This window comes from Streptomyces sp. AC558_RSS880 (assembly GCF_019049255.1).
Taxonomy (GTDB): Bacteria; Actinomycetota; Actinomycetes; order Streptomycetales; family Streptomycetaceae; genus Streptomyces.
The window spans coordinates 1-56,297 of the sequence record NZ_JAGMUJ010000161.1 but is presented as its reverse complement, the minus strand read 5'-3'; the positions used below and the strand labels follow the sequence as shown (position 1 = coordinate 56,297).

General features: G+C 72.4%; 51 protein-coding genes, 1 pseudogene and 1 riboswitch (1 of these 53 running past the window's edge). Of the genes and pseudogenes, 26 read left to right on the top strand and 26 right to left on the bottom strand.

The genetic code is table 11. From position 1 onward, the window contains the following. The 6 genes from cobN to KUM38_RS36290 all read right to left on the bottom strand — a co-directional run. Positions 1–2,359, bottom strand: the 5' portion of a protein-coding gene (gene cobN, locus KUM38_RS36315) for a cobaltochelatase subunit CobN (RefSeq protein WP_217136098.1). Its footprint begins 1,292 nt before the window's first position; only the first 2,359 of its 3,651 coding nucleotides appear in the window; it begins with the start codon at positions 2,357–2,359; the stop codon falls past the left edge of the window. Beyond that, complete coding sequence (locus KUM38_RS36310) at positions 2,356–3,867, bottom strand: cobyric acid synthase (RefSeq protein ID WP_217136096.1); 1,512 nt, start codon at positions 3,865–3,867, stop codon at positions 2,356–2,358. Before KUM38_RS36310 ends, cobN begins: the two co-directional genes overlap by 4 nt. Further along, positions 3,864–4,805 carry a cobalamin biosynthesis protein gene (locus KUM38_RS36305; RefSeq protein ID WP_217136094.1) on the bottom strand — a complete coding sequence of 314 codons (942 nt, stop codon included), beginning with the start codon at positions 4,803–4,805 and terminating at the stop codon, positions 3,864–3,866. The genes KUM38_RS36310 and KUM38_RS36305 overlap by 4 nt, the downstream gene beginning before the upstream one ends. Before the next feature lie 120 nt (positions 4,806–4,925). After that, positions 4,926–5,064: riboswitch (cobalamin riboswitch) on the bottom strand. A 167-nt stretch (positions 5,065–5,231) separates the two neighbouring features. Beyond that, positions 5,232–5,453: a hypothetical protein gene (locus KUM38_RS36300; RefSeq protein WP_217136093.1), complete on the bottom strand. Its 222-nt coding sequence runs from the start codon at positions 5,451–5,453 to the stop codon at positions 5,232–5,234. Between the two features lie 31 nt (positions 5,454–5,484). Continuing rightward, positions 5,485–6,747: an inorganic phosphate transporter gene (locus tag KUM38_RS36295; RefSeq protein WP_217136091.1), complete on the bottom strand. Its 1,263-nt coding sequence runs from the start codon at positions 6,745–6,747 to the stop codon at positions 5,485–5,487. Positions 6,748–6,913: 166 nt separating this feature from the next. Continuing rightward, positions 6,914–7,672 carry a lysozyme gene (locus KUM38_RS36290; RefSeq protein ID WP_217136090.1) on the bottom strand — a complete coding sequence of 253 codons (759 nt, stop codon included), beginning with the start codon at positions 7,670–7,672 and terminating at the stop codon, positions 6,914–6,916. Between the two features lie 186 nt (positions 7,673–7,858). On the opposite strand from KUM38_RS36290, the gene KUM38_RS36285 reads away from it, so the two are divergent. The 6 genes from KUM38_RS36285 to KUM38_RS36260 all read left to right on the top strand — a co-directional run bounded on the left by KUM38_RS36285 (position 7,859) and on the right by KUM38_RS36260 (position 15,095). After that, positions 7,859–8,608 (top strand): class II aldolase/adducin family protein, encoded by a 750-nt coding sequence (locus tag KUM38_RS36285; RefSeq protein WP_217136089.1) that lies wholly within the window; start codon positions 7,859–7,861, stop codon positions 8,606–8,608. Positions 8,609–8,811: 203 nt separating this feature from the next. Then, positions 8,812–9,939: an alpha/beta fold hydrolase gene (locus KUM38_RS36280; protein WP_308409138.1), complete on the top strand. Its 1,128-nt coding sequence runs from the start codon at positions 8,812–8,814 to the stop codon at positions 9,937–9,939. 244 nt (positions 9,940–10,183) lie between these two features. After that, a complete protein-coding gene (locus tag KUM38_RS36275) occupies positions 10,184–11,614 on the top strand; it encodes a hypothetical protein (RefSeq protein WP_217136834.1) in 1,431 nt (476 codons plus the stop codon). A gap of 395 nt (positions 11,615–12,009) precedes the next feature. Beyond that, positions 12,010–13,608: an ABC-F family ATP-binding cassette domain-containing protein gene (locus tag KUM38_RS36270; protein WP_217136087.1), complete on the top strand. Its 1,599-nt coding sequence runs from the start codon at positions 12,010–12,012 to the stop codon at positions 13,606–13,608. Between the two features lie 355 nt (positions 13,609–13,963). After that, positions 13,964–14,185: a helix-turn-helix domain-containing protein gene (locus tag KUM38_RS36265; RefSeq protein WP_016826854.1), complete on the top strand. Its 222-nt coding sequence runs from the start codon at positions 13,964–13,966 to the stop codon at positions 14,183–14,185. Positions 14,186–14,291: 106 nt separating this feature from the next. After that, positions 14,292–15,095 carry an enoyl-CoA hydratase/isomerase family protein gene (locus tag KUM38_RS36260; protein WP_217136085.1) on the top strand — a complete coding sequence of 268 codons (804 nt, stop codon included), beginning with the start codon at positions 14,292–14,294 and terminating at the stop codon, positions 15,093–15,095. 110 nt (positions 15,096–15,205) lie between these two features. Here the strand turns inward: KUM38_RS36260 and KUM38_RS36255 are convergent, their stop codons facing one another. Next, positions 15,206–15,934 carry a nucleopolyhedrovirus P10 family protein gene (locus tag KUM38_RS36255; RefSeq protein WP_217136083.1) on the bottom strand — a complete coding sequence of 243 codons (729 nt, stop codon included), beginning with the start codon at positions 15,932–15,934 and terminating at the stop codon, positions 15,206–15,208. 86 nt (positions 15,935–16,020) lie between these two features. On the opposite strand from KUM38_RS36255, the gene KUM38_RS36250 reads away from it, so the two are divergent. The 5 genes from KUM38_RS36250 to amaP are packed head-to-tail and all read left to right on the top strand — an operon-like array spanning position 16,021 to position 18,295. Next, positions 16,021–16,515 carry an Asp23/Gls24 family envelope stress response protein gene (locus tag KUM38_RS36250; RefSeq protein ID WP_217136081.1) on the top strand — a complete coding sequence of 165 codons (495 nt, stop codon included), beginning with the start codon at positions 16,021–16,023 and terminating at the stop codon, positions 16,513–16,515. Positions 16,516–16,540: 25 nt separating this feature from the next. Then, positions 16,541–16,726: a hypothetical protein gene (locus tag KUM38_RS36245; protein WP_215204723.1), complete on the top strand. Its 186-nt coding sequence runs from the start codon at positions 16,541–16,543 to the stop codon at positions 16,724–16,726. Further along, the gene (locus KUM38_RS36240; protein WP_217136079.1) at positions 16,723–17,103 is read left to right on the top strand and encodes a hypothetical protein; all 381 of its coding nucleotides are present in this window, start codon (positions 16,723–16,725) and stop codon (positions 17,101–17,103) included. The genes KUM38_RS36245 and KUM38_RS36240 overlap by 4 nt, the downstream gene beginning before the upstream one ends. Next, the gene (locus tag KUM38_RS36235; RefSeq protein ID WP_217136077.1) at positions 17,100–17,714 is read left to right on the top strand and encodes a DUF6286 domain-containing protein; all 615 of its coding nucleotides are present in this window, start codon (positions 17,100–17,102) and stop codon (positions 17,712–17,714) included. Before KUM38_RS36240 ends, KUM38_RS36235 begins: the two co-directional genes overlap by 4 nt. 2 nt (positions 17,715–17,716) lie before the next feature. Next, positions 17,717–18,295 (top strand): alkaline shock response membrane anchor protein AmaP, encoded by a 579-nt coding sequence (gene amaP / locus KUM38_RS36230; protein ID WP_217136075.1) that lies wholly within the window; start codon positions 17,717–17,719, stop codon positions 18,293–18,295. 118 nt (positions 18,296–18,413) lie between these two features. On the opposite strand, the gene KUM38_RS36225 is transcribed toward amaP, so the two are convergent. The 3 genes from KUM38_RS36225 to KUM38_RS36215 form a co-directional block, all read right to left on the bottom strand. Continuing rightward, positions 18,414–19,169: an SDR family oxidoreductase gene (locus KUM38_RS36225; protein ID WP_217136073.1), complete on the bottom strand. Its 756-nt coding sequence runs from the start codon at positions 19,167–19,169 to the stop codon at positions 18,414–18,416. 4 nt (positions 19,170–19,173) lie between these two features. Further along, positions 19,174–20,955: a glycoside hydrolase family 15 protein gene (locus KUM38_RS36220; RefSeq protein WP_217136070.1), complete on the bottom strand. Its 1,782-nt coding sequence runs from the start codon at positions 20,953–20,955 to the stop codon at positions 19,174–19,176. Between the two features lie 117 nt (positions 20,956–21,072). Continuing rightward, positions 21,073–21,867: an SURF1 family protein gene (locus tag KUM38_RS36215; protein WP_217136068.1), complete on the bottom strand. Its 795-nt coding sequence runs from the start codon at positions 21,865–21,867 to the stop codon at positions 21,073–21,075. 257 nt (positions 21,868–22,124) lie between these two features. Here KUM38_RS36215 and KUM38_RS36210 point away from each other — a divergent pair. From KUM38_RS36210 to KUM38_RS36200, 3 genes and pseudogenes are all read left to right on the top strand, one after another. Next, positions 22,125–22,544, top strand: a pseudogene (locus KUM38_RS36210) (transposase); the annotation flags it as partial. Between the two features lie 140 nt (positions 22,545–22,684). Continuing rightward, complete coding sequence (locus tag KUM38_RS36205) at positions 22,685–23,158, top strand: N-acetyltransferase (RefSeq protein ID WP_217136066.1); 474 nt, start codon at positions 22,685–22,687, stop codon at positions 23,156–23,158. A gap of 214 nt (positions 23,159–23,372) precedes the next feature. Continuing rightward, entirely contained in the window at positions 23,373–23,621 is a 249-nt protein-coding gene (locus KUM38_RS36200; protein WP_217136063.1) for a hypothetical protein, read from the top strand. 470 nt (positions 23,622–24,091) lie between these two features. Here KUM38_RS36200 and KUM38_RS36195 read toward each other — a convergent pair whose 3' ends face one another. The 5 genes from KUM38_RS36195 to KUM38_RS36175 form a co-directional block, all read right to left on the bottom strand. Next, positions 24,092–25,075, bottom strand: coding sequence for a DEDDh family exonuclease (locus KUM38_RS36195; protein ID WP_217136061.1), 984 nt, complete (start codon positions 25,073–25,075; stop codon positions 24,092–24,094). Between the two features lie 108 nt (positions 25,076–25,183). Further along, positions 25,184–26,170, bottom strand: a complete 987-nt coding sequence (locus tag KUM38_RS36190) for a copper resistance D family protein (protein WP_217136833.1) — start codon at positions 26,168–26,170, stop codon at positions 25,184–25,186. Positions 26,171–26,356: 186 nt separating this feature from the next. Then, positions 26,357–27,718 carry a CoA transferase gene (locus KUM38_RS36185; RefSeq protein ID WP_217136060.1) on the bottom strand — a complete coding sequence of 454 codons (1,362 nt, stop codon included), beginning with the start codon at positions 27,716–27,718 and terminating at the stop codon, positions 26,357–26,359. A gap of 88 nt (positions 27,719–27,806) precedes the next feature. Then, positions 27,807–29,339 carry a S8 family serine peptidase gene (locus tag KUM38_RS36180; RefSeq protein ID WP_217136058.1) on the bottom strand — a complete coding sequence of 511 codons (1,533 nt, stop codon included), beginning with the start codon at positions 29,337–29,339 and terminating at the stop codon, positions 27,807–27,809. Positions 29,340–29,399: 60 nt separating this feature from the next. Beyond that, positions 29,400–30,956 carry a S8 family serine peptidase gene (locus KUM38_RS36175; RefSeq protein ID WP_217136055.1) on the bottom strand — a complete coding sequence of 519 codons (1,557 nt, stop codon included), beginning with the start codon at positions 30,954–30,956 and terminating at the stop codon, positions 29,400–29,402. A gap of 267 nt (positions 30,957–31,223) precedes the next feature. Between KUM38_RS36175 and KUM38_RS36170 the strand changes: the two genes are divergently transcribed. The 3 genes from KUM38_RS36170 to moaA all read left to right on the top strand — a co-directional run bounded on the left by KUM38_RS36170 (position 31,224) and on the right by moaA (position 34,352). Further along, positions 31,224–31,580 carry a DUF485 domain-containing protein gene (locus KUM38_RS36170; protein WP_217136053.1) on the top strand — a complete coding sequence of 119 codons (357 nt, stop codon included), beginning with the start codon at positions 31,224–31,226 and terminating at the stop codon, positions 31,578–31,580. After that, complete coding sequence (locus KUM38_RS36165; RefSeq protein WP_217136051.1) at positions 31,577–33,205, top strand: cation acetate symporter; 1,629 nt, start codon at positions 31,577–31,579, stop codon at positions 33,203–33,205. The genes KUM38_RS36170 and KUM38_RS36165 overlap by 4 nt, the downstream gene beginning before the upstream one ends. A 157-nt stretch (positions 33,206–33,362) precedes the next feature. Beyond that, entirely contained in the window at positions 33,363–34,352 is a 990-nt protein-coding gene (gene moaA, locus KUM38_RS36160) for a GTP 3',8-cyclase MoaA (RefSeq protein ID WP_217136049.1), read from the top strand. A gap of 26 nt (positions 34,353–34,378) precedes the next feature. Here moaA and KUM38_RS36155 read toward each other — a convergent pair whose 3' ends face one another. Both KUM38_RS36155 and KUM38_RS36150 read right to left on the bottom strand, forming a co-directional pair. Next, positions 34,379–34,603 carry a hypothetical protein gene (locus KUM38_RS36155; protein ID WP_217136832.1) on the bottom strand — a complete coding sequence of 75 codons (225 nt, stop codon included), beginning with the start codon at positions 34,601–34,603 and terminating at the stop codon, positions 34,379–34,381. A 245-nt stretch (positions 34,604–34,848) separates the two neighbouring features. Beyond that, positions 34,849–35,247, bottom strand: coding sequence for a DUF3099 domain-containing protein (locus tag KUM38_RS36150; protein WP_217136046.1), 399 nt, complete (start codon positions 35,245–35,247; stop codon positions 34,849–34,851). A 244-nt stretch (positions 35,248–35,491) separates the two neighbouring features. Here KUM38_RS36150 and KUM38_RS36145 point away from each other — a divergent pair, with 244 nt between their 5' ends. Further along, positions 35,492–35,782 (top strand): GlsB/YeaQ/YmgE family stress response membrane protein, encoded by a 291-nt coding sequence (locus KUM38_RS36145; RefSeq protein ID WP_217136044.1) that lies wholly within the window; start codon positions 35,492–35,494, stop codon positions 35,780–35,782. 106 nt (positions 35,783–35,888) lie between these two features. On the opposite strand, the gene tyrS is transcribed toward KUM38_RS36145, so the two are convergent. The 3 genes from tyrS to KUM38_RS36130 form a co-directional block, all read right to left on the bottom strand. Then, entirely contained in the window at positions 35,889–37,157 is a 1,269-nt protein-coding gene (tyrS, locus tag KUM38_RS36140; protein ID WP_217136042.1) for a tyrosine--tRNA ligase, read from the bottom strand. Positions 37,158–37,223: 66 nt separating this feature from the next. Continuing rightward, entirely contained in the window at positions 37,224–38,618 is a 1,395-nt protein-coding gene (locus tag KUM38_RS36135) for a metallopeptidase TldD-related protein (RefSeq protein WP_217136040.1), read from the bottom strand. Further along, positions 38,615–40,138, bottom strand: a complete 1,524-nt coding sequence (locus tag KUM38_RS36130) for a TldD/PmbA family protein (protein ID WP_217136037.1) — start codon at positions 40,136–40,138, stop codon at positions 38,615–38,617. Before KUM38_RS36130 ends, KUM38_RS36135 begins: the two co-directional genes overlap by 4 nt. Before the next feature lie 250 nt (positions 40,139–40,388). Between KUM38_RS36130 and KUM38_RS36125 the strand changes: the two genes are divergently transcribed. The 3 genes from KUM38_RS36125 to fabI all read left to right on the top strand — a co-directional run bounded on the left by KUM38_RS36125 (position 40,389) and on the right by fabI (position 43,102). After that, positions 40,389–40,724, top strand: a complete 336-nt coding sequence (locus KUM38_RS36125; protein ID WP_217136036.1) for a hypothetical protein — start codon at positions 40,389–40,391, stop codon at positions 40,722–40,724. A gap of 885 nt (positions 40,725–41,609) precedes the next feature. Next, on the top strand, positions 41,610–42,329 hold the full coding sequence (gene fabG / locus KUM38_RS36120) for a 3-oxoacyl-[acyl-carrier-protein] reductase (protein WP_217136033.1): 720 nt from the start codon (positions 41,610–41,612) through the stop codon (positions 42,327–42,329). 5 nt (positions 42,330–42,334) lie between these two features. Continuing rightward, complete coding sequence (fabI, locus tag KUM38_RS36115) at positions 42,335–43,102, top strand: enoyl-ACP reductase FabI (protein ID WP_217136031.1); 768 nt, start codon at positions 42,335–42,337, stop codon at positions 43,100–43,102. Positions 43,103–43,163: 61 nt separating this feature from the next. Here fabI and KUM38_RS36110 read toward each other — a convergent pair whose 3' ends face one another. Beyond that, complete coding sequence (locus tag KUM38_RS36110; RefSeq protein WP_217136030.1) at positions 43,164–43,856, bottom strand: FadR/GntR family transcriptional regulator; 693 nt, start codon at positions 43,854–43,856, stop codon at positions 43,164–43,166. 70 nt (positions 43,857–43,926) lie between these two features. Here KUM38_RS36110 and KUM38_RS36105 point away from each other — a divergent pair, with 70 nt between their 5' ends. The 4 genes from KUM38_RS36105 (at position 43,927) to KUM38_RS36095 (ending at position 46,714) form a co-directional block, all read left to right on the top strand. After that, positions 43,927–45,237: a CynX/NimT family MFS transporter gene (locus tag KUM38_RS36105; protein ID WP_217136028.1), complete on the top strand. Its 1,311-nt coding sequence runs from the start codon at positions 43,927–43,929 to the stop codon at positions 45,235–45,237. A 415-nt stretch (positions 45,238–45,652) separates the two neighbouring features. Further along, positions 45,653–45,769, top strand: coding sequence for an SGM_5486 family transporter-associated protein (locus KUM38_RS42575; RefSeq protein ID WP_006132620.1), 117 nt, complete (start codon positions 45,653–45,655; stop codon positions 45,767–45,769). A 155-nt stretch (positions 45,770–45,924) separates the two neighbouring features. Beyond that, positions 45,925–46,131 (top strand): hypothetical protein, encoded by a 207-nt coding sequence (locus KUM38_RS36100; protein WP_217136026.1) that lies wholly within the window; start codon positions 45,925–45,927, stop codon positions 46,129–46,131. Positions 46,132–46,195: 64 nt separating this feature from the next. Beyond that, positions 46,196–46,714 (top strand): histidine phosphatase family protein, encoded by a 519-nt coding sequence (locus KUM38_RS36095; RefSeq protein ID WP_217136024.1) that lies wholly within the window; start codon positions 46,196–46,198, stop codon positions 46,712–46,714. A gap of 77 nt (positions 46,715–46,791) precedes the next feature. On the opposite strand, the gene serB is transcribed toward KUM38_RS36095, so the two are convergent. Further along, complete coding sequence (serB, locus tag KUM38_RS36090) at positions 46,792–48,000, bottom strand: phosphoserine phosphatase SerB (protein WP_217136022.1); 1,209 nt, start codon at positions 47,998–48,000, stop codon at positions 46,792–46,794. Between the two features lie 267 nt (positions 48,001–48,267). Next, positions 48,268–50,331, bottom strand: coding sequence for a streptophobe family protein (locus KUM38_RS36085; RefSeq protein WP_254398285.1), 2,064 nt, complete (start codon positions 50,329–50,331; stop codon positions 48,268–48,270). A gap of 241 nt (positions 50,332–50,572) precedes the next feature. Here KUM38_RS36085 and KUM38_RS36080 point away from each other — a divergent pair, with 241 nt between their 5' ends. Beyond that, on the top strand, positions 50,573–53,122 hold the full coding sequence (locus KUM38_RS36080) for an FHA domain-containing protein (protein ID WP_217136018.1): 2,550 nt from the start codon (positions 50,573–50,575) through the stop codon (positions 53,120–53,122). A 90-nt stretch (positions 53,123–53,212) separates the two neighbouring features. On the opposite strand, the gene KUM38_RS36075 is transcribed toward KUM38_RS36080, so the two are convergent. The 3 genes from KUM38_RS36075 to KUM38_RS36065 all read right to left on the bottom strand — a co-directional run bounded on the left by KUM38_RS36075 (position 53,213) and on the right by KUM38_RS36065 (position 56,025). Continuing rightward, positions 53,213–53,944: a transglycosylase SLT domain-containing protein gene (locus KUM38_RS36075; RefSeq protein WP_217136016.1), complete on the bottom strand. Its 732-nt coding sequence runs from the start codon at positions 53,942–53,944 to the stop codon at positions 53,213–53,215. 342 nt (positions 53,945–54,286) lie between these two features. Next, positions 54,287–55,330, bottom strand: a complete 1,044-nt coding sequence (locus tag KUM38_RS36070; RefSeq protein WP_217136014.1) for an S-adenosylmethionine:tRNA ribosyltransferase-isomerase — start codon at positions 55,328–55,330, stop codon at positions 54,287–54,289. Then, on the bottom strand, positions 55,327–56,025 hold the full coding sequence (locus KUM38_RS36065) for an SDR family oxidoreductase (RefSeq protein ID WP_217136012.1): 699 nt from the start codon (positions 56,023–56,025) through the stop codon (positions 55,327–55,329). The genes KUM38_RS36070 and KUM38_RS36065 overlap by 4 nt, the downstream gene beginning before the upstream one ends. Between the last annotated feature and the right edge of the window lie 272 nt (positions 56,026–56,297).

The following is a 56,297-nucleotide window of genomic DNA, read 5'->3' as shown; positions in this document are numbered from 1 at the left end:
GGGCCAGCCGGGGCACGACCTCCTCGCACGCGAACCGCACCACGGCCACCGCGTCGGGCAGTTCGGTGCCCAGCACCTCCCGCACCAGCGCGGGGACCGCGTCGGCCGCCCAGCCGCGTTCCTCCATCCCCTCCGCGATCCGCCGGCACAGCTGCTCCAGCAGGTCGATCGCGTCGGCGGCCGAACGCGCCGGGCCGTCCACCAGGTCCGTCAGCTCCACCGGCGCCTTCACCGGCGCGCCCGGCTCGGCCAGCAGCTCCTTCTCCACCAGCCCGAAGTGCTCGGCCAGGGACGCCCGCAGGCCCGGCAGCGCGTTCGCCTGCCCGCCCCACACCTGCGAGGCGCGCAGCACGGCCAGCACGAGGTTGACGCGCGGCTCACCGACCGGGCCGCCGCCGAGGATGTGCAGCCCGTCGCGGATCTGCACGTCCTTGATCTCGCACAGGTAGCCGTCGATGTGCATGACGAACTCGTCGAACGCGTCGTCGTCCGGCTGGTCGTCCACGTGCAGGTCGTGGTGGAGCTCGGCCGCCTTGACCAGCGTCCAGATCTGCGCGCGGACCGCCGGCGCCTTCACCGGGTCCAGGTCGGAGACGAGCGCGTACTCGTCGAGCAGCTGCTCCAGCTTCGCCAGATCGCCGTAGGTGTCGGCGCGCGCCATCGGCGGCACGAGGTGGTCGACGACCGTGGCGTGCCCGCGCCGCTTGGCCTGGGTGCCCTCGCCGGGGTCGTTGACGATGAACGGGTAGATCAGCGGCAGGTCGCCGAGGACCGCGTCGGGCGCGCACCCGGCGCTCAGGCCGAGGCCCTTGCCGGGCAGCCACTCCATCGTGCCGTGCTTGCCCATGTGCACGATCGCGTCGGCGCCGAAACTGTTCTCCAGCCACCGGTAGGCGGCCATGTAGTGGTGCGACGGCGGCATGTCGGGGTCGTGGTAGATCGCGATCGGGTTCTCCCCGAAGCCGCGCGGCGGCTGGATCATGACGACGACGTTCCCGAACCGGAGCGAGGCGAGCACGATGTCGTCCCCGTCCACATACAGCGAGCCCGGCGGCTCTCCCCACGCCTCCCGCATCCCGTCCCGCAGCTCCGGGTCCAGCTTCTCGAACCACGCCCGGTAGTCCGCCAGCGGCACCCGCGCGGGCGCCGCCGCCAGCTGGTCCTCCGTCAGCCACTCGACGTCGTGGCCACCGGCCTCGATGAGCCGGTGGATCAACTCGTCGCCGCCGGACGGGTACTCGGTCAGCGAGTACCCGGCGTCCCGCAGCGCGTCCAGCACCCGCACCGCCGAGGCCGGGGTGTCCAGCCCCACCGCGTTGCCGACGCGGGAGTGCTTGGTCGGGTAGGCGGTGAAGACCAGCGCGAGCTTCTTGTCGGCGTTCGGCTTGTGCCTGAGCGCCGCGTGCCGTACGGCGATCCCGGCGACCCGCGAGGCCCGCTCGGGGTCGGCGACGTAGACCGGCACCTCGTCGGGGCCCTGCTCCTTGAAGGAGAACGGCACGGTGACCAGGCGCCCGTCGAACTCCGGGATCGCGACCTGCATCGCCGCGTCCATGGGGGAGAGGGCGGCGTCCGACTCCTCCCAGGCGGCCCGGGAGGAGGTGAGGCAGAGCCCCTGGAGCACCGGGACGTTCAGGTCGGCCAGCGCGCCGATGTCCCACGCCTCCTCGTCGCCGCCCGCCGACGCCTGCGAGGCGTGCGTGCCGCCCGCCGCGAGGACGGTGGCGACCAGGGCGTCGGCCCGGCTCAGCAGCTCGTACAGCCCGGCGTCCGCGCCGCGCAGCGAACCGCAGTACACGGGCAGCGCGTTGGCGCCGTGGGCCTCGATGGCGTCGCACAGCGTGTCGACGAAGGCGGTGTTGCCGCTGAGCTGGTGGGCGCGGTAGAAGAGCACGCCGACCGTCGGGCGGCCCTCGGTGAACGCCCGCTCGCCGTGGAGGCCGTACTCCGGCATCTTCCGCGGCTCGTCGAAGCCCTCGCCGGTCAGCAGCACGGTGTCGGACAGGAACCGGGCGAGCTGGGTGAGGTTGTCGGGCCCGCCCTCGACGAGATAGCGCAGCGCCTCCGCCACCACCCCGGCCGGCACCGACGACTCCGCCATCAGCTCCGCGTCCGGCACGGACTCGCCGCCCAGCAGGACGGTCGGGACGCCGGCGGCCTTCAGCGCCGCGAGTCCGTCCTCCCAGGCCCGCTTGCCGCCCAGCAGGCGCACGACGGCGACGTCCGCGCCCTCGACCAGGCCCGGCAGCTCCTCCCGTACGTCGACCCGGGTCGGGTTGCCGATCCGGTAGGCGGCGTCCGACGCACGGGCCGCCAGCAGGTCCGTGTCGGCGGTCGACAACAACAACACAGTGCTCATGCGGGCGCTCCCGGTGGAATGAAGGGCAGTCCTTGCGGCGCGCCGGACTCGATGAGCCGCCACAGCGCGTCCGTGTCCGCGTGCTGTTCGATCAGATCGCCGAGCCGGTCGAGCTGCTCCTCGCGCAGCGCGGCGAACGAGGTGTCGGGGGCCGGCACGAAGCGGCGGCCCGCGGCGGCGGCCACCTCGCGCAGGAAGGCCCGCCGGAAACCGTCCGACTCCAGTGAGCCGTGCCAGTGCGTGCCCCAGGTCTGTCCGACCCGGCAGCCGTCCAGGAAGGGTTCCCCGCCCTGGACTTCGGCGACCCCGTGATGGATCTCGTACCCCTCGACGGGCTCCCCGAGGGCTTCGCCCGACGGACGCGTGAGGGTCTTCTCCCGCGCGAACCGCACCCGCACGGGCAGCACCCCGAGGCCGTCCACGTGGCCCCGGCGGCTCTCCACGTCGTCCTCGATGTGCTCGCCGAGGACCTGGAAGCCCCCGCAGATCCCGAGCACGGGCCGCCCCTCGGCCGCCCGCCGCTTCAGCGCCCGGGCGAGTCCGCGCTCCCGCAGCCACTCCAGGGCCCGTACGGTCCCGCGGGTGCCCGGTACGACCACGAGGTCGGCGTCGGCCAGCTCCTCGGGGCGGTCCACGAACCGCACCACGACGCCCGGTTCGGCGGCGAGCGCGTCCACGTCGGTGAAGTTGGACATCAGCGGCACCGCGCAGACGGCGACCCGCAGCACGTCCTCGCCGACCGGCGCGGCGACCACGGACTCCCGTACGGCGCCGCGCAGCGACACCCTGAGTCCGTCCTCCTCGTCGATGCCGAGGCCGTGCCGGAAGGGCAGCACGCCGTACGCGCGCCGTCCGGTCAGGCCGTGCAGCATCTCCAGGCCCGGTTCCAGCAGCGACACGTCGCCCCGGAACTTGTTCACCAGGAACCCGGCGACGAGCTCCTGGTCCTCGGGGGAGAGCAGGGCGACGGTGCCGAAGAAGGACGCGAAGACGCCGCCCCGGTCGATGTCGCCGACCACCAGGACCGGCAGCCGGGCGCCCCGGGCGATCCCCATGTTCACGATGTCGGTGCGCCGCAGATTGATCTCGGCCGGGCTGCCGGCCCCCTCGCAGATCACCGCGTCATACGTGCCCCGCAACTGCTCCAGACAGTCCAGCACGGTGCCCAGCAGCCGCTGCTGCCGCCCGCCGTGGTACCCGCGTGCGCTCAGCTCGCCGACCGGCTTGCCCAGCAGCACCACCTGGCTGGACTGCTCGCCGCCCGGCTTGAGCAGCACCGGGTTCATCAGCGCGGCCGGCTCGACCCGGCAGGCCTGGGCCTGCATGGCCTGCGCCCGCCCGATCTCGGCGCCCTCCCGGGTCACGAACGAGTTCAGCGACATGTTCTGCGCCTTGAACGGCGCGACCTTCACACCCTGCCGCACCAGCCACCGGCAGATCCCGGCGGTCACCACGCTCTTGCCGGCGTCCGAGGTGGTCCCGGCGACCAGCAGACCCCCACCGCTCACGATGCACGTCCCTTCATGACGCTCCGCGCGAGGACGCCGGCCCCGAGCGCGAGCCAGCCGACCCGCCGCGAGAGCCGTACCGCCCGGTCGATGTCGGACACGGCGACGGCACGCCCGCCGCCGTTGAGCACGGGCCGGTGCTCGACCCGTCCGCCGTAGGAGAGGGTCCCGCCGAGCCGTACGCCGAGCGCGCCCGCGAAGGACGCCTCGACGGGCCCGGCGTTGGGGCTGGGATGCTTCGCCGCGTCCGCGCGCCACGCCCGCACGGCCCCGCGCGGGTCAGGTCCCGCGAGCGCGGCGAGTACGGCGGTCAGCCGCGCCCCGGGCCACCCGGCGACGTCGTCGAGGCGGGCGGAGGCCCAGCCGTAGCGGCGGTGACGGGGGGACTTGTGGCCGACCATCGCGTCCAGCGTGTTGACGGCCCGGAACCCGAGGAGGCCCGGCACCCCGGCGACGGCACCCCACACCAGCGCGCCCACCACGGCGTCGGAGGTGTTCTCGGCGACGGACTCGACCACCGCGCGGGCGATCCCGTCGGCGTCCAGCGCCTGCGGGTCCCGGCCGCACAGGTGCGGCAGCCGCGCCCGGGCCGCCTCGACGTCCCCGGCCTCCAGCGCCCGCCCGATGGTGCGGGCCTCCCGGGCCAGTGAGGTCCCGCCGACGACGGCCCAGGTGGCGACACCGGTCAGGGCGGTGGAGGCGGCGGGGGAGGAGCGTACGAGGCGTGCGGCGAGGCCGCCCAGCGCGACCGTTCCGCCGACGCACACGGCGGTGTGCACCGCGCCCCGGCCCCGGTCGTCCCGCCACAGCACCCGTTCCACGGCAGCCGCGGCCCGCCCGAAAGCGGCGACCGGATGCCCCCGGCGGGGATCGCCGAGCAGCAGGTCGCCGAGGAGGCCGGCGGCGGCGCCGTACGCGAACACGCGATCGGCACCCATGGGTCAGCCGGCCGAGGATCCGGAAGGGAGGGCCCCGGGAAGGGGCGGAGCGTCGCTGATCGACCTCGGCAGGCAGCCGCGCATGGCGTTATGTCCTCACTCAGGGTGTCCACGCCCTGGTTCGACGAGACCGGCGGTGAGAGTTCCTGGCTCCCGGGGTGTCTACCCCGGTGACAGTGGCGGGACCGCGCCGGAATCGCACCGGCTTCCTCTCCTGCCGCCGTAGTGGCTGAGGCAGTCCACCACGGCCCCGGAAGGGCCGTCAACTTGCCGTTGACCTGCGAGGCTGAAGTGTGCTGAGGCCCACAGAGGGGCTTCGGTGGGTGAACCGCGGGCGGGGGTGCGTGGGCGGGGGTGCGCACACGCGAGCGGGCGGTGCGGGTGCCGAGGCTCCCGCACCGCCCGTCGGACGGAGACGATCTGTGATCAGGCCATGATCAGGTAGATCCCGTACCCCACCGCCGCCGCGCACGCCGCGAAGCAGGCGTAGGCGGCGCTGACCGCCAGGGCCGCGGACTCGCCCTGCGCGGCGGCCCGCTCGCGGCGGGACAGGCCGTTGATGCCGAGGGTGAACAGACCCACCAGGGCCACGGTGACCACGAGGCTGACGCCGAAGACGGAACCGAGGGCCGCCCAGTCGATCTTCATGGTGTTCTTCTTCCTGCGTACCGGGACGCGGTCAGACGGTCGTCGTGGCCGGCGGGGCCGCCGGCGCCGCCGGGTCGGTGGGGGCCGGGGCCGGGATGGTGGCCGAGAGGTCCTCGGCCACGGTGCCCGCCGGGGGCGGGGTGACGGCGGCCATGGCCGTGGTCACCACACCGGCCGGCTCCTCGTCGGCGCCGTCGTGGTCGTTGACGTTGGTGTGGTCGACGACCTCGCGCCGGGAGATCTTCCAGATCGCGGCGCTGGAGGTGATCAGGAAGACGGCCACGAGGGCGGTGCCCCAGTCGCCGAAGCCGCAGACCCACTCGGCGAGCGCGGCGACCAGGGCCGCCGCCGGCAGCGTCAGGCCCCAGGCGACGAACATCCGGGTGGCCGTCGACCAGCGGACGACACCGCCCTTGCGGCCCAGGCCCGCGCCCATCACGGAACCGGAAACGGAATGCGTGGTGGAGAGGGAGAAGCCGAGGTGCGAGGAGGCCAGGATGACCGTCGCGGCGCTGGTCTGGGCGGCGAAGCCCTGCTGCGGCTGGAGGTCGGTCAGGCCCTTGCCCATGGTGCGGATGATGCGCCAGCCGCCGAGGTAGGTGCCGAGCGCGATGGCGATGCCCGCGGAGAGGATGACCCACAGCGGAGGGTCGGAGTCGGGGGCGACGGCACCGCCGGCGACCAGGGCGAGGGTGATGATGCCCATCGTCTTCTGGGCGTCGTTGGTGCCGTGGGCCAGGGAGACCAGGCCGGCGGAGGCGATCTGTCCGGTGCGGTAGCCCTTCGCGGAGGCGTTGGTCTCGGCCTTCCGGCCCAGGCGGTAGGTCAGCCGGGTGGCGAACATCGCGGCGATCCCGGCCACCAGCGGGGCGGCGATCGCGGGGATCAGGACCTTGGTGACGAGGACGTCGCCGTGCACCGCGCCGAGGCCGGCGGAGGCGACGGTGGCGCCGATCAGACCGCCCATGAGGGCGTGCGAGGAGCTGGACGGCAGGCCGACCAGCCAGGTCAGGAGGTTCCAGAGGATCGCGCCGACCAACGCGGCGAAGATGACCTCGGGACGGATGCCGGACTCGTCGACGAGTCCTTTGGAGATCGTGTTGGCGACCTCCACCGAGAGGAAGGCGCCCACAAGGTTCAGCACGGCGGACATGGCCACCGCGACCTTGGGCTTGAGGGCACCGGTTGAAATGGTCGTCGCCATCGCGTTCGCGGTGTCGTGGAAACCGTTCGTGAAATCGAACGCGAGTGCGGTCACCACCACAATCGCGAGGATCAGCGAGAAGCTTTCCATTTACCCAGGCATTCGTTCGAGGTCATTGGTTGGTCGAACGTAGGTAACCAGGGTGAACGGAAGATGAACTGGAATGGGCATCGCGGTGACCGTAAGAGGGGGTGGGCGCTCCGCCGGACGGCGCAGCCGCCGCCGTGTGGCGCGGGAGGCCCCGCGGTGCGGGCCTTCAGGAGCCCTGGGCGAACCTCTTCATCCGGTCGAGTGAGCCGTTGAAGAGATTCTGGTCACCCGGAAGCGTGCCGCCGCCGTTGTCGTACTGCCAGAAGGTCCACGTCGACCAGCCGGCGGGCAGCGGGCCGGGGCCCGACGCGTCGTACCGGGCGATCCACAGGGCGTGGTCGGCGGCGAAGGCGCGGCTGTTCCCGGTGCAGGTGTTCCACCAGTGGGTGGTCGTGTGGATCACCGGGCGGTGGCCGGTGAGCCGCCGGACCTCGTCGCTGAAGGACCGGATCCAGCCGGTCGTCCGTGTCCTGCTCAGCCCGTAGCACCTGTGCTTCTTGTCGTACGGGTCGTGCTCGAGGTCGAGCGCGGGCGGCAGGGTCCGGCCGTCGGCGGTCCAGTCGCCGCCGTGGCGGACGAAGTGGGCCGCCTGGGCGCGGCCGGAGGACCGGTCCGGCAGGGCGAAGTGGTAGGCGCCGCGCAGCAGCCCGGCGCGGTGGGAGCCCTGGTACTGCTGGGCGAAGTACGGGTTGCGGTAGGTGGTGGACTCGGTCGCCTTCACGTAGACGAAGCGGGCGCCCCCGGCCTTCGCGGACGGCCAGTCCACGTTCTTCTGGTGCGACGAGACGTCGTGCCCCGTCGGGCGGCTCGCCGCCGACGCGGGAACCTCGGCGAGCAGGGTGCCGCCGAGGGCGAGCGCGGCCACGGAGGCGGTGAGCAGGCGGCGGCCGCGGAGGCGGGGCGACGGTGTGTGATCACGGGCCATGTTTCCCCCCGGAATGGCGACGTGGTGCACGAGAGGCCCCAGACGCTACGGGAAGATCGTTGAATGGCTGACGATCTCCGGCCAAGAGGAATCGAAGGGGTGTATGTGCTGGTATGCACCCTTACGGAGGATCGGCTTCCGGCCTACAGTGCCCCGGGCCGGTGAGCCGCCTGGCAGGATCGCGGCATGGCTGAGCAGCGGCGGGACGGACGGGAAGCGGGGGGTGCCGGGGGCGGCGCCCGGGACGTGGGGGATCCGCGGGGGAGGCGTGTGCGCGAGGAGGAGGCGCGCGCCTGGGCGGACCTCGTCGGCACCGCGCGCCGGACCGTCGCCGACGGGCTCGTCGTCGGTACCTCCGGCAACGTCTCGGTACGGGTCGGTGAGACCGTCCTGGTCACACCGTCGGGAGTGCCGTACGACCGGCTGACCCCGGACGATGTGACGGGTGTCGACCTCACCGGCCGGCAGGTCCTCGGCACGCTCGTCCCCACCAGCGAGCTGCCCATGCACCTGGCCGTCTACCGGACCACCGGCGCGCACGCCGTCGTGCACACGCACGCCGTGCACGCGACGGCCGTCTCCACGCTCCTCGACGAGCTGCCGCTGATCCACTACATGGCCGCGGCACTCGGCGGACCCGTCCGGGTCGCCCGCTATGCGACGTACGGCACGGACGAATTGGCCGAGAACATGCTCCGCGCCCTCGACGGCCGCACCGGCTGCCTCCTGCGGAACCACGGCACCGTCACCCACGGCACGACCCTCGCCCAGGCCTACGACCGCACGGCCCAGCTGGAGTGGATGTGCCGCCTCTGGCTGACCGCGTCCTCGGTCCCGGGCCTGTCCCCGCACCTGCTGACCCCGGAGCAGCTGGCGGAGGTGGGGGAACGCCTGCGGGGGTACGGGCAGCGAACCGGCCCGTCCGGGGGAGCTTGAGGACGAGGCCCGCTCAGGGCCGAAGGGGGGCTGGGGGCGCAGCCCCCAGGGGCGGGTGGGAAGGGGAGGCGGGGGCGAGAACCCCGCCCCAGGATTCCTCGCCCGCGTGACACTGAGTCCCGTGGGCGGGCAGACGCGCCGGCGCCGTCCGGCCGTACGGCGCCCACTGGCCGGGTACACGTTCCGCCATGACACTGGAGAACGTGCGCACTGCCAGAGCGACGGCCGCTGCCGTCACCGCCGTGATAGGGGCCGGCGCCGCCGCGGTGGCCGTCGGCCGGTTCGCCAGCGACGCCGCGCTCAGGACGCCCCCGGGCGGTCCCCTGCCCACCGAACCCGGACTCACCGTCCACGCCACCGCCGCCGGTCAGATCGCCCTCACCCGGGATTTCGCCACCCTGCGGCCCGGACGCCACGGTCTCACCGGGGACGGCTTCCACGCGGTCGTCGGACCCGTACTGCCCGGCACCCCGGACTCCGCCGACACCGTCGTGCGCCGCCTCGAACGCGTCACGTACGGCACTCCGGAGCCCGGCGACCGCGCCTGGCTCACCCCGAACCTGTACGTCGGCGACCCGGGCGGCGCCCTCGGCCTGGACCACACCGACCTCGAGATCCCCGGCGAACTCGGCCCCCTGCCCGCATGGTTCGTGCCGGGTGCCCGGGACACCTGGGTGGTCGCCGTCCACGGCCTCGGCACCACCCGGGAACACACCATGAACCTCATGGAGTTCCTGCACCGCCACCGCTTCCCGGTGCTCGCCCCCGCCCACCGGGGCGACCCCGGCGCGCCGCGCTCCCCGGACGGCCTCAACCACCTCGGCGAGACCGAGTGGCACGACCTCGACGCGGCGCTCCACCACGCCGTGGACTCCGGCGCCCGCCAGGTCGTCCTGTACGGCTGGTCCACCGGCGCGACCATGGCGCTGCGCGCCGCCGCCCGTTCCGAGGTGCGCGCACGCGTCGCCGGTCTCGTCCTCGACTCCCCGGTGCTCAGCTGGGAGGCGACCCTGCGCGCCCTCGCCGCGGCCCGGCACACCCCGGGCGTGCTGCTGCCGCTCGCGGTCCGCGCCGCCCAGGGACGCACGGGCCTGTACGGCGACCGCAGGCCCGGCGCCGTCCACCTGGACCGGATCGCGGTCCCCACGCAGATCTTCCACGGCCCCGACGACACGGTGGCGCCGTGGCGGTTCTCCCGCCGCCTCGCCGCCGACCACCCGAACACCATCACCCTGCACACCGTCAGGGGCGCCCCGCACGGCGCGATGTGGAACGCCGACCCGGGGGCCTACGAAGAGGCGCTGCGGCGCTTCCTCACCCCTCTGATGTGACCGCCCGGAGGGAGCACCGGACAGCCGGTGCCGAGGATTCCGTTTATGGCCGTACCAGTGGCCTGAATCCCGCCCCGCGGACCCGTCCGGGGCCGAGGCGCGAGTCGTCCCGGAGTCCCCGTCGACATTCCGTTTGGGTTTTCGGACCGTCAACCGAGAGACTGCACCCGTGACGTCCCGTATCCCGCGCGACTCCAGGCTCCGACTCGTCCGCCCGCGACCCCTGGCCGCCGCCCCCAGAGCGATGAACCAGCGGCGCTCGCGCCGCCCCGCGCCACGCCCCCCGGAGGGCACGCCGGCACCGGCGGAGCTGGCCAGAATGGCGCGCTCCGGTCTGGCCGCCGCGGCCCGCGTCGCCCGCTGGGCCGACGCCGCCCTCGGCCCCGGCGGGGACAGCGCCACCGCCGACGGCAAGGCCACCCTCTCCGACGCGACCGCCGAACGGGCGGCCCGTGCTCTGGGCCTGACCCCCGCTCAGGTCCGCGCCGACTGGGACACCGCCCGCCTGGCCGGCCTCATCGAGGTGCACGGCGACAGCGCCCGCCCGGGCTGGCGGCTGCGCGCCTGGGACCGCGACGACAGTGCCGTGCTGCGCGGCTGGGTCGCCCTCTGCGACGCCTGGTCGCTCGCCCACCCGGAACCCGAGGAGTACGAGGCCGCCGCCGTCGCCGAGGTCGTCACGGCCATGCCGCAGGTCCTCTCCTTCCTCCAGCTCTCCGCCGGCCCGGTCCCCGTGCCCCAGCTCCTCGACCTCCTCCAGCAGCGGGTCACCGAACTCCGCACGGAACGCTGCGAGGTCGACTACGCTCCACCGCCCGAGGCCTCCCGGTCGTCCGACGCGCCGGGGCCGGACACGTCCGGAGCCGCCGGGGCCCGGTCCGGGCCCGAGCCCGGGCTCAGACCCAGGGTGCCGCTCCAGCGGCCCCGGCCCGCGCTCGCCGGGCCCGCCGCCGACGCCCCGCTCGAGCCGCTGCTCGACTGGGCGCTGCGCGCCCTCGCCTCCGTCGGTGCCCTCACCTACGGCGACGGACAGGCCACGCTCACCCCGCTCGGCAGCTGGGCGGTGTGGGTCAAGCTGGAGCAGATCTGCGTCGCCGCGCAGAGCCCCGCCGGGAACATCGAGCAGGGCGCCGAGGACATGCTGCGCGGCTGCGCCCAGCTGCGCCCCAACGCGGCCCGCGCCGAATACCGCGCCTGGCTCGCCGCCCGGCCGGTCGGCAGCGCCGTCACGGAGCTGATCGACGCCGCCCGGGGCGAGGACGCCCTGCTGCGCGGCCTCGCCTTCGAGGCGCTGCGCGTGGTCGGCGCCCCCGCCGAGCCCGAGGTCCGCACCGTGCTCGACGAGCCGACGCTGCGGCCGTACGCCCTGCTGTGGCTCGCCGAGCACGACGGCGCCGACCCCGAGGACGCCCACGAGGTCCTCACCCGCGAGGAGGCCACCTGGCTGTGGGTGGACACCGCGGCCGCCGTCGCCGACCACGGCGAGGCCCCGCTGCTGGTCCGCCACCTGGAGTCCGCGGTCCAGCCGACCGTCCCCGCGCTGCTCACCGAGGTGCGCGCCGTCGGCCACCCGCGCACCGTCCAGGTCCTGGTCGCCCTGGCCGCCGCCCACCCCGACCCGGCCCTGGCCAAGGCGGTCCGACGGGCCGCCTTCCAGGTGCACAGGGGCGGCTGACCGGGCTCCGGGCTCCGGCCCGGACCGGGCTCCCGCCGCGGGCCGCGGCCCGCGCGGTCGAGGGAGCCGTGCCCCCGGTCCGCCGGGGGCACCGGGATCCCGCGCGCCGGTGGTGTGCGTCGGCGTCGTCCACGACGGCGTACACCCCGGCCCCGGGCCCGCGCCCTCCACCGTCGCGTCGAACACCCTGCAGCGCCCCTTCGCGCCCGGCGTCACCGTGCCGTCCCCGCCCCCGTGCACCGGCCGCTGACGACCGCCGGGCACACCCGCACCCAGAAAAAGTGGTTGCACGGCCCCGTTAGAATGGCTCGCATGGCCATTCTCCTCGCGCATTAGACGGCGGGAACGTCCTCAGCCGCCCCCACCGCCACCCACACCCGCCCAGGAGTCTGTCCGTGATCTCCGCCTCCGGCATCGAGCTGCGCGCCGGTGCCCGCGTCCTCATCGAAAGCGCCACCTTCCGCGTCGCCAAGGGCGACCGCATCGGCCTCGTCGGCCGCAACGGCGCAGGCAAGACCACCCTCACCAAGGTCCTCGCCGGCCAGGGCATCCCCGCCGCCGGCAACGTCACCCGCTCCGGCGAGGTCGGCTACCTGCCCCAGGACCCCCGCACCGGCGACCTCGACGTCCTCGCCCGCGACCGCATCCTCTCCGCCCGCGGCCTCGACGTGCTGATCCGCAAGATGCGCGAGAACGAGCAGCGCATCGCCAACGGCCAGGGCGCCACCCGCGAGAAGGCGCTCAAGCAGTACGAGCGCCAGGAGACCGAGTTCCTCACCAAGGGCGGATACGCCGCCGAGGCCGAGGCCGCCACCATCGCCGCCGCGCTCAACCTGCCCGACCGTGTGCTCGGCCAGCCCCTGCACACCCTCTCCGGCGGTCAGCGCCGCCGCGTCGAGCTCGCCAGGATCCTGTTCTCCGACGCGGACACCCTGCTCCTCGACGAGCCGACGAACCACCTCGACGCCGACTCGATCGTCTGGCTGCGCGACTACCTGAAGACCTACCGCGGCGGCTTCATCGTGATCTCCCACGACGTCGACCTGGTCGAGACGGTCGTCAACAAGGTGTTCTACCTGGACGCCAACCGCGCCACGATCGACGTCTACAACATGGGCTGGAAGCTCTACCAGCAGCAGCGCGAGGCCGACGAGAAGCGCCGCCGGCGCGAGCGGCAGAACGCCGAGAAGAAGGCCGCCGCGCTCAACGCGCAGGCCGACAAGATGCGCGCCAAGGCCACCAAGACGGTCGCCGCGCAGAACATGGCCCGCCGCGCGGAGAAGCTGCTGTCCGGCCTGGAGGAGGTCCGCCAGTCCGACAAGGTGGCCAAGCTGCGCTTCCCCGAGCCCTCGCCCTGCGGCAAGACCCCGCTGATGGCCGAGGGCCTGTCGAAGTCGTACGGCTCCCTGGAGATCTTCACCGACGTCGACCTGGCCATCGACAAGGGTTCCCGGGTCGTCATCCTCGGCCTCAACGGCGCCGGCAAGACCACCCTGCTGCGGCTCCTGGGCGGTGTCGAACAGCCGGACACCGGCGCCGTCGTCCCCGGCCACGGCCTCAAGCTCGGCTACTACGCCCAGGAGCACGAGACCCTCGACCCCGACCGCACGGTCCTGGAGAACATGCGCTCCGCCGCGCCCGACATGGACCTCGTCGAGGTCCGCAAGGTGCTCGGCTCGTTCCTGTTCTCCGGCGACGACGTGGACAAGCCGGCCGGTGTCCTCTCCGGCGGCGAGAAGACCCGTCTGGCGCTGGCGACCCTCGTGGTCTCCTCGGCGAACGTGCTGCTGCTCGACGAGCCGACCAACAACCTCGACCCGGCCAGCCGCGAGGAGATCCTCGGCGCGCTGCGCACGTACAAGGGCGCGGTCGTCCTCGTCACGCACGACGAGGGTGCCGTCGAGGCGCTCCAGCCGGAGCGGATCATCCTGCTGCCGGACGGCGTCGAGGACCTGTGGGGCGCCGACTACGCGGACCTGGTCGCCCTCGCCTGAGAGACGTCAACCGGGGTTGATCGAAGAGGTGATCCACTGCGTATGGATCATTCGGCCCATCGGTGATCCATCATTCGTGTGAGATCTCCTCATCCCGAGGTGTGTCCTACACGGATTTCACGGCCGAGCTCCCGGCGTACCGGGGCTCGGCCGTCGCGCCTTTCTGACCTGGCACTTCATGGAAGGACCCGTTCGGAGGTACCACCGGCACACTGCGGAATTCTTGATTCCGTATGTGGGGATGCACTCCCGTCGTCACAACCTTGTCTCACCGACCTTGCCGAATGGGTGGCCATGAAGGCCGGGAGGGGTGATCATGAGGAGACCAGAGCGCACTTCCCATGAGGAGGCACGGGTGGCCGAGACTCTGAAGAAGGGCAGCCGGGTGACCGGCGCCGCGCGCGACAAGCTCGCGGCAGACCTGAAGAAGAAGTACGACGCCGGTGCGAGCATCCGGGCGTTGGCCGAGGAGACCGGCCGCTCGTATGGCTTTGTGCACCGCATGCTCAGCGAATCGGGCGTCACGCTGCGAGGGCGTGGCGGGGCGACACGGGGCAAAAAGGCTCCTACGGCCTGACCTCGGGCGCCCCGCTCTCCCGATGGTGGCCACCCGGTCGGCCGACTGACCGGCTGGGTGGTTACTGTGCAGTCACTTGGATGACCGCACCCATCGGAGGCGCCCCATGGCTTCGTCCGCCCAGGACCTCGGTCCCGTACTCGACAAGGACGGCGTACGGCTCACCGTCGACGACGCGATCGCCACGGTGACGCTGACCAACCCGGCCAAGCGCAACGCGCAGAGCCCCGCTCTGTGGCGGGCGCTGACCGAGGCGGGTCGGCTGCTGCCCGGCTCCGTCCGGGTCGTGGTGCTGCGCGGGGAGGGCAAGTCCTTCTCCGCCGGGCTCGACCGGCAGATGTTCACGCCCGAGGGAATCGAGGGCGAGCCGTCGTTCATCGACCTGGCGCGTCGCGACGACGCCACGCTGGACGCGACCATCGCCGAGTACCAGGAGGCGTTCACCTGGTGGCGGCGCAGCGACATCGTGTCCATCGCGGCTGTCCAGGGGCACGCCATCGGGGCCGGGTTCCAGCTGGCCCTCGCCTGTGACCTGCGCGTCGTCGCGGACGACGTGCAGTTCGCCATGCGCGAGACCAGCCTCGGTCTCGTCCCCGACCTGACCGGTACGCATCCGCTGGTCGGCCTCGTCGGATACGCCCGCGCGCTGGAGATCTGCGCGACCGGGCGCTTCGTCACGGCCGAGGAGTCCGTGAACACCGGCCTGGCCAACCTCGCCGTGCCCGCGGCCGACCTGGACGCGGCGGTCCAGGACCTCGCCGCGGCCCTGCTGGCCGCCCCCCGGGACGCCGTCATCGAGACCAAGTCCCTGCTCCGCGGAGCCCAGAACCGCACCTACGACGAACAACGCACCGCCGAACGAGCATCCCAGTCCCGCCGCCTCCGCGACCTGGCCGGCCTCGGCGAATAACCCAGCCGCTGCCCACGGGCAGTCGTGCCGCTGGGGCGGCACGGGTGGGCGCGACGGCACCCCGTAAGCACCGGGCTGCGCGAACACCCCACCCCGGCGGACCACCCCGGTCAGTCGACCGCGGTGATCAGCACGGCCACCGTGGGCCCACCCGGCAGAGCGGACGCCACCGCCGAACGAACCTCCCGAGCCACGTCCAGCGGACGGGTGTCCGCCACGACCGCGAGTTCCACACGCACGTGACGGCGGGGCAGCGCGTTCTCACCCGGATGCTCGGCCAGGTGCACGGACCGCCCCAGCGCACCCGCCAACCGGCTCACCCCCGGCACAGCGCGCGCCGCCACCGCGACACGCCCCGCCTCGGAGCCGGGATCCGACGGCTCGGACACCGCTTCCCGCCCCGGCTCCACAACCGGCTCCACAACCGGCTCCGGCTCCGCATCCAGCAACTCCGTCACCCGCAGATCCACCGACGTGACGGACAACCCGACCCGCTCCACCGCCGCTTCCGCCAGCACCGCCCGCAGCCGCGACGCCGTCACCGGCACCGGCTCCGCCGCCGTGGCCGCGAACTCGACGGCCAGCCGCAACGGCCCCGGCGGCAGCGCGCTCGGCGGAGGCGGCACGACCGGCTCGCCCGTCGCCGCCTCCGGATCGGCGAGCCCGATCCGCACACCGTCCAGGCGTACGCCCGGCGCATCCCGTGCCACCGTGCGCCGCAGGACCGCCTCCGCCGCCCGCTCCGTGATCCACGCGCCGTCGCGCGGTCCTCCCAGGGGCAGGATCCTGCCCAGCCCCACCTGGTGCCGTACCGCCCGAGTCCACCGGTCCGTCGTCATTCCTCCAGCCTGACGCATTCCCGGCGCGGTATCGGGCAACCGCGCATACGGTGGTCGAAGGAGGACGATCGGAGGGATGTGCGGCGATGACCGACATGACCGAGGGCGGCCCGGTACGGGCCCCCGCCCCGGAGAAGAACCTCTTGGAGACCACCCCCCGCAGGGGCCAGGGGACGCGGCGCGGCGGCGGTGACCCCGCGGCCCGCGGCCGTACCACCATCGCCGACGGTGTCGTGGAGAAGATCGCGGGGCTGGCCGCGCGGGACGTGCTCGGCGTGCACGCCATGGGCAGCGGCCTGTCACGGACCTTCGGCGCCGTACGCGACCGGGTGCCCGGCGGCTCGAAGTCGGTGACGCGCGGCGTGAAGGCCGAGGTCGGCGAGTTGCAGACCGCGCTCGACCTGGAGATCGTCGTCGACTACGGCGTGTCCATCGCCGACGTCGCCAGGGCCGTACGGGAGAACGTCATCGCGGCGGTCGAGCGGATGACCGGCCTGGAGGTCGTCGAGGTCAACATCGCGGTGAGCGACGTGAAGCTGCCCGAGGAGGAGGACGAGGAGCCGGAGACCCGCCTCCAGTGAGGCCAGGTGAGCGGAGGAGCGCACCATGAACATGGCCGTGGTCGGCATGATCGCCGGCATGGCGTTGGGCTTCGCCGGATACTTCGGCGGATTCGGGGCCTTCCTGCTGGTGGCGGCGCTGGGCGCCGTCGGCTTCGTCGTCGGGCGGTTCCTCGAGGGGGACCTGGAACTCGGCGACTTCTTCCGTCCCCGTGACGAACGGCGGCGGTGACGGCGGTGAGCACGATCGCCGAGCCCGGCCGGGGCCCGGCCGCCGTCGCGCCGGGCGAGCGCGGGGCGACCAGGATCGCCGACCGGGTGGTCGCGAAGATCGCCTCGCAGGCGGCCCGCGAGGCGGTCGGCCCCCTGCCGCCGGGCGCCGCTCCGCCGCACGCCACGGTGGTGGTGCGCCATGAGGCCGCCCGGGTCCGGGTGCACGTCGAACTCGACTACCCCGGTGACATCGGCGGCCGGTGCGCGCGGGTGCGGCGCCAGGTGGTCGACCGGGTGCGCTCCCTGGCGGGGACGCACGTGCCGGAGGTCGTCGTCCTGGTCGAACGGCTGCACCTGACGGCCGCGCCGGAAGCGGCCCGGGGGAGGACGCGATGAGCGACCCCGAGGGCACGGTCCTGGAGAAGGACCCGCCGCCCGCGGAGGAGCCCGGCGGCTCCGGCGGGCACCGGCGCTTCTGGTCGGCCCGCCGGGCCCCCGCGGGCCTGGTCGCGCTGCTGACCCTGCTGATCACGGGCGCGTTCCTGTACGACGTCGTCGCCGTGCGGGCCCACCGCGCCGCGCTGGGCTGGCGCCGGGAACTGGCCCGGCAACTCGCCGAACGGCCCCTGGACGACATCTGGGTGCTGACCGGTGCCGGTGTCGCCACCGCCCTCGGACTCTGGCTGCTGCTGCTCGCCCTGACCCCCGGCCTGCGCGCCCTGCTCCCGATGCGTCCCACGGATCCCGACGTCCGCGCGGGACTGCACCGGGACGCCGCCGCCATGGTGCTGCGGGACCGGGCCCTGGAGGTGGCGGGCGTACGGTCGGTGCGGGTCAGGGTGAAACGCACCCGCGCGGACGTCCGCGCGGTGTCGCACTTCCGTGAACTGGACGACGTACGAGCCGACTTGACCGCGGTGCTCGACGACGCCGTGGAAGGTCTCGGCCTGGCCCGGCCGCCCTCGCTGTCGCTGCGCGTACGGCGGCCCGGCAGGAAGGGGCGGTAGAGGTGCTCAAGGGAGTCAACCGGGTGCTGCTCGGAATCGTGGGGCTGGTGCTGGTCGTCCTCGGCGGGCCCGTGCTGGCGATCGGGCTGGGGGCGCCGGCGCCCTCCTGGTGGCCGCACGACGGACGGCACGACGTACTGCTGGACGAGGCCGCGCGGACCCGGTGGCGGGACGAGGGCTGGTGGTGGCCGGTCGTCATCGCCGTTCTCGCCGTCCTGGTCCTGCTCTCCCTGTGGTGGCTGCTCGCGGTGCTGCGCAGGCGGCGACCGGCGGAGGTACTCGTCGACACCGGCGACGGCGAAGACGCGTCACTGCGCAGGCGGGCCCTGGAACAAGCCCTGGCCGAGGAGGCGAGCCACCTGGACGGCGTGGACCGGGCCCACGTCCACCTCACCGGCCGCCGACGCGCCCCGAAGGCCCGCGTACTCCTCCTCCTGCAACCCCACATCGACCCCGGAACCACCCTGCGATCCCTGACGAAGGGCCCCCTCACCCACGCCCGGAACTCCACAGGCCTCCCCACCCTCCCCACGGAGACCCGCCTACGAGCCGTAAAACACCGCCCGGAACGAGTCACGTAACCGCGGGCAATCGTGCCGCAGGGCGGCACGGGTGGGCGCGACAGCACCCCGCAAGCGCCGGGCCGCGCGACCACCCCCGCCCCGCACCAGCACAGGGCACCTAGGAAACGACCGGGCGTCAGAACCCGTGCCGGAAACCCCCGTCCACCGGCAGCATCACGCCCGACAGATACGACGCCGCCGGCGACAGCAGGAACGCCGCCGTACGCCCGAACTCCGCAGGGCTCCCGTACCGCCGCAACGGGATCCGAGACTCCGCCGCCTGCCGCGTAGCCTCCGGATCCGCCGACAACGAGTCCAGCTCCCGCACCCGATCCGTATCGATACGCCCGGGAAGCAGCCCCACCACCCGGACCCCCCGCGGCCCCAACTCGTCCGCCAGCGACTTCGCGAACCCCGCCAGCCCCGGCCGCAGCCCGTTGGAAATGGTCAGCCCGGGAATCGGCTCGTGCACCGACCCCGACAGCACGAACCCGATGACACCCCCCTCACCCAGCTCCGCCGCGGCCGCCCGCGCCATCCGCACCGCCCCCAGGAACACCGACTCGAACGCCGCCCGCCACTGCTCGTCGGTGGTGTCGGCGACGAACCCCGGCGGCGGCCCGCCCACGCTGACGAGGATGCCGTCGAAGCGCCCGAACCGCTCCCGCGCGGTGGCGATCAGCCGCGCCGGCGCCTCGGGGTCGGCGTTGTCGACGGCCACCCCGACCGCGTCCGGCCCCAGCGCGGCCGCCGCCTCAGCGACGGACTCCTCCTCCCGTCCCGTGACGACCACCTTCGCGCCGTCGGCGACGAGCTCCCGCGCGGAGGCGTTGCCCAGTCCGCGGGTCGCCCCGGTGACGACGTACACCCGGTCCTTCAGTCCAAGATCCATGGCCCTATCCTGCCCCCTCGCCCCCGAACAGGGCGAGGGCGGTGTTGACCAGGCCGATGTGGCTGAACGCCTGCGGAAAGTTGCCCAGCAGCCGCCCGCCCACCGGGTCGTACTCCTCCGCCAGCAGACCCACGTCGTTGGCGAGCACCAGCAGCCGTTCGAACAGCTCGCGCGCCTCCTCCGTCCTGCCGGTCATGTGCAGGGCGTCCGCGAGCCAGAACGAACACACCAGGAACGTGCCCTCCCCGCCCGGCAGCCCGTCGACGGCCGTCGCGTCCGGCGTGTAGCGGCGCACGAACCCGTCCTGCCCCAGCTCCGCGCGGACCGCGTCGATGGTGCCGAGCACCCGGGGATCGTCGGGCGGCAGGAAACCCACCCGGGGGATCAGCAGCAGCGCGGCGTCGAGTTCGCGGGAGCCGTACGACTGCGTGAACGTGTTCCGCGCGGGGTCGTACCCCTTCTCGCACACCTCCCGGTGCACCTCGTCGCGCAGCACGCGCCAGCCGTCCAGGTCCCCGTCGAAGTCCGGATGCTCCTCCAGCGTGCGCACCGCGCGGTCGGCGGCCACCCACACCATCACCTTGGAGTGCACGAAGTGGCGCCGGCCGCCGCGCACCTCCCACAGCCCCTCGTCCGGCTGCCGCCACGCCGTGCGCAGGAAGTCCATCAGCACCGACTGCAACGCCCACACGTCCGGCTGCGGGGAGAGTCCCGAACTCCGGGCCAGCGCCAGGGAGTCCATGACCTCGCCGTACACGTCCAGCTGGAGCTGGTTCACGGCGTCGTTGCCGACCCGTACGGGCGTGGCGCCGCCGAAACCGGACAGCCACGGCAGCTCGAACTCCGGCAGCCGCCGCTCGCCCGCGAGCCCGTACATGATCTGCAGGTCCGCCGGATCGCCCGCGACCGCGCGGAGCAGCCAGTTGCGCCAGGCCTCCGCCTCGTCCTGGTACCCGGCGGCCAGCAGCGCGTTCAGGGTCAGGGTGGAGTCGCGCAGCCAGCAGAAGCGGTAGTCCCAGTTGCGCACCCCGCCCGGCTCCTCCGGCAGCGAGGTGGTGGGCGCGGCGACGATGCCGCCGGTGGGGCGGTAGGTGAGCGCCTTGAGGGTGATCAGCGACCGGACGACCGCGTCCCGGTGCGGGCCGTCGTAACAGCACTGGGCCGCCCAGGCGCGCCAGTCCTGGACGCTGTGCCGCAGCGAGGAGTACGGGTCGACCAGCGGGGGCCGCGGCTCGTGGGAGGGGTGCCAGGTGAGCACGAACGCGACCCGCTCGCCCTCCCGCACCGTGAACTCCGAGACGGTGCACCGGTCCTCGCCCCAGGTCTCCACCTCCGGGACGCTGCGCAGCCACGCCGAGTCCGGCCCGGCCACCGCCACCCGGTGGCCGTCCTCCTTGCGCACCCACGGCACGACCGAGCCGTAGTCGAAGCGCAGCCGCAGTGTGCTGCGCACGGTCACCTCACCCCGTACGCCCTGCACGATCCGCACCAGGTCCGGCGCGCGGTGGCGCTGCGGCATCAGGTCGGTGACCAGCACCGCCCCCTCGGAGGTCTCCCACTCGGTGTCCAGGACCAGGGTGTCCTCGCGGTAGGAGCGGCGGGCGCACCGGTCCGCGCCGGCCGGGGCGATGCGCCAGTGCCCGTTGTTCTCGTCCCCGAGCAGCCGCGCGAAGCAGGCCGCCGAGTCGAAGCGGGGCAGGCAGAGCCAGTCGACCGAACCGTCCGCGCCCACCAGGGCAGCGGTCTGTTCGTCGCCGATGAGCGCGTAGTCCTCGATACGGTGCACGGGGTGCGGGTTCCCGGCAGCCGGGGGCGGCAATCAGGGGCGGACCCGGGGAGTGACGGTCCGTCGGCCGCCGCCGCGCCGTCGCCGGAGAAGACGACACCGGGGTCCGAGGGGGTGCTACACCGCCGCCGGTTCCGTCTCCTCGGCGTCCGTCTCCGCGGCCGCGGCCCGGGCTCGCTCCCGGGCCTCGCGGCGGACCAGCACGAACCAGCCGACCGGCACGGCCGCTGCGAACAGCCACCACTGGACGGCGTACGCGTAGTTCAGCGCCGCGTTCTCCTTGCCGGGGTTCCCGAGCCGCTCCGGGGTGCCGTCCTTGGGCTCGGGCGCCGTCTGCGCCACATAGCCGCCGAGCACCTGGGCGCCGAGGCGCTCCGCCTCCCGCTCGCTGTTGATCAGCATGATCTGCCGGTCCGGCAGGCCCTCGAGGTCCTTGATGCCGCTCGCCTCGGTCGTCTCGTCGGGCATCAGCCGGCCCTTGATCGTGGTCTCGCCGCGCGGCGGCGCGGGGACCTCGGGGAACGAGGTCCGGCCCGCCTCCGAGGGGATCCAGCCCCGGTTGACGAGCAGGATCTTGCCGTCGTCGAGGACGAAGGGGGTGAGGACGTGGAAGCCGACCCGGTCGTCGGCGTTGGTACGGCGGCGGACGACGACCTCGTCATCGGTGTCGAAGCGTCCCGTGGCGGTCACGGTGCGGTACCGCTCGGCGCGCGTCACGGCGTCCCCCGGCGCGGCCAGCCGCTCCACCGGCACCGGCTCGGCGGCCAGCGCGTCGGCGACCAGCCGGTTGCGGGCGTCGCGCTCCCCGTAGCGGTCCATCTGCCAGAAGCCCAGCCAGATCATCGTGGGGATGAGGAGCAGGGCGACCAGTGTGATGGTCACCCATTGGCGGGACAAGAGAAAGCGGTACACCCCACGACCGTACAACTCGGTCGCGGGGTGCTTTGAGGCGGGTACGTCCCTTCAGACCCGGTCGACGATCCCCGCCTTTCCCTCCGCGCGGGCGCAGTGGGCGCCGCGGTACCGGTGACCGTCGGCCTCGACGGAGTCATGCTCAAGACCTGGGGATCGAGCTCGGGGAGCACGCGAAGGGCGTACCTTCCCGAGTGATCGACTTGGTGGTCATCGAGTAGGCCGGTGTGCGCAGCACCGGTCGGGAAGGCACACCTGTGCTCAGCGTGGTCGACGCCGACGGCTCCACGCCGAACGGCTCCCTGATCGACGAGATCGTCCGCGAGGGCGCACGGCGGATGCCGGCCTCTGCCCTGGAGGCCGAAGTCAACGCATATATAGCCGAGTTGGTCGATCAGCGCGACGAGAACGGCCGACGGCGCGTGGTCCGCAACGGCTACCGCCGGCCCAGGAAGGTCACCACCGCGGCCGGGGCGGCGGAGGTGAGGGCGCCGCGGGTGAACGACAAGCGCGTCGACACTGAAACCGGCGAGCGCAAGCGGTTCTCCTCAGCGATTCCGCCGCCGTGGTGCCGCAGGTCCCCGAAGACCAGTGAGGTGCTGCCGCTGCTCTACCCGCACGGCCCGTCCTCCGGTGACTTCGTGCCCGCGCTGGAGCAGTTCCTCGGCAGCACCGCCCTCGCCGTGGTCTTCAAGCTCGTCGAGTCCGCCCAGGCCCGCCGGCGGGCCGTGAACGCACCCCGCTTGGTCGCCCTCGTCCGCGCCGGAGCCCGCTTCGAACGCGGCCGGCTCATCGAACGTCCTGGAGTGATCGCCGCATGAACGCCGTTGCCATGCGACCGGCGGTCCCGGCCGACAGCGAGTTCTGCTTCCAGCTCCACAAGGCCGCCATGGGTCACTACGTCGCGGCGATCTGGGGCTGGGACGACGAAGATCAACGCGCTTATCACGACCGCGGGTTCGAACCCGATCGATGGCAGGTCATCACCGTGGACGGGGTCGACGCGGGCGCATTGGTCGTCGAGTACCGCGAGACCGAGGTCTACCTGGGACGGATCGAACTTCATCCCCATTACCAGGGGCGAGGCATCGGTGCCCGGCTGATCCAGTCCCTGATCGATACCGCAGCCCAGCGGGGCCAGCACCTCATCCTTGACGTGCTCGCGATCAATACCCGTGCTCATGCCTTCTACCGGCGGCACGGTTTCCGGGAGGTGGCCCGGCACGGGGAGAACAACAGGAAGATTCGAATGCGTTTCACCGCCGGTAGACCAACGAGTGAAGATCGCTGAATCACCTGATCCACAAATCATGGGGAGCGTGTGACAAAAGAAGAGCGGCTGGAGAGATGGCTGTCCGAAGCTCCGGCCCGCACTGAGGCCCAGACGGACGAGATCCTTGAACTGACGGACTTGAAATGACGGCTACGCCGGGCCAGGCGTCGTACCTGGCCGACATGGCGCTGTCGGCTTGCGAGCGCCTTCCTGGCGGCTGACCATGATGCTTATGACACGTTGCGAAGTGTGCGGCAATGACTACTCGCTAGCGTTCACCGTGGAGACCCAGGACGGTGCTCGCCACGTCTTCGATTCGTTCGCCTGTGCGATCCATCGCATGGCCCCGATCTGCGAGCACTGCCGGGTGCAGATCATCGGTCAGGGCGTCGAGGCCGACGGTCACTGGTACTGCGGCGCCCACTGCGCTCGCGCCGAGGGGAAGGTGGGGATCGTCGACAAGGTTGGGGCACCGGCATAGAAAGCGGCTCCTTCCCTCCGGAAGGGGCCGTTTCTCGTTTCAGGGGGTGTGGAACGCCGGCTCGACCCGCGCGGGACCGAATCTGCCTCCCCGGCTCTCGGCCGGGTGAACAAGCACCGCTCGGAGCACTTTCCGAACGATGATCCGCCGGCGTTCCATCGACAGGTTCTCCCAGCCGTTCGCCGACAGCTCCTCCGTGCGTGAGACCGGCCCTTCTCGGCCTTGGCCACGTTCGCCCGGATCACACGGCGTCTGGTGTCCTCGCTGCTCTTGTTGGCGATGTCGACGAAGAGGCGGGCTGAGAACCGGCCGTCCGATCGAAGCCAGGGCGCTTCACGTTGCGCTTGAAGGCGCTGAGGTGGTTGTCCTCATGGGCCACAGGGCGAGCCGTCGGCCCGGCGTGGGCGAGCGGGCGGCGGGCGAGTCGCCCGCCGATCACCCGTCCGTACGGTCGGGCCCCGGCGTCCCGGTCAGCCTTCCGACGCGGGTTCGACGTTCCCGAGCAGCTGACCGAACGCGGCCTCGTCGACGACCGGGGTGCCGTACTGCCGGGCCTTGACCACCTTGGACGTGCCCGAGTCCGGATCATTGGTGACGAGGAGGCTGGTGAGCCGGGACAGGCTGCCGGCGACATGCAGCCCGGCCTCGGTCGCGCGGTCCTCCAGCAGGTCCCGCTCGATCGAGGTGTCCCCGGAGAACGCCACCCGCATGCCCTGCTTGAGCCGCCCGCCCGGTGCGTACCGCCCCGGGTTGGGGTACGGGCACGCGGGCCGCTTGCGGGACGGGCGCCAGCTGGCCGGCCGGTAACCGCCGGGGCCCGCCTGCTGCCCGGTACGGGGCCCGTCCGTCCACTCGGTCAGCGGCCGGCACTCGTGCAGCGGCAGCCGTACGCCGCCCGCCGCCGCGGCCCGCAGACTGGGCCGGAACGCCTCCGCCAGCACCCGCGCGTCGTCCAGCGCGTGGTGTGCCCGCCGCTGCACGACACCGAAGTGCGCGGCGAGCGACTCCAGCTTGTGGTTGGGCAGCGGAAGCTTCAGCTCCTTGGAGAGGGCGATGGTGCACAGCCGCTGCTTCACCGGCGCCTCGCTCCGCGCGCGGGCGTACTCCCGGGCGATCATCTGCCAGTCGAAGACCGCGTTGTGCGCGACCAGCACCCGGCCCTCCAGCCGGGTCGCGAACTCCGCGGCGATCTCCTGGAAGAGTGGCGCGCCCTCGAGCGCGTCGCTCGTCAGGCCGTGTATCCACACCGGGCCCGGGTCCCGCTCCGGATTGATCACCGTGTACCAGTGGTCCTCGACCTCGCCGCGCGCGTCCAGCCGGTAGACGGCCGCGGAGATGATGCGGTCGTCCCGGGCCAGCCCCGTGGTCTCCACGTCGACGACCGCGTATCCCTGCGGGTACGTGGTCGGCCACTCGGTGGGGGAGGACGCTGCGGTCGTGAGGTCGTCGAGCATGGTTCACGAGGATACGGGCCCGGACTGACACCGCCGGCCGTCAGGTCCCCGGCGCACGGCCCGCACCTTCGGGCGCCGGGAATGTCCGTACGAGCCGTGAAACCCCGTTCACCAGCGGATCGGCACCGGCAGCGTGGTCAGCAGTCCCGACACCGCGATCACCACGCCGAGCGCGTACACCTCCGCCCGCGCGGGGGAACAGGCGGTCAGCGGGTCCTGTGCGCGGGCCAGTCGGATCCGGGCCCACAGGGCGAGGACGGCGACCCCGGCCGTCAGGACCACCTTGGCGAGCAGGACACGCCCGTACGCCGTGTCCGTCAACTGCTCCAGGACCGTCTCCGGCGGCATCCGGCGCAGCGAACTGCACACACCCGTCGCGGTGATGGCGACGAGCAGCACGGCCGCCACGCGCGCGTAGCGTCCCAGCAGCGCGGCGCCCGCCTCCGCGCTCCGCCACAGCCGCAGGGTGCGCAGCACGTGCAGCAGACCGCCCACCCAGAGCGACGCGCAGACCAGGTGCACCAGGGTCAGCCCGGAGCCGACGAGCGGGCTGTACTCGGTCGTCGGATGCGCGCGCAGCGCCTCCGCGACGATCACCGCGGCCAGTGGCCACACCTGGGTGCCGGGGCGGCCGGACGCCGCACACAGGGCCGCCGCGAGGAAGGCGTTGACCTCGAGGAGGGCGAGTTTGCCGTCCCTGGAGTCGTAGAGACCGCCGATGTCGATGTCGGCGAGGCTGTCGGGCACCAGGTTGCCGGTGGCCACGACGGAGGCGAGTCCGAGGGCGGCCACGAAGCCGACGGAGTTCGCCGCGGTGGACCAGCCGCGGGGCACGGCGGGGGGAGCGCCGGGCACGGAACGTGCCAGCCGCCGCACGAACAACTCACCCACGGGTATGGACAGCGCCGCGAACAGCACCGTCCGCAGCAGGGCTATGCCACCCGTACCGGGCGCGTCGGCCTCCCCGGTGCCGTGCAGCGCGGGCGACGGCCCGAACAGCGGTATCACCGCCCCGAGCGCCACCAGCGCGAGCACGGCGACGGCCCGCCCCCGCCCACCCCTGTCGACACCGTCCGCCTCGCCCCTGGCCCTCATCGAACTCACCCCAGGATCTTCACAAGGCCGCACAGAACCGGGCAAGTACAGGGCCTGCCCCCCACTACGGGCAATCGTGCCGCTGGGGCGGCACGGGTGGGCGGTGGGGGTACCTCCCGCTCGAGCGCAGCCGAGAGTGGGGGAGGCACCCGGCCAACGCCGGCAAGTGAAACCCCGCGCGGCCCGTCAGACCCACCGAGCCGAATCGGCTCCCCAACGGCCGGGCGCCCGCGCCCAGTCGCGCGGCCCACCCTCGAACACCACCGGCGACAACGCGTACCGCAGCCTCCCCAGCGGACTGTCCCGCTCCGCGAGCCACCGCCCGACGGGCACGTCACCAGAACCGTCGGCACCTCCACGCCCTTCCAGCAGCCACCCCGCCGTCCGCGCCAACGCCACCCGCACCACCCTGCTCCCGCCCACCTCCACCTGCTCGCCGAGCGCCCGCAACACCCCCGCCGCCAGCAGGTACCCCGTACCGTGATCGAGCGCCTGCGCGGGCAGCGCCCCCGGCCGCCCCGCCGAAGCACCGCTCTCGACCGCCGCGATCCCCGTGGCCACCTGCACCAGGCTGTCGAAGCCGCGCCGCCCGCCCCACGGCCCGTACGCGCCCCACGCCGACAGCTGGGCCACCACCACCCCGGGCCGCCGCTCGGCCAGCGCACCGGGCGTCAGCCCGAAGCGGTCCAGGGCGCCCGGACGGTACCCCGTCACCACCACGTCCGCCGTCGCGAGCAGTTCCTCGAGCACCTCCCGGCCGGCCGAGAGGTCCAGCAACGCCGACCGCTTCCCGAAGCCCGTGTCGGCGTGCTGGTCGACGAGTTCGGGCAGCCCCGGCGCGTCCACGCGCAACACGTCCGCGCCGAGCAGGGCGAGCGTGCGGGTGGCGACCGGGCCCGCGATCACCCGGGTGAGGTCCAGCACCCGCAGCCCCGCCGCGGGCAGCAGCGGATCCCGGTCCACCGGAGTGAGCACCCGCGCGGGGGCCGCGTCCAGCCGCTCGCGTTCCACGAGGGGCCGTTTCGCCACCTCCACGCCCTGCTCGTGCGCCGCCCACTCCTCGGGCGTCCGCAGGGCGACGGCGAGACCCCCGGCCGCGCACACCGCCTCCTCGACCTCACGCGCGGAGCGCTCCGCGAGCGCCGCCGCCACCGCCTCCGGGTCCTCCGGCACGCCCAGCACGGACAGCAGCCGGGCCCGGTGGTGCGGATAGTTGGCGTGTGTGCGCACCCACCCGTCGGCCGTGCGCCAGAACCGCGACAGCGGCGCGAAGGTCTCCGGGGCCCGCCCGCCGACCAGCAGGTGCCGCTCGCTGACGAACGCCGTGGCCACCGCCCCGTCGTCCACCCGCACCGCCGGCACCTCGCCGCCCGTCCGCCGTGCCCCCAGCTCGGCGGCGGCCAGCGCGCACGCGCCCACCCAGGCGCGCGCCGACTCCCGTACCGGCAGCCGGGAGGGGAGCACACCGGGCCGTTCGACGGCCGACACGCGTGCGAGGAGGGCGGGATCGCCGCCCAGGGCGGACCACACGGCCGCGAGATCGGTCATGACCGCACTATGCCGTACCGCGACGCGAGAGGGGCCGGGCGCGATCGCCCGGCCCCCGCCGCTCACACTTCCCGCGCGACCACCGCGACTACCGCGTCACCGCGTCCAGCGCGTCGGCCGTGCCCCAGCCGTAGAAGCCGTTGCGGTTCTTCGGGCCCTCGCACACCGCGTCGACCTTGCCGTCGCCGTCGATGTCGTACGGGTCCGTGCACGCGGTGGCGTCGGCCTCCGCGTACAGCAGGGCCTTCACCAGCGCCGGCGAGGCGTGCGGGTGCGTCGACCTGATCAGCGCGGCGACGCCCGCGACGTGCGGGGACGCCATCGACGTACCCGCCATGTAGCCCCACTTGCCGCCGGGCAGCGTGCCCAGGATCAGACCGCTGGTGGCGGGCGGCTCCGGCGTCTGGTACGCCGTCGAGTCACCGCCGGGCGCGGCGATGTCGACGACACCCCGGCCGTAGTTGGAGAACGACGACTTCAGGCCCTTCGCACCGGTCGCCGCGACCGTCACCACACCCGGCAGCTGGGTCGGTATGTCGTAGCACTCGGACGGGTCGATCACCCGGTCCGACGGGGTGGAGTCGTTCGGGGAGACCGGGTCGGTGATCTCGTCGGCCGCGAGGTCGTAGTTCTCGTTGCCGGCCGCGGCCACGTTCACCGCGCCCTTGCGCTCCGCGTACTTCGACGCCCGGGTGACGGCCTCGACGAGCGCCTTCTGGTCCGGGTCGTCGGTGCAGTTGAAGTACCAGGGGTCGGTGTAATAGCTGTTGTTGGTGACGTCGACCCCGTGCTCGGCCGCCCACACGAAGCCGCAGACCACGGCCTCGGTGTAGAAGAAGCCGTCCGGGTTGGACACCTTGATGCCCGAGACCTTCACGCCGGGCGCGACACCGGTCATGCCGACGCCGTTCTTGGCGGCGGCGATCTCACCGGCGACGTGCGTGCCGTGCGCGCTCTCCGACGGGCCGGGACGCCAGGCGCCCTCCCTCGTGTCCGGCTTGCCCGACACGCAGTTCACCGACGCGGCCCGGTCGAAGTTGGGCGCGATGTCCGGGTGGGTGTCGTCCACACCGGTGTCGATGACGGCGACGGTCACCTTCGAGCTGCCCAGCGACTTCTCGTGCGCCTGGTCCGCCTTGATGGCGGGCAGGTCCCACTGCAGGCCCTGGAGCGGGTCCTGCCCCTCGGCCGCCGCGGACCCGGCCCGGGCGATCTCGGCGGCGCTGAGCGCCTTCGGGGTGACCGTGTCCGCGGTGGCCGCCGACGGCAGCGGCGCGGTACGGGTGGCGCCGGCCGACTGCACTCCGCGCACCGTGCGGATGGTCTTCGCGAAGTCGGCGTTCGACGAGTGGACGACGATGACGCCGATCTTGTCGTACGACGTCACGATCGTCCCGCCGGCCTTGCCGATCGCCTTCTTCACGTGCGCCGACGTGCCGTGCCCGCCCTTGACGTTGACCACGTAGCTGAGCGGGGTCGCGTCGGCGGAGGCCGCGACCGGCTGCTCGGGGGCCGGGGCGGCCGTGGCCGCGGTGTTCGGCAGGAAGGCGAGCGCGGTCGCCACGGCCATCCCGGCCGGGATGACGAGCGCGCGGCGGTGACGCGGGTGAGACGCTGTCATGGAGTCTCCAGTTCGTTCACGAGTGCGGTCGGAAGAGCGGGAAGGGGGAGGCGGCGGCGCTCACTTGACGGCGCGCAGCGCGTCGACGATGCCGGAGCCGTAGAAGCCGTTGACCCGGTCGCCGCCCTCACAGGTGGCGTCCTGCGTGCCGTCGCCGTCCTGGTCGTAGGAGTCGGGGCAGCCCGGGTTGTTCGCCTGGGCCTTCAGCAGCTCCTGCAGTTGGGCGGGCGTGGCCCGCGGGTGCTCGGACTTCAGCAGCGCGGCGACACCGGCGGCGTGCGGCGAGGCCATCGAGGTGCCCTGCAGGAAGGCGTACGCGCCGTTCGGCATGGTCGACAGGATGCGGCCGTCCTTCGACGGCGTGTCCGGCAGCTGGTAGCGGCGGTCGCCGCCCGGCGCGGCGACGTCGACGACGCCCTTGCCGTACGTGGAGTAGTACGACTTGAGGTTCTGCACGCCCGTCGCGCTGACCGTGACGACGCCCGGCAGCTGGGTCGGTACGTCGAAGCACTCGTGCGGGTCGATGGTGCGCGGCACCGGTGTGGAGTCGTCGGGGCTGGAGTCGTCGACGATCGCGTCGGAGTCCAGGTCGTGGTTGGAGTTGCCGGCCGAGGCGAGGTGCAGCGTGCCCTTCTTCTGCGCGTACAGCTGGGCCCGGTTGACCGCGTCGACGATCGCCTTCTGGTCCGGGTCGTCCGTGCAGTTGTACAGCCACGGGTCCACGTAGTAGCTGTTGTTCGTGATTTCCACGCCGTGGTCGGCGGCGAACACGAACGCGCAGACGACGTTCTCCGGGTAGAACAGGCCGTTGTCCGGGTCGCTGACCTTGATGCCGGCCACCTTCACGCCGGGCGCGACACCGGCGACGCCGACGCCGTTGCGGGCCGCGGCTATCTCACCGGCCACATGGGTGCCGTGGTAGTCGTCGGCCGTGTACGGCCGCCAGGCGCCCTCGCTGGTGTCCGCCTTGCCGCCGACGCAGTTGGCCGACTGGGCGGCGGAGAAGTTCGGGGCGAGGTCCGGGTGGGTGTCGTCGACGCCGGTGTCGATGACGGCGACGGTCACCTTGCGGCTGCCGTCGTTGATCTTCGCGGCCCGGTCGGCGCCTATCGCCCGCAGGTCCCACTGGTCGGCCTCGAGCGGCTCGCTGCCGGGCGTCCGCGCGGAGGCGGCCTGCGTCCGCGCGGCCTCGGCGGTGCTCAGGTAGTCGGCGGCGCCCTCGTCCGTCGTCCCGGCCGCGGTCAGCGGCGCGGTGCGGGTGGCGCCGGCGGACCGGACCCCGCGGGTCTCGCGTATCTCCTTGCCGAAGTCCGGGTTGGCCGAGTGGACGACGATCACGCCGATCCTGTCGTACGTGACCACGACCTTCCCGTCGGCCGCGGCTATCGCCCGCTTCACCGACGCGATCGTGCGGCGGTCCGCCTCGGTGTTGACGACGTACGCCAGGGCGGGCGCGTCCGCAGCCTGCTCGGCCGGCGCCGTCCGCGGGGCCGCCGAGGCCGCCGAGGCCGCCGAGGCCGCCGAGGCCGCCGCCGGCAGGAAACCGAGCGAGGCGGTCAGGGACAGCACGACGGGCACGGCGAGGGCGAGCCGGCGCCGGGAACGCAGATGAGCCATGGGGTCTCCACATCATCCGGAAACAAGACCGGCCCGAGGCACAAGGGTGGTGCTCGGGCAGGTACATGACGGGGGTGCAGGGTGAAGCTATCCCGCGCTCTCGCTGGCCAGCAATGTTTTGCCGGAAACGTCTTCGGAAAGCGCCAGGGGAAAAGAACGGCGGAGAGTTGAACCGGTCCTCGCGTGGCGCCGTGCCCTTGGGCAGGAAGCGCGAGGACACTCGCCTTCGTCCCCGCCCGAACCGAAACCGCACCGCGAGGAGACTCCGTGGCCGCCGAAGCACCGCCCCCCTCGACAGGACAACACAAACTCCCCACCCCCGAGGAGTTCACCGAGGTGCAGGAGAGCGCTGAGTTCGGTGAACTGCGCCGCTCCTACCGCTCCTTCGCCTTCCCGCTGACCATCGCCTTCATCATCTGGTACTTGCTGTACGTCCTGCTCTCCAACTACGCGGGCGACTTCATGGGCGCCAAGCTGTTCGGCAACATCAACGTCGCCTTCGTCTTCGGCGTCCTGCAGTTCGTCACCACGTTCCTCATCGCGTGGTGGTACTCCCGGCACGCCGCCGCCAAGCTCGACCCCAAGGCCGAGGCCATCAAGACCCGTATGGAGGGCGGCGCATGAGCCCCGCGATCACCCATGTCACCCTCGCCGCGAACGAGGCCAGCGAACACCGCGGGCTCATCATCACCCTGTTCGCGCTGTTCGTCCTCGCCACCCTCGGCATCACCATCTGGGCCGGCCGGCAGACCAAGGACGCCGCCGACTTCTATGCGGGCGGACGCCAGTTCAGCGCCTTCCAGAACGGACTCGCGGTCTCCGGCGACTACATGTCGGCCGCGTCCTTCCTCGGCATCGCCGGCGCCATCGCCCTCTTCGGTTACGACGGCTTCCTGTACTCCATCGGCTTCCTGGTCGCCTGGCTGGTCGCCCTGCTCCTGGTCGCCGAGCCACTGCGGAACTCCGGCCGCTACACCATGGGCGACGTCCTCGCCTACCGCATGCGCCAGCGCCCCGTGCGCACCGCCGCCGGCACCTCCACCATCGTCGTGTCGATCTTCTACCTGCTGGCCCAGATGGCGGGCGCGGGCGTCCTCGTCTCGCTGCTGCTCGGCATCACCTCCGACGCCGGCAAGATCCTCATCGTCGCCCTCGTCGGCATCCTGATGATCGTGTACGTCTCCATCGGCGGCATGAAGGGCACCACCTGGGTCCAGATGGTCAAGGCCGTCCTGCTCATCGGCGGCACCATCCTCATCACGTTCCTGGTGCTGCTGAAGTTCAACTTCAACATCTCCGACCTGCTGGGCAGCGCCGCCGAGAACAGCGGCAAGGGCGACGCCTTCCTCGAGCCCGGCCTGCAGTACGGCGCCGACGGCACCACCAAGCTGGACTTCATCTCCCTCGGCATCGCCCTGGTGCTCGGCACCGCCGGTCTGCCGCACATCCTGATCCGCTTCTACACGGTGCCCAACGCCAAGGCCGCCCGTAAGTCCGTGAACTGGGCCATCGGCATCATCGGCGGCTTCTACCTGATGACCATCGCCCTCGGCTTCGGCGCCGCCGCGCTGATCTCCCAGGACGAGATCATCGCCTCCAACCCGTCCGGCAACACGGCCGCCCCGCTGCTCGCGCTGCACCTGGGCGGAGTCGACTCGGCCTGGGGCGCGATCCTGCTCGCCACCATCTCGGCGGTCGCCTTCGCGACGATCCTCGCCGTGGTCGCCGGACTGACCCTGGCCTCGTCGTCCTCCTTCGCGCACGACATCTACGCCAACGTCATCCGCAAGGGGCAGGCCACGGAGAAGGAGGAGATGAGGGCGGCCCGCTGGGCGACCGTCGCCATCGGCGTCGTCTCCATCGCGCTCGGCGCCCTCGCCCGCGACCTGAACGTGGCCGGCCTGGTCGCGCTGGCCTTCGCGGTCGCCGCGTCCGCCAACCTGCCGACCATCCTCTACAGCCTGTTCTGGAAGCGGTTCACCACCCAGGGCGCGCTCTGGTCGATCTACGGCGGTCTCATCGTCGCCGTCGGCCTGGTGCTGTTCTCGCCCGTCGTCTCCGGCGACCCCAAGGCGATGTTCCCGGACGTCGACTTCGCCTGGTTCCCGCTGAAGAACCCGGGCATCATCTCCATCCCGTTCGGCTTCCTGATGGGCTGGCTCGGCACCGTCCTGTCGAAGGAGGAGCCCGACGCCAAGAAGTACGCGGAGCTGGAGGTCCGGTCCCTGACCGGAACCGGCGCCCACTGATCCACACCCCGCGCGGCCGCGTCGTACGGACCTCTGGAGGTCCGTACGACGCGGCCGTTCGTCATCTCGTCACATCGGGTCGCTGTGGGTTGTCGGTGGCGTCACGTAGGCTCGCAGACAGCCGGGCATGAGTGATCCGCGTCGAGGGAGGGGCCGCGTGCTCATCGACACCTACGGCCGAGTGGCCACCGACCTGAGGGTCTCGCTGACCGATCGGTGCAATCTGCGCTGTACCTACTGCATGCCCGAGGAGGGGCTGCAGTGGCTGGCCAAGCCCGATCTGCTCACCGACGACGAGATCGTCCGCCTCGTCGAGATCGCCGTCACCTCCCTCGGCGTCGAGGAGGTCCGCTTCACCGGCGGCGAACCGCTGCTCCGCCCCGGCCTGGTCGGCATCGTCGAGCGCGTCGCCGCCCTGGAACCCCGTCCGCAGACGTCCCTCACCACCAACGGTATCGGGCTGAGGCGTATCGCGCCCGCCCTGAAGGAGGCGGGCCTGGACCGGGTCAACGTCTCCCTCGACACCCTGCGCCCGGACGTCTTCAAGACCCTCACCCGCCGCGACCGCCACCAGGACGTCCTCGACGGCCTGTCCGCGGCCCGCGAGGCCGGACTGACCCCGGTGAAGGTCAACTCGGTCCTGATGCCGGGGCTCAACGACGACGAGGCCCCCGACCTCCTCGCCTGGGCCGTGGAGCACGACTACGAGCTGCGCTTCATCGAGCAGATGCCCCTGGACGCCCAGCACGGCTGGAAGCGCGAGGGCATGATCACCGCCGGGGACATCCTCACCTCCCTGCGCACCCGTTTCGAGCTGACCCCCGAGGGCGACGAGGCACGCGGCTCCGCACCGGCCGAGCGCTGGCTGGTCGACGGCGGCCCGCACCGCGTCGGCGTCATCGCCTCCGTCACCCGCCCCTTCTGCCGCGCCTGCGACCGCACCCGCCTCACCGCCGACGGACAGATACGCACCTGCCTGTTCGCCACCGAGGAGACCGACCTGCGCGCGGCGCTGCGCTCCGGCGCCCCCGACGAGGAGATCGCCCGCCTCTGGAAGCTCGCCATGTGGGGCAAGAAGGCGGGCGCGGGCCTGGACGACCCGGCCTTCGTCCAGCCGGACCGCCCCATGTCCGCGATCGGGGGTTGAGAGGACGCCATCGGCGGCCGAGAGCGCTAGGCCCCTTCCGGAGCCTCCCACTCCTCGAACCGGACGACGTCCTTCAGGAATCCGCGCACCCCGAGGAACTGCGACAGATGCTCGCGGTGCTCCTCGCAGGCGAGCCAGGTCTTGCGGCGCTCCGGCGTGTGCAGCTTGGGGTTGTTCCAGGCGAGCACCCACACGGCGGCGGCGCGACACCCCTTGGCGGAACAGATCGGCGTCTCGGGATCAGGGACCATCACACCGCCGACCCTAACCCGATCGGCACAGTGTGAAATGCCGGGGAAAAGGCGACGCCGAGCAGCCACGGGGGGAGCTGCCCGGCGTCGGTCCGTCGCTCCGACGGGGGATGCGGAGCGCGTACGAAGTATGTCACGGGTCACCCCGCCCCCGGCACCGGAACAACATGATTGATCTGAGCTTTTCCTGAGCTTGGCGGGTAAGCGCCTTCCGCTTGACGCGCTTTCCCCTCACACCCCGATCTTCACGACCGCTCGGGCCGCTCCGTTCGTGCGTCCGGCGCCGCCTGCGACGCCATATCTTCCGCATCGGATTCCGCGGAACCGTCATTCGTCCGCGGCGGTGCGATCATCGGCCTCATCGGTGTCGTCACGAAGGTCGACGGCAGTGACGGCGCGTTTTCGCGCCCGGCGTTGGCGATCACCACCGCGATGTACGGCAGGACCAGCCCGAGCACCAGCGCCACGATCGCGACGTGCCGCTCCACGTTCCACAGCGTCGCCGCGAGGATGACCGAGATCGTACGGACGGTCATCGAAATCACGTATCGGCGCTGCCTCGCCCGCACATCGTCATGGAGGCCCGCCCGGGCGCCGGTGATCCGGAACACCTGGACGCTGCCGCCGCCATGCTGCTTCCGCATCACATTCCACCATCCGCCCGCATCGGACCTTCCACTTACCTGACCGGCCGGCACCCCGTCCCGTGACACCGGGTCCGGACATGTCCACGTTACGCCGTGCCCGACCGGGTCACGAGGGCGGGTCGCCCCGCCCCGCGGCGCCCCGCCTGCGCCGTAGTGCGTACGGCATGCCCGACATGCGGCGTACCGCGTCTCGGCCGACACTGGCCGTAATGCTCGCGTCAAGCCGTACGAGGAGGCAGTCATGGGCTGGTTGTGGGCGATCATCGTGGGATTCGTGCTCGGTCTGATCGCCAAGGCGCTGATCCCCGGCAAACAGCACATACCACTGTGGCTGGCCACCATCTGCGGCATGATCGGCGCCATCGCGGGCAACGCCGTCGCGCGGGGCTTCGGGATCGAGGAGACACGGGGCATCGACTGGGGCCGGCACATCTTCCAGCTGGTCGCGGCGATCGTCGTCGTCTTCTTCGTGGACATGCTGTACACCGCGATGAAACGCAAGCGGGCCGAGCGGCACCACCAGCGGGCCTGACCCGGCACGGACGGCGACGACGGCGTACGACGAGGCGGTTTCCGGCGTACGACGAAGGGGCGGCCTCCGGCACACGCCGGAAACCGCCCCGCACCAGCCCGTCGGCTCAGCCGGCCGTGACCTCCACCGCCGCCAGGTTCTTCTTGCCCCGGCGCAGCACCAGCCAGCGCCCGTGCAGCAGGTCCTCCTCGGCGGGGACGGCGTCCTCGGCGGTGACCTTGACGTTGTTCACGTAGGCACCGCCCTCCTTCACCGTGCGCCGCGCGGCCGACTTGCTCGGCACCAGACCGACCTCGGCGAACAGGTCGACCACCGGACCCAGCTCGGCCACCTTGACGTGCGGCACCTCGGAGAGCGCCGCCGCCAGCGTGCGGTCGTCCAGCTCCGCCAGCTCGCCCTGCCCGAAGAGGGCCTTGGACGCGGCGATCACGGCGGCCGTCTGGTCGGCGCCGTGCACCAGCGTCGTCAGCTCCTCCGCCAGCGCGCGCTGCGCGGCCCGGGCCTGCGGACGCTCCTCCGTCTGCCGCTCCAGCTCCTCCAGCTCCTCACGGGACTTGAAGGACAGGATCCGCATGTAGCCCGAGATGTCCCGGTCGTCCACGTTCAGCCAGAACTGGTAGAACGCGTACGGCGTCGTCATCTCCGGGTCGAGCCAGACGGCGCCGCCCTCGGTCTTGCCGAACTTGGTGCCGTCCGCCTTGGTCATCAGCGGCGTGGCGTAGGCGTGGACCGTGGCGCCCGGCTCCAGCCGGTGCAGCAGGTCCAGGCCGGCCGTGAGGTTGCCCCACTGGTCGCTGCCGCCCTGCTGGAGCGTGCAGCCGTACCTCCGGAACAGCTGGAGGAAGTCCATCGCCTGCAGCAGCTGGTAGCTGAACTCCGTGTAGCTGATGCCCTCGGAGGACTCCAGCCGCCGGGCGACCGAGTCCTTCGTCAGCATCTTGTTGACGCGGAAGTGCTTGCCGATGTCCCGCAGGAACTCGATCGCGGAGAGGTTCTGCGTCCAGTCGAGGTTGTTGACCATCACGGCCGCGTTCTCGCCCTCGAAGGACAGGAACGGCTCGATCTGGCCGCGCAGCCGCTCGACCCAGCCCGCGACGGTCTCCGGCGAGTTCAGTGTGCGCTCCGCGGTCGGGCGCGGGTCGCCGATCTGGCCCGTGGCCCCGCCGACCAGCGCCAGCGGCCGGTGACCGGCCTGCTGGAGCCGGCGCACGGTGAGCACCTGCACCAGGTGCCCCACGTGCAACGACGGAGCGGTCGGGTCGAAACCGCAATAGAACGTGACGGGACCGTCCGCGAGCGCCTTGCGCAAAGCGTCCTCGTCGGTGGACTGGGCGAACAGCCCGCGCCACTTCAGCTCGTCGACGATGTCCGTCACGGTTCTCGTGTCTCCTTGATGATCTTCGGCCGGCCGGATGACGGCCGGCCACGAATGCCTACGAGGTTATACGCCCTGGCTGACAGAGCTCATATTGAAATCGGGGACGCGCAGCGCCGGCATCGCGGCCCTGGTGAACCAGTCGCCCCACTCCCTGGGCAGCGTCTTCTCCGTACGGCCCGCCTCGGCGGCCCGGCCGAGCAGGTCCACCGGCGACTCGTTGAACCGGAAGTTGTTCACCTCGCCGGTGACCTCGCCGTTCTCGACGAGGTACACGCCGTCCCGGGTCAGCCCCGTGAGCAGCAGCGTCGCCGGGTCCACCTCGCGGATGTACCACAGGCAGGTCAGCAGCAGCCCGCGCTCCGTGGCCGCGACCATGTCCTCCAGGGACCGGTCGCCGCCGCCGTCCAGGATCAGGTTGTCGATCCCGGGCGCCACCGGCAGTCCGGTCAGGCCCGCGCCGTGCCTGCTGGTCGTCAGCCGGTTCAGCTCGCCCTCGCGGATCCACTCCGTGGCCGCCAGCGGCAGCCCGTTGTCGAACACCGACTGGTCGCCGCCGGAGGAGTGCGCGATCACGAACGGCGCCGACTCCAGACCCGGCTCGTCCGGGTCGCTGCGCAGGGTCAGCGGCAGCTCGGTCAGCCGCTCGCCGACCCGGGTGCCGCCGCCCGGCTTGGAGAACACCGTGCGCCCCTCGGCCGCGTCCCGCCCCGAGGCCGACCACAGCTGGTAGATCAGCAGGTCCGCCACCGCGGTCGGCGGCAGCAGCGTCTCGTACCGGCCCGCGGGCAGCTCGAGCCGCCGCTCGGCCCAGCCCAGCCGTACGGCCAGCTCGGCGTCGAGCGCCGCCGGGTCGACGTCCTTGAAGTCCCGCGTGGAGCGCCCCGCCCACGCCGACCGCGTACGGTCCGGCGACTTGGCGTTCAGCTCCAGGGTGCCGTTCGGCTGGTCGTGCCGCAGCCGCAGCCCCGCCGACGTGCCGAGGTAGCTGGAGACCATCTCGTGGTTGGCGAAGCCGTACAGCTCCCGGCCACCGGCACGCGCGCGGGCGAACGCCTCGCCCAGCGCCGGGGCGAAGTCGGCGAACACGGCGGAGGAGGTCTCGGCCGGCGCCTCCGTGAACCCGGGCGACGGGGCGACCCCCGTGACCAGCGGCTGCGCGTCCTCGGCCGGACCCGCGCCCCGCGCGGCGGCCTCGGCGGCCCGCACCAGCGGCTCCAGCTCGTCCACGGTCACCGCGGACCGGGACACCACCCCGGAGGCCGTGCCCTGCGCGCCGTCCACCGTGGCGATCACGGTGAGCGTGCGCCCGCGCGTGACACCGTTCGTGGTGAGCGCGTTGCCCGCCCAGCGCAGATTGGCGGTGGACTCCTCGTCGGCGATCACGACACAGCCGTCGGCCCGGGACAGCTCCAGAGCGCGCTCGACGATCTCGTACGGCTTGCTGGTGCGCGCGCTCATCGCCCGGCCTCCTGCGTGGTGTTGAGGATGTTGACTCCCTTGAAAAGGGCGGACGGGCAACCGTGCGAGACCGCCGCCACCTGCCCCGGCTGGGCCTTGCCGCAGTTGAAGGCGCCGCCCAGGACGTACGTCTGCGGACCGCCGACCGCCGCCATGGAGCCCCAGAAGTCGGTGGTCGTGGCCTGATAGGCGACGTCCCGCAGCTGCCCCGCCAGCCGCCCGTTCTCGATCCGGTAGAACCGCTGCCCGGTGAACTGGAAGTTGTACCGCTGCATGTCGATCGACCACGACCGGTCACCGACGACGTAGATGCCCCGGTCCACGCCCCCGATCAGGTCCTCCGTCGACATCCCCGCCGGATCCGGCCGCAGCGACACGTTGGCCATGCGCTGCACCGGCACGTGGCCGGGGGAGTCCGCGAACGCGCACCCGTTGGACCGCTCGAACCCGGTCAGCTTCGCGATCCGCCGGTCCAGCTGGTAGCCGACCAGCGTGCCGTCCTTCACCAGGTCCCAGGACTGCGCCTCGACGCCCTCGTCGTCGTACCCCACCGTGGCGAGCCCGTGCTCGGCGGTGCGGTCACCGGTGACGTTCATCAGCTCCGAGCCGTAGCGCAGCTTGCCGATCAGGTCGAAGGTGGCGAACGAGGTCCCGGCGTAGGCCGCCTCGTAGCCGAGCGCGCGGTCCAGCTCGGTGGCGTGCCCGATGGACTCGTGGATGGTCAGCCACAGGTTGGAGGGGTCCACCACCAGGTCGTACAGCCCCGGCTCGACGCTCGGCGCGCGCATCTTCTCGGCGAGCAGCTCCGGGATCCGCGCCAGCTCGTCGTCCCAGTCCCAGCCGGTGCCCGTCAGGTACTCCCAGCCGCGGCCGACGGGCGGCGCGATCGTGCGCATGGAGTCGAACTCACCGCTGGAGCCGTCGACGGACACGGCCGTGAGCACCGGGTGCAGCCGCACCCGCTGCTGCGTGGTCACGGTCCCGGCGGTGTCGGCGTAGAACTTGTTCTCGTGCACGGTGAGCAGCGAGGCGTCGACGTGGTCCACCCCGTTCGCCGCCAGCAGCCGCGCGCTCCACTCGGCCAGCAGCCCGGCCTTCTCCTCGTCGGGCACGGCGAACGGATCGATCTCGTACGACGACACCCAGGTCTTCTCCGAGTGCACCGGCTCGTCGGCCAGCTCCACCCTCTCGTCCGAACCCGCCGCCCGGATCACCTGCGCGGACAGCTTCGCCATCGCCACCGCCTGCGAGGCGACCTTGGCGGCGGCGTCGAGGGTCAGATCCACCCCGGACGCGAACCCCCACGTCCCGCCGTGCACCACGCGCACCGCGTACCCGAGGTCGGTGGTGTCCGACGATCCGGCCGGCTTGGCGTCCCGCAGCCGCCAGGACGCGCTGCGCACCCGCTCCAGACGGAAGTCCGCGTGCTCCGCCCCGAGCGCCCGCGCCCGCGCGAGCGCCGCGTCGGCGAGCGCGCGCAACGGCAGCGCCAGGAATGACTGATCGACCTCATGGGCCACGAGCGGCCTCCCCTTTTCTCACCATCGCGAGATGTGCTCAACCGTCAGCAGTGAACCATGAGCGCCCCCGGGGGACGTGACGGACGGCCGCCGTGGTGCGCCACGCGTGCCCATGGAATCTCAACTTCCTCTGGAGCAACGGCTGTTCACCAACTGGTGGATGACCTGTCACTGTCCGTGCGTAAAGCCTCCGTACGTTCGGGAGCGCTGGTCCGGACGATCACCGGACAGCCCGACTCAAGGAGTGCGTATGCGTATGCGTCGTGTGGCCGCCCTGGCGGCCGCGACCGCCGGTCTTCTCACGGCCCTGTCCGCCCCCGCCGCGGTCGCCGACGAGCCCCTGAGCAGGACGGGCGGGCTGACGGCCTGCAACCACCGCGCGCAGCCCATCGACGTGGAGTTCCCGCTGCGGGGCGGCTTCAGCACCTTCATGATCAACCCCGGCACCTGCCTGGACACGAGCCTGAGCAACGGCGGGCCCGGCGAGCAGGCCGTGGCGTACGCCCACTACAGCGGTGGGCACAAGCTCGCCGTGGACCACTTCTTCTTCGACAGCGGGACGTGGTACACCCGCCACGTGTACTGAACCGGAGCGCCCAACCGCACCGGCGGCCAGGAAGAAGCGGCGAGGCAAGTCCGCCCCCGACCGGTCGGGCGGGTACGGGAGCCGCTCCCGTACCCGCCCGCTGACGTCTCGTACGGCGCGAACTCGGCCGTCCGGTGACGACCCTGCCGCGAGCGCGGTGAACGCCGCCCGAGTGACCGGCGTGACGACGAGGGGACGAACGCGCTTGTCCCGCGCATCACGGATGCGGACCGCCTCGGGCGTACGGCGACCTCGACGCGGTTGTCCCCCTCGCTGCCGCTGTGACTGTTCTTGAACCAGTGGGGCCCAGGGCTCTGTCCAGTACCACTCGGGCCGGTGATCCCCGGAGGCTCCCCGACCCTCCCGCTTCCGGGCGCACCACCGTCGGCGCCGCGCCCAGCAGGAGCCGTACCGACGGTAAGAGCAAGAAGACCCGGAAGAACGGGGACGTTCCCGCCCCGCGAGCGGCGGCGTTCCGCGCGCGCCGTCACCGGGACGCGGGCGCGTGGATGTTCGTCGCCGAGTGCTTCGAGGAAGCGGTTCCTTCAAGAGCGGGCCACGGAGCCGCTCGCCGCCGGCACGCCCGGATCACCGGGGGCCTCCTCACCCAAGAGGTACGTGACGTCGCGGGACGACCTGACCGCCGTGGTGACCTGTGACCGCAGGATGCTCGAGACCGCTCGTGCCGAAGGGCTGTCGGCTCACGCACCCGGTAGGGCGGACTGACCGGGGCCGCGAACTGTAGGAACCCGACAGGAGGCCACGAGCGCCACTGTCGGTGCCCCAATGTCCCGGGCGGGACCGGGACCGATAGGTTTTCGGGGTAGCCGCCTGTCGTCCAGGTGTCCGGGCGGTGCACCAGACCGCTATCGAAAGGGTGATCCGTTGAGCCGCTCGGTTCTCGTCACCGGAGGCAACCGGGGCATCGGCCTCGCCATCGCCCGCGCGTTCGCCGACGCCGGCGACAAGGTCGCCATCACGTACCGCTCGGGGGAGCCGCCGGCCGCCCTGACGGAATTGGGCTGCCTCGCCGTCAAGTGCGACATCACCGACCCCGAGCAGGTGGAGCAGGCCTACAAGGAGATCGAGGAGGCGCACGGCACCGTGGAGGTGCTCGTGGCCAACGCCGGTGTCACCAAGGACCAGCTCCTCATGCGCATGTCCGAGGAGGACTTCACCTCGGTCGTCGACACCAACCTCACCGGCACCTTCCGGGTCGTCAAGCGCGCCAACCGCGGCATGCTGCGCGCCAAGAAGGGCCGCGTCGTCCTGATCTCCTCGGTGGTCGGACTGCTCGGCTCCGCGGGGCAGGCCAACTACGCCGCCTCCAAGGCCGGCCTGGTCGGCTTCGCGCGCTCCCTCGCCCGCGAGCTGGGCTCGCGCAACATCACCTTCAACGTCGTCGCGCCCGGCTTCGTCGACACCGACATGACCAAGGCGCTCACCGAGGAGCAGCAGACGAAGATCCTCGCGCAGGTGCCGCTCGCCCGGTACGCGCAGCCCGAGGAGATCGCCGCGACGGTGCGGTTCCTCGCCTCGGACGAGGCCTCGTACATCACTGGAGCCGTCATTCCCGTTGACGGCGGACTGGGAATGGGTCACTGAACACCATGAGCGGAATTCTCGAGGGCAAGCGCGTCCTGATCACCGGTGTGCTGATGGAGTCCTCCATCGCCTTCCACACCGCCAAGCTGGCCCAGGAGCAGGGCGCCGAGATCATCCTGACCGCGTTCCCGCGGCCCACCCTGACCGAGCGCATCGCCAAGAAGCTGCCCAAGCCCGCCAAGGTCATCGAGCTCGACGTCACCAACGACGAGCACCTGGGCCGTCTGGCCGACGTGGTCGGCGAGGAGCTCGGCGGCCTCGACGGCGTCGTGCACTCCATCGGCTTCGCCCCGCAGGACGCGCTCGGCGGCAACTTCCTCAACACGCCGTTCGAGTCGGTCGCCACCGCCATGCACGTCTCGGCGTACTCCCTGAAGTCGCTGACCATGGCCTGCCTGCCGCTGATGCAGAACGGCGGCTCGGTCGTCGGCCTCACCTTCGACGCGCAGTACGCCTGGCCGCAGTACGACTGGATGGGCCCCGCCAAGGCCGCCCTGGAGGCCACCAGCCGCTACATGGCCCGTGACCTGGGCAAGCAGAACATCCGCTGCAACCTGATCTCCGCGGGCCCGATCGGCTCCATGGCCGCCAAGTCCATCCCGGGCTTCAGCGAGCTGGCCTCCGTGTGGGACACCCGCGCCCCGCTGGAGTGGGACCTGAAGGACCCCGAGCCGGCCGGCCGGGGCGTCGTCGCCCTGCTGAGCGACTGGTTCCCGAAGACCACGGGCGAGATCGTCCACGTGGACGGCGGTCTGCACGCCATCGGCGCCTGACCGGACGCACTGCCGAGGGCCCGCATCCCGTACGGGGTGCGGGCCCTCGCGTCGGCCTGGCTCAGTCGGCGGAGGGCGGAGCGAACAGCCCCGGACGGCACATGAACGGATAGGCGGCGGCCTCCTCGGCCGCCGTCGCCGCGTCCCCCGCGCGGATCGCGTCCACCAGCCGCCCGTGGTCCATGTGCATCTCCGGGGACATGCCCTCGCCCACGTCCTCGCGCAGCCAGTCCCGCAGCACCTCGCTCAGGTCCGCGTACATCGCGGTCATCACGTCGTTGTGCGAGGCGGCCACGACCGCCAGGTGGAACGTGGCGTCCGCCGCCACGAACGCCTCCGCCTCACCCGACTCCCAGGCCTCCTCCCGGCGCAGCAGCAGGGTGTCGATCTGCTTGAGGTCCTTCTCCGTGCGCCGCTCGGCGGCCAGCCGCGCCGCCGCCGACTCCAGGGTCGAACGCAGCTCGGCGATGTGCCGGGGGTCGGCGTCGGCGAAGCGGCGGTGCATCACGCCCGCCAGCTCACTCGTGGCCACCACGTACGTGCCCGAGCCCTGGCGGATGTCCAGCAGCCCGTTGTGCGCCAGCGCACGGACGGCCTCACGGACCGTGTTGCGGGCCACTCCCAGCTGCTCCACCAGCTCCGGCTCGGTGGGAATGCGCGCGCCGACCGGCCACTCGCCCGAGGTGATCTGGGCCCGCAGGGTGGCGATGACCTGCTCGGACAGGGCCGAACGACGGGGATGGCTCAGCGGCATGGCACACCTTCGCACGACAGCGGCGCCGCACGGCGGCCTCGGCATGGACAATCAATCATCCCATGATTCTATGATGGGCGTCATGGCTAGTGAGGAAACCCGGACACCCACGTCCACGACCGTACGCACACCGGCCGCCTCCGAGGCCCGGACCGTCCGCCGGGCCGGTGTCACGCACGCGTGGCGGACGCGACTGCTCGTCGTCGGCATCGTGCTGGCCGCGCTCAACCTCCGCCCCGCCATCACCAGCCTGGGCGCGCTGCTGGAGGAGGTCCGCGACGGGCTCGGCATGAGCGGGAGCGTGGCCGGACTGCTCACCTCCGTGCCCCCGCTGTGCTTCGCGGTCTTCGGCGTCACCGCGCCGCGGCTGGCCCGCCGGTTCGGTGCGGGCGCGGTGGTCTGCGCCGGCATGGTCGCCATCGGCGCCGGCCTGCTGATACGCCCGTACGTGGGCGGCACGGCGGCGTTCCTGGCCACCAGCGCGCTGGCGCTGATGGGCATCGCCGTCAGCAACGTCCTGATGCCGGTCATCGTCAAGCGCTGGTTCCCCGACCGGGTCGGCTCCATGACCGGTCTGTACTCCATGGCCCTCGCCCTGGGCACCGCCACGGCGGCGGCCGTGACCGTGCCGCTGACCGACGCGCTGGGCGGGGACTGGCACTCGGGCCTCGCCGTGTGGGCGGCCCTGGCGGCAGCCGCCGTACTGCCGTGGCTGCCCTTCGTACGGGCACGGGAACCGGAGCACGACGGGGCGCGTGCCGGACGGGACACTCCCGCCGAGGCGCCGGTGCGGCTGCGCATCACCCGCAGCCGCACCGCCTGGGCGCTGGCCGTCTTCTTCGGACTCCAGGCCACCGCCGCCTACATCACCATGGGCTGGATGGCGCAGATCTTCCGGGACGCGGGCGTCCCCGCGGGCACGGCCGGGCTGCTCCTCGCGGTCACCATGGTGATGGGCGTACCGCTGGCCTTCGTCATCCCGCGCCTCGCCACCCGGCTGCCCCACCAGGGCCCGATCGCGCTCGCGCTGGGCGTCAGCGGCCTCGTCGGATACGCCGGCCTGTACCTCGCGCCGGCCGCCGGTGCCTGGGCCTGGGCGGTGCTGCTGGGCATCGCGAACTGTGCCTTCCCGCTGGCGCTCACCATGGTCGGGATGCGGGCCAGGACCGGCGCGGGCGTGGCCCAGCTGTCGGCCTTCGCGCAGAGCACCGGCTATCTGCTCTCCATCCCCGGGCCGCTCCTGGTGGGCGTGCTCTACCAGCACAGCGGCGGCTGGGGCCTGCCGATCGCGCTGATGGCCGGCCTGATGATCCCGCAGATGATCGTGGGCGTCCTGGCCGGCCGCGACCGCACGGTGGAGGATGAGGCGACGACTTCCTGACCGGCCCGGCCAGCCCTTCCCCCCAGGGGCGCGGGGCTGTGTCGACATGCGGCTCCGCCGCGCGGGCGCGACGGGGGTCCGGGGCGGAGCCCCCAGGGACGGGACGGGGCGGCACACCCCCAGGGGTATGGGGCTGTGTCGACATGCGGCTCCGCCGCGCGGGCGCGACGGGGGTCCGGGGGCAGAGCCCCCGGGAACGGGACGGGAAGGGGCGGCGGGGGCGAAACGAACGAGCGCTCCACGGCCAGGAGCCCCCGCCCCGACCGCCCCGGGCCGGTGATGCACCGTCCCAGCCCCGCCGCACCGCATGGGCCGGTCGGCGGAACCATCGCGCCGGAGGGCCCGGCCGCCAGGCCACCCGCGCCGCGCCACCCCCGAGGCCCGCCGCAGGCGAGCGGGGTGCGAGACTTGCCGTATGCCAGTCCTCGACCCGAATCCGCAGAACGGCCAGAAGAAGATGTTGCTCGTCTTCGGCGCGTTCTTCGCCATCTTCATCGTCATCGGAGTGATCGCGACCGTCCTCGCGCCGTGACGGCCCATGGTGGTGCTGGCACCACCATCCCCTAGGGGGCCAGGCTCAGGGTCAAGTGGGTGGATCACCGGATGGGTTGAGTTCCCGACGATCCGTACCTTCGAGATGTGGCCGCGAAAAGCGAGCCACGGACCATACGAAGAGCGGAGGCCCCCATGTCGGCGCGCACGCACACCCGGCCCCACCCGGCCCCCCGGGGTGGCGTCGACACCCGGCTGCCGTGGTGGGCCCTGGCCCTGCCCACCCTCGCCTTCGTCGCCCTGCTCACCCTGATCCTCAACCCCTCCGACGCCCACGCGGCCGCCGGTGAGCCCGTGCTCACCCACCTCGTCGAGCGCGCGCAGCAGCTCATAGCCCGTTGAACACCCCGGAAGCGCCGGTCAACTCCCTGCGCCCCATGGCCTGTTTCATGCGAAGCTGGGTCACATGAGCGTCGCAGAACCCCGCAGGATTGTCCTTTTCCGGCATGCGAAAGCCGACTGGCCCCCGGTCTCCGACCACGAGCGCCCGCTCGCCGAGCGGGGCCGCACGGATGCCGCCGTCGCCGGACGCAAGCTCGCCGACACCGGTATCGCCTTCGACCTGGCCCTGTGCTCCACCTCGGTCCGGACCCGGGAGACCTGGAAGCTCGCGGTCCACGAGTTTCCGCAGCGGCCGAAAACCGTCTACGAGGAGCGGGTCTACGACGCTTCCCCCGGTGAGCTGATCGCCCTGCTCAACGAAACCTCCGACGACGCGCAGAACGTCCTCCTGATCGGCCACAACCCGGGCGTCCAGGCACTCGCCGACATCCTGGCCGGCGCGGCGGAGGGCGACGCCCGCGAACGCATGAGCCGGCGCGGCTACCCGGCAGCCGCCTTCGCCGTCCTGTCCTTCACCGGCTCCTGGAAGTCCCTCGAGCCCGGCGTCGGCACGCTGGTCGACTACTGGGCGCCCACCGAGTGACACCCGGCACGGCAGGGGCCCGGCACCGACGTCCGTCGGTGCCGGGCCCGCGCGTCTCCGTGCCCCGGCCCGGCGACTCAGCCCACGTCGAGCGTGTCCGCCGCCTCGACCTCTTCGCGGGTGACGCCGAGCAGGTACAGGACCGTGTCCAGGAAGGGGAAGTTCACCGCCGTGTGCGCCGCCTCGCGCACCACCGGCTTGGCGTTGAAGGCGACACCGAGCCCCGCCGTGTTCAGCATGTCGAGATCGTTCGCACCGTCACCGATCGCCACCGTCTGCGACAGCGGCACCCCCGCCTCGGCGGCGAACCGACGCAGCAGCCGGGCCTTGCCCGCCCGGTCCACGATCTCCCCGGTGACCTTGCCCGTCAGCTTCCCGTCGACGATCTCCAGGGTGTTGGCCTGGGCGAAGTCCAGCCCCAGCCGTTCCTTCAGATCATCCGTGACCTGGGTGAACCCACCCGAGACCACGCCCACTTGATAGCCGAGGCGCTTCAGCGTACGGATCAGGGTGCGGGCGCCCGGCGTCAGCCGCACCTCGCTGCGGACCTTGTCCACCACGGAGGCGTCCAGCCCCTCCAGCAACGCCACGCGCGCGTGCAGCGACTGCTCGAAGTCCAGCTCCCCGCGCATCGCGGCCGCCGTCACCTCGGCGACCTCGTCCTCGCAGCCGGCGTGCGCGGCGAAGAGCTCGATCACCTCGTCCTGGATGAGCGTGGAGTCCACGTCCATGACGACCAGGCGCTGCGCCCGCCGGTACAGCCCCGCCCCGACCACGGCGACATCGACCCCGAGCCGCGCCGCGTCGGTCACCAGGGCGGTGCGCAGCGGCTCCGTCTCCACGCCGGACACCGCGAACTCCACGGCTGTCACCGGGTACTTGGCGAGCCGGAAGATACGGTCGATGTTGCCGCCGGTCCTGGTGATCCGCGCGGCGATCGCGGCCGTCGCCTCCGACGTGAGGGGGTGGCCCAGCACGGTGACCAGGGAGCGGCCGAGCCCGCGCGGACGGTTGTCGCCCTTGCCGGAGATGATCTCCGCCTGCATCTTCATCGACTCCGCCCAGCTGTGGACGGTCGCCCGCAGGTCCCCTTCCAGCCCCTTGGGCGGCTCGGTCACGAGGGCGCAGAGCACGATGCGGCCACGGGTGACGACCTGCTCGATGTCGACCACGTCGACCGAGTAGGCGGCGAGGGTGTCGAAGAGGCCGGCCGTGATGCCCGGCCTGTCCTTGCCGAAGATCTTGACAAGGAGGGTGGGAACGTCGGTGGTCTGCGATGCGCTCATGGTGTTCCCACCGTATCCGGCACCCAGTGCCCCGCGCCTCCGAGGTCCGCCAGCCGGACAGCGAACACTGCCTGTCGCACCGGTGTCCCGCACATGGCGCACCAGCGACCTCCCGCAGGTCACCCACCCTCCACCCACCCGTGCTCTGCTGGGGCCGCCTCACGGCCGTCCGTGTCCTGCGGGGCCCGCCTCACGGTCGTCCGGTCGTCGGCGTGGCCGCCTCCCGCGGCGCCGGCCCGTCGTCCGTCGGCCTCCCGCGGCGCGGGTTCATCGTCCGTCGGCCTCCGGCCCGTCCGGCTGTCGTGGCGGCGGCTTCCGCGGGGCCGGGGGAGGCGGCGGCGGAGGCGGAGGCCCCTTGTCCGGCCACAGCGACCGCCCGTCACCTCCGGCTTCATCCCCGTCCCGAGCCCCGCCCCGCTCCCCGGCCCCTCGCCGGGGCCCACGCCAGGGCGGCCCGACCGGCCGGATCACGGTGGGCGCCCCGTAGATGTCGCCGCCCTCGTCGCCGTTCTCGGGTGCCCCGGGGCTCCCACCGGCCGACGGCCCCCGGGCCTCTCCCCGCGCGTCCTCAGGCCTCCGGGCCTCGTGCGCCTCCCACGGCCCTCGCTCCCGCGATCCCGGGGGTCCCTGCCTCCACGGTGCCCGTCGTTCCTGCGGTTCGCGCCTGTCCGGTCCACCGGCACCCGGTGGGCCCCCGGGCCGCCGAGGTGTGTCTTCGGGGCCCCGCGCTCCGTGCGCCCCCCACGGCCCCTGCTCCCGCGACTCGTGCGGTTCCCCTGACGCGCGGGACGCCCACGTCTCCCGTGACACCCGCAGATACGGATTGGTGTCCGGGTTCGGTGGGCGGTAAGGGGCCCCCGGCTCGTAGGGACCGGCGGTCGTCCTGCCGTCCGGGCCCCCGACGGCCGACGTCGCCCGCCACTCCCCGGCCGCCTTGATGTCACTCCGTGCCAGCGGCGCCGCCTGCGCCCCCGCCGCCCCGCTCGACCGGGCCAGCAGCGCCCCCGCGGCGCCCGCGCCCGCCCCCCACACCGCGCCCAGCAGGAGCGCCGTGCCGAGCCGGCCGCGCAGTTCGATGCCGGCGCCGAACGCGTCGAAGCCCAGCACGGACAGCGAGGCGTTCACCGACACCTCCGTCAGCCAGGCCAGCAACGGCAGGGCCAGCGCCGTAGCGACACCCAGCCGTAGCGCACACCGCCCCGCGAAATCGGCCGCTCCGCGATCCGCCGCGTCCCCGACCGGTGTGCGCACGCCCATCAGTACCCCCGCCAGCAGCATCATCAGCGCGGCGGCCACCGCCAGCAGCCACACCCGCCCGTCGAACTCCGCCAGCCGCCCCAGCGTGACGGACCGGTCCGAGCCGCCCCGTAGCAGATCGTCCACGGGGTGCGGCAGCACCCCGAGCAGGGCCCCGCTCGCCCGCCCGTCCCACGGCACGAACAGGCCGATCGACACCCCGGTCCACACCCCGTTCGGCGCCCCCAGCAGCGCCGCCCCCGCGATCCGCCGGGGATGGTCGTCGCCGATCGCCGCGTACCCCGCCGCCGCGAGCCCCGCCGCCACCGCCGTCAGCCCCACCGCGACGAGGGCGGACACCGCCGGCCGCACGACACGGTGCACGGCGTCCCAGCCACGCGGCAGGGGAGTGCGGCGGGACGCCAGCAGCGCGACGAGCAGGACACCGGCCGACCAGCCGAGTCCGCCCAGCAGCGTCGGCGCGGTGTCGACGGTGAACCCGACCGCGGCCTCCGCGTCCACGAGATCCCCCACCCGGTCCGGCAGCAGCCCTCCGACATCGCCCAGCCCCGGGATCTCGACCCCGCCACCGCCCACCCCCGGCAGGTCGTCCAGTCCCAGCGAACCCCCGTCGATGGTGATGACGTCGTGCCCCGCCCAGACCAGCCCGCCCGTCATCGCCACGAACAGCCCGACCACCGCGCCCGCACGCGCGAGGAGTTCGGCGCCGGAGACCACAACTCCCGCCGTCCGCAAGGACCGCAGAAAGAAGTACGACAGCAGCAGCGCACCCACCAGGCTCACGCCCAGCGGCGTGACCTCCAGGGCCGTGCCGGCCTCCGCGCCCGACAGCCCGAAGGCGGACACGTCACCGGACGGCGTGACCGAACCACCCGCCCCCAGAGCCACCACCGCGGCGGTCATCGGGCCCAGCGAACCGGCCGCGTCCGCGTTTAGCAGACGCAGCCCGAGCGCCGCCGTCCCCGCCATCCCGATCAGCGCCCAGCTCACCGCGGCGACCGCGGACATCACCACATCGACCCAGGGCACGCGCCCACCCCGCTCCGCGGTGTGGACGTTCGTGGCAGTACTCATGGCAGACCCCCCGATCCGCGACGCGGCGTGACGGCCGCGCATGTCCCCCTCGCGTGGTTTACCATTCTCCGAGCCGATTTCAACCCCCGTCGACGAAAGCCGGTGAACACCTTGGTGCGCGCTCGTGACAAGGCCGACTTTCGGTCAGAGGGCCGAGCCTGAAATAGTTCCCCCCGATGTTCGACATCCCTAGACTCCCTGCGATGGGGGAAATTCGGGGGACAACTCAGTGGGGCATGGAGTGCCGGAACTCGTACTGGAATCAAACGGACGGACCTGGACGCTCGATCCGTCCAGGGCTTACACCCTCGGACGCGATCCGCAGGGGGACGTCGTGCTGGACGACGCCAGGGTCTCCTGGCGTCACGCCACGATCAGCTTCAACGGGCGCAGTTGGGTCATCGAGGACCACGGCAGCACCAACGGCACGTTCGTGCAGGGGCAGCGGATCCACCACCTGGAGTTCGGCTCCGACACGGTGCTGAACCTGGGCAACGCGACCGACGGCCCGCGCGTGACGCTGTCAGGCGCAGGCGCAGGCGCAGGTGCGGGAGCCGGAGCGGGCGCCGCGGCCCAGGCCGCCGCTCCGCAGGCCCAGCCGCAGCAGCCGTACGCGGCCCAGGGTGCGAACGCCGGCTGGTCCCAGCAGGCGCCGCAGCAGCAGCCCGGCTGGCAGCAGCCGCAGCAGCCGGCGGCGCAGCAGCCCGCACCGCACATCCCGCAGCAGCAGGGCCCCGGCAACGGCGCGGGGGCGTCGCCGGTCTACGGCGACCGCAGCCCCACCACGTTCCACCAGTTCTCCCTCGGCCGCGTGATGCGCATCGGCCGTGCGCTGGAGAACGACCTGGTCGTCTCCGACCTCCAGGTCTCGCGCAACCACGCCGAGTTCCACTCCACGCCCGACGGCCGCATGGAGATCCGCGACCTCGGCTCGCACAACGGCACGTACGTCAACGGTCAGCCGATAGCCAAGGGCGGCTCACAACTCCTCGGCCCCACCGACATCGTGGGCGTCGGTCACTCGACGTTCCGGATCGTCGGCGACCGGCTCGAGGAGTTCGTCGACACCGGTGAGGTCTCCTTCTCCGCCCGCCACCTGACGGTCACCGTCGACGGCGGCAAGCAGATCCTCAAGGACGTCTCCTTCGGCGTGCCCGAGAAGTCGCTGATCGCGGTCATCGGCCCGTCCGGCTCCGGCAAGTCCACGCTCCTCAAGGCCCTCACCGGCTACCGCCCCGCCAACCAGGGCGAGGTCCTCTACGACAACCGGAACCTCTACAAGCAGTTCGCCGAGCTGCGCCAGCGCATCGGTCTGGTCCCGCAGGACGACATCCTGCACAAGGAGCTGACCGTCAAGAAGGCCCTCAAGTACGCGGCCAAGCTCCGCTTCCCCTCCGACACCACGGCCGCCGAGCGCGACGCCCGCATCGACGAGGTGCTGCGCGAGCTCAAGCTGGACATCCACAAGGACAAGAAGGTCACCTCCCTGTCCGGCGGCCAGCGCAAGCGCGTCTCCGTCGCCCTGGAGCTGCTCACCAAGCCGTCGCTGATCTTCCTGGACGAGCCGACCTCCGGCCTCGACCCGGGCATGGACCGCGACGTCATGCAGCTGCTGCGCGGCCTCGCCGACGACGGCCGCACGGTCCTCGTCGTCACGCACTCGGTGGCCGAGCTGGCGATCTGCGACAAGCTCCTGGTGATGGCGCCCGGCGGCTCCGTCGCCTACTTCGGCCCGCCCGAGGAGGCGCTGAACTTCTTCGGCTACGACACCTGGGCCGACGTCTTCTCCGCCTTCGAGAACTACCGCGACTACGACTGGGCGGGCCGCTGGAAGGGCTCGCAGCACTACCAGATGTACGCCGCGGACATCGACGCCGTCGCGCCGCAGTCCGTACAGATGCCGCCGATGCAGGCGATGCGGCCGCCGAAGCCGCAGGGCTGGATGTCACAGTTCGTGACCCTGGTGCGCCGCTACGTCTCGGTGATCGTCTCCGACAAGGGCTTCCTCGCCCTGATGGTGATCCTGCCGGCGGTCCTCGGCGCGGTCAGCCTGCTCATCGACGCGGACAAGGGCCTGCTGCCCAACCCGCCGAACCCGCAGACCGGCCGGATCATCCCGAACGGCACGGCGACCACGGTCCTGCTGATCCTCGCGGTAGGCGCCTGCTTCGCGGGCGCCGCGAACTCCGTACGTGAGCTGATCAAGGAACGGGTCATCTACGAGCGGGAGCGCGCCACCGGCCTGTCCCGCTCGGCGTACCTGATGTCCAAGGTGTTCGTGCTCGGCATGATCACCGTGCTGCAGGGCCTGCTGGTCGGCGTGATCGGCTTCTCCAGCCGGGAGATCCCGGAGGAGGGCCTGGTCTTCGGGAGCCTCACGCTGCTGGAGCTGTCCGTGCCGATCATGGCGCTGGGCTTCACCTCGATGATGTTCGGCCTGATCATCTCCGCGCTGGTGAAGACCGCCGAGAAGACCATGCCACTGCTGGTGATGTTCGCGATCATCCAGGTCGTCTTCACCGGCTGTCTGTTCACCCTGCACGGCTCGATCGGCGTCAACCAGTTCTCGTTCCTGATGCCGTCGCGCTGGGCGGTCGCCGCGTCGGGCGCCACGCTGGACTTCAACAAGATCAGCCCGCCGGAGACGGCCGGCGACACCGACCCGCTGTGGGAGCACACGGTCGGCGCCTGGGCGATGGACATGGGCGCACTGCTCGCCCTCGGCGTGATCTGCGGCTTCTTCGTGGCCCGCTTCCTGCGCCGCCACGAGCCCGAGGTCATGCGCAAGTAACCCGCGCCGTACGACCCCGAAGGGCGGCACCCCGTCAGGAGGGTGCCGCCCTTCGGCGTTCGTGTTCGCGAGAAGAGGTCCGCGCCGACCTCAGTACGCGCTGTCGACGTTGTCCATGGTGCCGTACTTGTCGGCCGCGTAGTTGCAGGCGGCGGTGATGTTGGCGACCGGGTCGTAGATGTCCTTCGGGGTGCCCGGGACGTGGTAGGCCTCGAAGGTCGGCGGGATCACCTGCAGCAGACCCTTGGACGGGATGCCGTTCTGGGCGTTGATGTCCCAGAGGTTGATCGCCTTCGGGTTGCCGGAGGACTCCCGCATGATGTTGCGGTGGATGCCCTCGTAGGAGCCCGGGATGCCGTGCTTCTTCATGATGTCCAGGGACTCACGGATCCAGCCGTCCAGGTTGTCGCTGTACGCCTTGGGGGCGGCCTTCTTCACCGCGGCGCGCTCGGCGGCACGGCTGGCGGCCTCCTCGGCCTGGCGGGCCTTCTCCGCCTTGGCCTTCGCGACGGCAGCGGCGGCCTCCTTCTTGGCGGTGGCCTCCGCGGCGGCCTGCTTCTTCGCCGCGATCTGCTCGACCTTGACGCTGGTGCCCGCCAGCTGGTCGGTGACGCCGGCGTGGACGCCCTTGATCTGCTCGGTGCTGTACGCCACCTTCGCGGTCGGGGCGACGGCCTCGGTCGTGGTGGTCGTGGAGGCGTTGCTCGGGACGGCCGAGAGACCGATGGCGGCGGCACCGAGGGCCGCGACACCGGCGGCGGCGATCTTGTGGTGACGGGTCAGGGCACGGCTATGACCACGGGTGAGGATGTTCTTGGACATGCGGGATGGACCTCTTCGAATAGCGCGGAGGTCGCTCGACGTCCGGTGGGGACAGGGTGCTTCCGGCACAAACGCCGCGGGCTGGAAACCCACGGCGCCGAGCGACGCAGCCATTCTTAGCGGCCGCAAAATGGCGGGGCAAAGGTGTGACGTACGAAGCCGGGTAGTGGATCAGGGAGGGGTAAATCGGTGCAGAGAGGGCTATATGTCCCGCTCACATGGACGGTATGTCTCTCCTAATCCCCTTCGTACGTGACGTGCGCCCTATGCCCGGCCTCACACCGGCCATCCTCCGGTCTCACCGGTGGTTGCTGGAGCAATGCTCTGTGTGAGGAGGTCCGGTCACTCCGGGAGAACCAGGTGCACGTCACCGAACTCGTGCCACAGGTAGCGCCCGCGCAGCGCCTCCTCGTACCCCCGGTCGATCGCCGCCCGCCCCGCGACCGCCTCCAGCATCAGCAGGTGCGAGGCCTCCGGCTCGTGCAGCCCGGTCAGCAGCCCGTCCACCACCCGCACCCCGCGCTCGGGGGTCACCACCAGATCGGTCCACCCCGCGCGGGCCCGCACCGCACCGTCCGCACCGGCCGCCGACTCCACCGCCCGTACGGCCGTCGTCCCCACCGCGATCACCCGGCCACCCCCCGCCCGCACCGCCCCGATCAGCCGCGCTGACGCCTCCGGCACCGCGAACCGCTCCGGATACGGCGGCTCGTGCGCCTCCGCCGAAGCCACCCCCGTGTGCAGCGTGACCGGCGCGAACTGCACCCCCCGGCGCACCAGCTCCACCACCGTCCGCGCGGTGAACGGACGCCCCGCACTCGGCATCTCCGCGCTCCCCGCACCGTCCGGCGACGGCAGCGCGAACACCGTCTGGTAGGCGGACAACGGCTGGTCCCGCTCCGTGTACGCGTACCGGATGGCCCGCCCGTGCTCCCGCAGCACCCCGAGCACATCACCCGGCACACGCGCCCACCACAGCCGCTCACCCCGTGCGCTCAGCGGCTCCTCCAGCACCAGCCGCGCACCCCCGACCAGCCGCACCTCTGTACCCGCGTGCGCGCCCGCGCGCGCACGCGTGGTGCCCCGTCCGTCGGGATCCCGCAGCTCGACCGCCCAGCGGCCGTCGTCCCCGCGCGTGGAGAAATGCACCACCACGCGCGCGTGCCCGATCCACCCCCCGACGGCCGCCGCCAGCGTCGGCGAGGTGTTCACCACCAGCAGGTCCCCGGCCCGCAGCAGTCCCGGCAGCTCCACGAAGGCGTGGTGCGACACCACCGTGCCCCGCGACACCAGCAGCCGCACCGAGTCCCGGTCGAGACCCGGCCCCCGCTGCTCCACCGGCACCCGCGCGGACAACTCCTCCGGCACCTCGACGACCACGGTCATCGCCGCTCCTCCAGCAGCGCCGGAGCGCCATAGCGACCGCTCGCCGGCCGCTCGTCCAGCAGCCGCAGGAAAGCGGGCACCACACGGGCCGGCTCCGGCCGCGGACCGTCGTCGTCCGGTACGGCCGCCGCGTACAGGTCCGTCGCCATGTCGCCGGGATCGACCGCCCACACCCGCAGCCCCGGCTCCTCCACCGCCAGCACCGCCGCCAGCTGGTCCAGGGCCGCCTTGGACGCCCCGTACCCGCCCCACGTCGGATACGCCTCCGCCGCGGCGTCCGAGCTGACCACCAGCACCGCCCCGGCCGGCGCGGACCGCAGCAGCGGCAGCGCCTCCTGCACCAGGCCCAGCGCCGCCACCACGTTCACCTCCAGCGCGCGCCGCAGCCCCTCCAGCGGCAGCTCCTCCAGGCGCACCAGCGGCTCCGCGCCCAGCGCGCTCGCGTTGTGCACCACCAGATCCACCCCGCCCAGCCGCCACGCCGCCGCCACCAGCTCCGCGCGGTGCGCGGCGTCCGTGACGTCCCCCGGCAGCGCCGTCACCCGCGTGCCGTGCGCCGACACCAGCCCGGCCGCCTCCGCCAGGGGCACCGGATCCCGCGCGTCGAGCACCAGATCCCAGCCGCGTGCCGCCAGCGCCCGGGCGAGCGCCTCCCCGAGCCCCTTCGAAGCCCCCGTGATGATCGCAACCGACATGCCTACCGTCCCCTCGTCGTCGTCGACGCCGCCCGATCGGCGTGCCCTCAACCTAGGGACCGGCCCACCGCCACCGCCTCGGGCCCGGGACGCAGCGCCCCGGGGCCCTTCGGCCTACGCCACCGTCCCCGGGCCCGGCGACCTACGCCACCGCCGGGGACCACGGGACCTCCGGCCTAGGAGTTGTCGTCAAATGTCACGCCCACATCAGCAGCGATGCGAGGGTGACGGCTGCTTGGTAGGACTCGGCGGTCTTGTCGTAGCGGGTGGCG

What these genes read in the sequence shown, in the direction of transcription:
- KUM38_RS36100 (WP_217136026.1), top strand. Translation starts at nt 45,925, where the DNA reads ATGTCGGCGCGCACGCACACCCGGCCCCACCCGGCCCCCCGGGGTGGC.
- serB (WP_217136022.1), bottom strand. Translation starts at nt 48,000, where the DNA reads ATGAGCGCATCGCAGACCACCGACGTTCCCACCCTCCTTGTCAAGATC.
- KUM38_RS36205 (WP_217136066.1), top strand. Translation starts at nt 22,685, where the DNA reads ATGAACGCCGTTGCCATGCGACCGGCGGTCCCGGCCGACAGCGAGTTC.
- KUM38_RS36165 (WP_217136051.1), top strand. Translation starts at nt 31,577, where the DNA reads ATGAGCCCCGCGATCACCCATGTCACCCTCGCCGCGAACGAGGCCAGC.
- KUM38_RS36180 (WP_217136058.1), bottom strand. Translation starts at nt 29,339, where the DNA reads ATGACAGCGTCTCACCCGCGTCACCGCCGCGCGCTCGTCATCCCGGCC.
- KUM38_RS36235 (WP_217136077.1), top strand. Translation starts at nt 17,100, where the DNA reads ATGAGCGACCCCGAGGGCACGGTCCTGGAGAAGGACCCGCCGCCCGCG.
- fabI (WP_217136031.1), top strand. Translation starts at nt 42,335, where the DNA reads ATGAGCGGAATTCTCGAGGGCAAGCGCGTCCTGATCACCGGTGTGCTG.
- KUM38_RS36200 (WP_217136063.1), top strand. Translation starts at nt 23,373, where the DNA reads ATGACACGTTGCGAAGTGTGCGGCAATGACTACTCGCTAGCGTTCACC.
- KUM38_RS36065 (WP_217136012.1), bottom strand. Translation starts at nt 56,025, where the DNA reads ATGTCGGTTGCGATCATCACGGGGGCTTCGAAGGGGCTCGGGGAGGCG.
- KUM38_RS36290 (WP_217136090.1), bottom strand. Translation starts at nt 7,672, where the DNA reads ATGGCCCGTGATCACACACCGTCGCCCCGCCTCCGCGGCCGCCGCCTG.
- KUM38_RS36150 (WP_217136046.1), bottom strand. Translation starts at nt 35,247, where the DNA reads ATGCGGAAGCAGCATGGCGGCGGCAGCGTCCAGGTGTTCCGGATCACC.
- KUM38_RS36225 (WP_217136073.1), bottom strand. Translation starts at nt 19,169, where the DNA reads ATGGATCTTGGACTGAAGGACCGGGTGTACGTCGTCACCGGGGCGACC.
- KUM38_RS42575 (WP_006132620.1), top strand. Translation starts at nt 45,653, where the DNA reads ATGCCAGTCCTCGACCCGAATCCGCAGAACGGCCAGAAGAAGATGTTG.
- KUM38_RS36155 (WP_217136832.1), bottom strand. Translation starts at nt 34,603, where the DNA reads ATGGTCCCTGATCCCGAGACGCCGATCTGTTCCGCCAAGGGGTGTCGC.
- KUM38_RS36110 (WP_217136030.1), bottom strand. Translation starts at nt 43,856, where the DNA reads ATGCCGCTGAGCCATCCCCGTCGTTCGGCCCTGTCCGAGCAGGTCATC.
- KUM38_RS36305 (WP_217136094.1), bottom strand. Translation starts at nt 4,805, where the DNA reads ATGGGTGCCGATCGCGTGTTCGCGTACGGCGCCGCCGCCGGCCTCCTC.
- KUM38_RS36190 (WP_217136833.1), bottom strand. Translation starts at nt 26,170, where the DNA reads ATGAGGGCCAGGGGCGAGGCGGACGGTGTCGACAGGGGTGGGCGGGGG.
- KUM38_RS36275 (WP_217136834.1), top strand. Translation starts at nt 10,184, where the DNA reads ATGAACCAGCGGCGCTCGCGCCGCCCCGCGCCACGCCCCCCGGAGGGC.
- KUM38_RS36300 (WP_217136093.1), bottom strand. Translation starts at nt 5,453, where the DNA reads ATGAAGATCGACTGGGCGGCCCTCGGTTCCGTCTTCGGCGTCAGCCTC.
- KUM38_RS36070 (WP_217136014.1), bottom strand. Translation starts at nt 55,330, where the DNA reads ATGACCGTGGTCGTCGAGGTGCCGGAGGAGTTGTCCGCGCGGGTGCCG.
- KUM38_RS36195 (WP_217136061.1), bottom strand. Translation starts at nt 25,075, where the DNA reads ATGCTCGACGACCTCACGACCGCAGCGTCCTCCCCCACCGAGTGGCCG.
- KUM38_RS36185 (WP_217136060.1), bottom strand. Translation starts at nt 27,718, where the DNA reads ATGACCGATCTCGCGGCCGTGTGGTCCGCCCTGGGCGGCGATCCCGCC.
- KUM38_RS36125 (WP_217136036.1), top strand. Translation starts at nt 40,389, where the DNA reads ATGCGTATGCGTCGTGTGGCCGCCCTGGCGGCCGCGACCGCCGGTCTT.
- KUM38_RS36260 (WP_217136085.1), top strand. Translation starts at nt 14,292, where the DNA reads ATGGCTTCGTCCGCCCAGGACCTCGGTCCCGTACTCGACAAGGACGGC.
- KUM38_RS36105 (WP_217136028.1), top strand. Translation starts at nt 43,927, where the DNA reads ATGATGGGCGTCATGGCTAGTGAGGAAACCCGGACACCCACGTCCACG.
- KUM38_RS36085 (WP_254398285.1), bottom strand. Translation starts at nt 50,331, where the DNA reads ATGAGTACTGCCACGAACGTCCACACCGCGGAGCGGGGTGGGCGCGTG.
- KUM38_RS36250 (WP_217136081.1), top strand. Translation starts at nt 16,021, where the DNA reads ATGACCGACATGACCGAGGGCGGCCCGGTACGGGCCCCCGCCCCGGAG.
- KUM38_RS36285 (WP_217136089.1), top strand. Translation starts at nt 7,859, where the DNA reads ATGGCTGAGCAGCGGCGGGACGGACGGGAAGCGGGGGGTGCCGGGGGC.
- KUM38_RS36175 (WP_217136055.1), bottom strand. Translation starts at nt 30,956, where the DNA reads ATGGCTCATCTGCGTTCCCGGCGCCGGCTCGCCCTCGCCGTGCCCGTC.
- KUM38_RS36145 (WP_217136044.1), top strand. Translation starts at nt 35,492, where the DNA reads ATGGGCTGGTTGTGGGCGATCATCGTGGGATTCGTGCTCGGTCTGATC.
- KUM38_RS36255 (WP_217136083.1), bottom strand. Translation starts at nt 15,934, where the DNA reads ATGACGACGGACCGGTGGACTCGGGCGGTACGGCACCAGGTGGGGCTG.
- KUM38_RS36135 (WP_217136040.1), bottom strand. Translation starts at nt 38,618, where the DNA reads ATGAGCGCGCGCACCAGCAAGCCGTACGAGATCGTCGAGCGCGCTCTG.
- KUM38_RS36295 (WP_217136091.1), bottom strand. Translation starts at nt 6,747, where the DNA reads ATGGAAAGCTTCTCGCTGATCCTCGCGATTGTGGTGGTGACCGCACTC.
- KUM38_RS36075 (WP_217136016.1), bottom strand. Translation starts at nt 53,944, where the DNA reads ATGTCCAAGAACATCCTCACCCGTGGTCATAGCCGTGCCCTGACCCGT.
- KUM38_RS36095 (WP_217136024.1), top strand. Translation starts at nt 46,196, where the DNA reads ATGAGCGTCGCAGAACCCCGCAGGATTGTCCTTTTCCGGCATGCGAAA.
- KUM38_RS36245 (WP_215204723.1), top strand. Translation starts at nt 16,541, where the DNA reads ATGAACATGGCCGTGGTCGGCATGATCGCCGGCATGGCGTTGGGCTTC.